We start from the raw sequence: 56,629 nt of genomic DNA on the forward strand, positions 1-56,629 counted from the left end.
GATCCGGTTTGCCGGTTTGCTGATCGTTCCGTTCGTCGCGCTGATCGTGGTCTTTGCCACGCTCGCCTGGCCGCTGCAGGGCCTGCCGCTGCACTGAATGTCGGGGCAACACAAGGGAAAGGTCGCCCGCGTGCGGCCTTTTTTATTAGTCGGCTAATTTATTTTGTCGCTGCCGGAATAGACCAGGTTCTCCCCCGTTCCTCCCCTGTCACATCCTTGTCACAATGGAAGGAACACCCAATGGCATTCACGGTTCTCGTCGCGCCCTCCGGGTTTAAAGAAAGCCTCTCGGCCGATCAGGCGGCGGACTGCATCGAGACCGGCGTCCTGCGCGCTCTTCCCGGCGCGACCGTTCTCAAGGCGCCAATGGTCGACGGCGGCGAGGGGTTTACCAAGGCGCTCATCAAGGCGACCTGCGGCACCCTGCATCATCTGACGGTGACCGGTCCCGTCAACAATCCGGTCGAGGCACATTTCGGCTTCCTGGGCGGCGACAGCGAGCCCACTGCCGTGATCGAGATGGCTGCCGCCGCCGGACTTGGCCTCGTGCCGCGCGACCAGCGCAATCCCTGCCTGACGACAAGCTACGGCGTTGGCGAACTCGTCCGCACCGCGCTTGACAGGGGCGCGCACCGCATCCTTCTTGGCTGCGGTGACAGCGGTATCAATGACGGTGGCGCCGGTATGGCCGAAGCACTGGGTATCCGGCTTCTTGACGTGTCGGGCGAGGTTTTGCCTCGTGGCGGCGCCGCACTTACCCGCCTCGCCGCAATTGATGCGAGCGGCCGGGATCCGCGCCTTGACCGTGTGCGCATCGACGCTGCCGTGAACTGGCACAATGTGCTTCTCGGCGAACGGGGCGTCGCGCGGATCTTTGGACCACAGAAGGGAGCCACGCCGGAACAGGTGGAATTGCTCGCCACTGCCATGGAGACGTATGCCGGCGCTATTCAAAGCTCGACGGGTTTCGATGTCGGCCTGGCGCCCGGCTCTGGCGCGTCGGGCGGGCTCGGTGCCGCGGTCCTCGGTCTCCTTGGCGGCAGGCTGCACCCACGCTACGATATCGTCATGCAATATCTGGAGCTCGACCGTTTCATCCGGCAGGCCGACTTGGTCATCACCGCGGAAGGCAGTCTTGACGGGCAGACCCCTTTCGGAAAGGTCCCGGCCGAAGTGGCTGCACGGGCAAAAGGTGCCGGTGTGCCTGTCATCGCGCTCGCCGGGACTATCGGAAAGGGCGTACGGCTCAATTTCGAGCACGGCATCGATGCCTTCGCCTCGATATTGAGCAGACCTTGCTCGTTGGAAGATGCCATTTCGTTCGCGCCAAAACTGCTTGCGCGGGCGGCGGAGGATGCCGCTCGTATGGTTATAGTGGGCATGAAAGTCGGGGCACGATGGAGGCAGGTAGCGTGAATTTGGTCCCATCCAGACGCGGCAGTCGGAGCTGCGCGTCCATTGAACGGCCGGCGCACGGCGCTGCCGTCTTGCCAAGCGATCAGCAGGGCAATAGTTCAACGCCCTTCAAGAACTGGGCTGGCGGACGATTTTCTGGGTATGAGGGTCGGAGCCGAAATACGGATTCGATCGTCAGCCGAAGTGGCGCCAATCGTGAGCAGATCCAAAGCATTTGACGCAATCTGCTCGAAGGGGACGCGCAGTGTCGTGAGCGGTGTCGGAAGATGACTGACGATCGGGATATCGTTGTATCCGACGACTGAAACATCATTGGGTACGGATATTCCGAGGCGTGACAGGCCGGAAAGAGCACCGATCGCGGTGTTGTCGTTCACGGCAAAGATCGCCGTCGGACGCTCTTCGAGGCGCATGAGCTGCAGGGCCGCATCCGCTCCGGCGTCGATCCCGAAGGTCGACGGCACAATGCAATCCGGGCGGACCGAGATCGCGGCCTCTTCCAGTGCCTGCCTGTAGCCTTCGACGCGCCCGCGCGAGCTGGAAGCATATGAAGGACCGGCAATTACTCCGATACGACGATGACCGAGATCCAGGAGGTGGCGCGTCGCCAGATAGCCGCCCAGCCTGTCGTCGCCCACCGAAGACAGGCTCCGTCCATCGGTACGCAAAGCCAGGACGAAAGGTACACCCCGGGCCCCCAGCTCGTCGGGAAAATCGTCATCCTCGCGTGCAGTCGAAAGGATCAAGCCGTCGACGCCTCGTTTCAGAAGAGACTCGGCAGCAAGTCTGTCGGCCTTGGGCTTGTCATCCGTCGTTGCGACAATCGCGAAGCGGCCACTTTTGCTGCACGCTTTTGCCAGGGCTTCATAGAGCATTGCCATGACGGTATCGGTCAGCCGGGGAACGATCACGCCGACAGTCATCGTGTTGCCGCGTCGGAGGCTCGCCGCGGAGATGTCTCGGACATAACCCATGTCTTGGGCGATTTTCCGGACGCGGCGCGAGGTCTCGTTGTCGGATCGGGGAAGTCGTTCATCGAGGATGCGCGATACCGTCGATTTCGAAACGCCAGCTGCCGACGCAACATCAAGGATGGTCACCCGTGTCTGGCGGCTCGCTTCTTCGGGTTTTGAATCCATTTCGCTTTTTTCCATCTGCGGCGTTCTCGTGATCAACGCGCCAACCATGCAACAAAAAAAATCTTGACTCCAGTAAAATCGGAAACGATAGTGGGAACGTTCCCATTAACGATCCCATCGCTGATCACGAAGGCGGACAGCGGCTATCTAGGAGGAGACAATCTATGCCAACGATGGATCTGAGAGGCCTGAGCCCGGCACCCGTTACCGCGTTTACCCGCGACGGAGAGGTCGATTATCCGGCCAATGCCCGTATTGCCAAATGGCTTGCCGGCATGGACGGCGTCAAGAGCCTGGTTATCCTTGGCCATGCCGGCGAAGGTACGTTCCTGACCGAGGAAGAGCGCCTGAAGCTCATCCGCACCTATGTCGAAGCCGTCGATGGTCGGGTTCCAATCATTGCTGGCATCACCGGCGAGGGCACCAGGGTCGCCGCTGAAGAAGCCAAGAAGTGCAAGTCTGCCGGCGCGACCGGTGCTCTTGTCTATCCGAACCACGGCTGGCTGCGTTTCGGCTTCCAGAAAGGCGCCCCGCAGGATCGCTACAAGGCAATCTGGCAGGAATCGGGCCTGCAGTGCATCCTGTTCCAGTACCCGGATGCCACCAAGGCTTCCTACGACCTGGACACCCAGCTTGCGATCGCGACCCAGGATGGCGTCGTCGCCACCAAAAACGGCGTTCGAAACATGAAGCGCTGGTACGTCGAGATTCCGGAACTCAAGAAGGCCAACCCGAACCTGCAGATCCTGAGCTGCCATGACGAATGGCTGCTGCCGACCATGTTCGATGTCGACGGCCTGCTTGTCGGCTACGGCAATATCACGCCGGAGCTGCTGATCGACCTGATCGAGGCAGGAAAGGCGCAGAACTATCCGGAAGCCCGCCGGATCTTCGAACGTCTCCTTCCGGTCACCCGTGCCGTCTACCACCGTGGTTCCCATATGGAAGGCACCGTCGCCCTCAAGCTTGGGCTTGTCCATCGTGGTGTGCTTGACCATGCCACGATCCGCGAGCCACTGAAGAACCTCGGCGAAAAGGCCGAAGCGGAGATCTTTGCAGCCTTCGATGCTGCCGGCATTGGCCGGGTTGAGCAGCTTCTGGCAGCCGAGTGACTGAGGACGCCCCCGCCTCTCAAGCGGGGGCTTTTTACGGATAGGGGATCGCGGTCGCATCGGGGAGTGATGCGCGGCCGTCGCACCGTCTGTCACGCTGGTGCCCGGTTGGCCGATGAGAGAGAGCCATGCCTTCCGGATCCACAACCACAGCATGCCAAAGGGTCCCGAAGTTTAAGACATCCAACACGTAGGTTCGACGCCAGGCCGGGAGAGTGGGCCAGGCAGAGGGAGGAAACATGAATATCGAACAACGGATGGCCGCGCAGTCGCCGGCCGTCGATACCCAAGCTGAAATCAGCGCCCGCCTGGAACGGCTGCCAGTGACCCGGGAGGTCTTCTGGGCTCGAAATATCGTCGGCGCAGCGACGTTCTTTGACGGCTACACCGTCATTGCCATAGCCTATGCCATGCCGGTTCTTGTCCGCGAGTGGGGTTTGACCCCGGGACAGACGGGAATGATCTTGTCGATGGGCTACCTGGGGCAGTTGATCGGCGCCATTTGCTTTGGCTGGCTTGCCGAACGGATCGGCCGTCTCAAAGTGCTGCTATTCACCATCCTGCTATTCGTCAGCATGGACGTCGCATGCCTTTTTGCGGCCGGCGCCGGCATGATGATGGCATTTCGTTTCATCCAAGGCATCGGAACCGGCGGAGAAGTTCCGGTCGCGAGTGCATATATCAACGAGTTGATCAGCTCGAAGGGGCGGGGCCGCTTCTTCCTGCTGTATGAGGTCATGTTTCTGCTCGGTCTCGTCGGCGCAGGCCTGATCGGCTATTTCATGGTCCCGGCCTATGGCTGGAAGGCGATGTTCGTCGTCGGCCTGATCCCGGCCGTCCTGATGATCCCGCTGCGCTGGTTCCTCAATGAATCGCCTCGCTGGCTCGCCGCCAACGGCCGCTATGAGGAAGCCGACCGCATCGTCACCAAGTTGGAGAACAGCGCTCGTGCTGCCGGCAAGGAGCTGCCGGAGCCGAAAATCGTAGCCGCCCCCGTCCGTCGTCGATCGGACTGGCGCGAACTTTTCCAGGGCATCTACCTCAAGCGCACGCTGTCGATCTGGGCGATGTGGTTCTGTGCCTATATGGTCGCCAATGGGACGATCACCTGGCTTCCGACCCTCTATCGCCAGACATTCAACCTGCCGCTGGAAACCAGCATCCTATACGGGTTCATCACCTCGGTCGGTGGCGTGATCGCGGCGGTAATCTGCGCATTGCTCATCGACAAGGTCGGCCGCAAGCGCTGGTACACCGGTGCCCTTCTGATCGCGCCGATCCCGCTTGCCATCCTCGCCTGGCTGGGTGCGACGTCGGCAACACAGGTCCTGATCCTGGCCGGTCTCGCCTACGCCATCGTCCAGACCGTCACTTTCTCGCTCTATCTCTATTCGGCGGAAATCTACCCGACCCGCCTTCGTGCCATTGGCACGGGCACGGGCAGCGCCTGGCTCCGTCTCGGATCCTCCGCAGGCCCTATCGCGGTGGGTTGGGTCATGTCGTCGATGGGCATCCAGTATGTCTTCGGCGCGTTCGCAGCGATCCTTCTCGTTGGTGCCCTGGTGACGGCCCTCTTCGCGGTCGAGACCAAGGGCCAGGTTCTGGAGGAACTTTCGCCGTAAAGGGCACTAATCTTTCGAAGAGGGGATGATGGCTTGGCGTGCAACCGCCAAGCCATCATCATATGTAGACTTCGATGTTGTAGGCTTGGCTCGCCGGCTTGCGGTTGATCGATATCCGGGTTCGTCAGTCCTACTCAAGGAGGATTTCGCTGGCTCGGTCGGCAGACGGGATATTGGAACTTGATTTCGTCCCCAACCAACCACCCGAGTGGGCAGGTTTAATCGGAGGGTTGCCCGGTCTCCGGGACATGGACTATCAGACAGTTCCGGCCGGCCTTCTTGGCAAGGTAGAGTGCGGCGTCCGCCTGGCGCTGAAGATGCTCCGCCGAGACGGGTTCACGGTCCTGCATCAGCGCCGCTACTCCGATGCTGACCGTGACATAAGGAACGACGCGGGAGGTGGGGTTTGGAAGCGACGCCGCTTCTACGCGGCTGCGAACTCTTTCGGCGACAATCCTGGCCTCCTGTTCATCCGCGCCCGGGAGGAAGACGAGAAACTCTTCGCCGCCGTAACGGGCGACCTGGTCCCGTTCGTCTCTCATGCTGCTCTGAATGATGCCGGCAACCTTCACCAGGCAGCGATCGCCTTCGGCATGCCCGAGACTATCGTTGAGGCGCTTGAAGTCGTCGACATCGCACATCAGCATCGCCGCGCCTCTGGTTCGTGTTAGGTCCTCGTTCCAGAAACGATAGAGCGTTTCCATCATCGAGCGCCGGTTGGCGACACCGGTCAGCGGGTCGGTTCGTGCAAGCAGTTCCAGCTGGGAATTGGCGTCAGCAAGCTCGGCGAGGCGACTTCGGTCTCGCAACTCGAGCAAGAAGCTCTTGTGAGCCAGGATCGTTGCGGTGCGTCGGGCAACGATGGTTGCTGCCACACCGCTCGCGAAAAACAGAGCGCTGGCCAGAGCACTTCCCACCTCGATACCTGGATTGTGCAGTTGAAACACGAGGTAGATACCAAGGGCCGAAGCACCGATCGCCATGGCCCAGCCAAGCAGGATGGGGAATATGATGATGGCAGTGACGGCCACAAAAAGCATGATGGTCAGATGGCGCTCGTAAAACTCGCCACCGGCGCTGACGCCCACCAGGGCTACGGACAGGAGGATGAAAAACACAGCCGAGAGTAGGAAAACTCCCTGCAGCCACAAAGCGCGCGGCTGCAGAAACACCATCGCCGCGACGAGAGCTGCGGGGGGAAGGATGGATGCCGGCCAAAGCATCGACATCACGGTTTCGGTCGGAAGCAGGATCGCGTAGAGGCCCAACGTCAGGACGTCGAGCACGCTGACCCAGATCATCCAGGCGCGGATGATCTTGGCGGTCTGCGGCCAGGAGCGTTCGCGAAAAAGCCGGGCCAGCTCGCCATTGAGCCGGATATTCCGCGTGCGCCCACCCAGTAGGCGCTCAACTTGTTCCACAATGGCCGGGCTCGGCCTCTGGAGAGGTTTCCGCGAAGACGGGCTTGCCGATTTGGTAGAACCTGTGATTCGCTCAGCGTCCATGTGCCGGATCTAGGGCCCAGATGACCGGGGACAAGACGGCCGATCACAGCCGGGGTCCGCAATCACGCTGAGCCGCGTGTTGTTACTTTTACGTCTGGACCTCGATCGGCAGGCCCATCTGACCGGTCAACGTCTGCGCCGCGTCGTTGTCCCTTTGCTCAGGCGTGGCGATCGGCAGCTTGATTGTAAACACGGTTCCTTCACCCTTGATGCTGTCCACGTGAATTTCGCCGTGATGCAACTCGACCACCTGTTTCACCAGGTTGAGGCCGATACCCGTCCCGGCGATGCCGGATGAACTTCTCGCCCGGAAATAGCGCCCGAACATCTTGGGCAAGTCGTCCGCGTCGATACCGATGCCCTCGTCGCGAACGGTAATCTGAACACAGTCGTTTTGCTGCCACCCCGTGACATAGACGTCTGGAGAGTCCGGCGCGTATTTTACCGCATTCGAGAAGAGATTGGTGAATACCTGCTCCAGCGCCGCACCGTCGCCGTAAATCGTTAAGGGAAGCCGCTCCAGATCGAGCAGGAACCGGTGCGATTTACGTATGCTTTCCTGCCGCGCACTGCAGGTCCTGATGATGTCGCCCAGCGCGCATGGCTTGCGGACGATGTCGATGTGGCCGTGATCCAGGCGGCCAACCGCGAGGATGCTTTCCATCAGTTCCAGCATTCGCGAAACCGCGCTGCGGATCTGCTCCGTCTTCTCACCGATGAATTCCGGCGTCACCGCGTTCTTGCGGCGAACGAGACGTTGCGCCGCGCCATCGATGATCGAAAGCGGTGTCCGGAATTCGTGAGACGCCATGGAGACGAATTGCCGCTGCAGTTCGTTGACCTGCCGCTCCTGATCGAGCATCCGTTCCAGTTCCGCAGCCTGACGGGCAATTTCCGCCGTTCTGCTGCGCACTGTTTCCTCCAGATCGTCGCGATGCTGAAGCAGCGCCCTTTCCGCGCGTTTTCGCTCGGTGACGTCGACTGCGGCAATCAGTGAGGCCGGATGGGCGTCGAAGGCAAGTTGGCTCGAATAGATAAAGACCTCGATTTCGGCGCCGCACGCCGTCCGATGCCGCTGAGAACGATTGGCGTCGCTGACATGCTCCGTACCCGGGACCGCGGTTTTCATTCTTTCCCGGTCCTCCGGTGAAAGGATGTCCAGGAGTGTCATGGAAAGAAAAAGGTCGCGATCATAACCGTAGTGATCAAGAGCCGCCTGGTTGACGTCGAGAAATTGAAGGCTCTCCCGGTCCTGAACCCACATCGGCAGGGGGTTTCCTTCGAACAACAGCCGGAAGGAAGCCTCGCGCATCTTCAAATCCGTGATGTCGACGCGGATCCCCACGCTTCCGCCGCCGGAAACGCGTCGTTCCTCTATCCGGACCCATCGGTTCCCCGGCAGGCGCTGCTCATGGGCGCTGTTTGGCTCCGCATGACGAGTCAATCGGTCGGCCAGCCATTCCTCCTCGCGGCCGATCGCGTCGGGATACTGGCCACGCTGCAGCCCGCTGCGAAGTCTGTCCTCGAAACCCATGCCCTTGACGAGGGGGGCACCGCTATCGGCGTAAAGCTGCTCGTAGCGGCGGTTCCACATCACAAATCGATCATCTTCATCGAACAGTGCCAGGCCTTCCGGGACGACTTCGAAGGCGGCCAGCAGGCGTGCATGGGCGGCTCTTGCCTCCTGCTCTGCGCGCTCGGCCTGCGCATGAGCTTCAGCAAGAGATCGTTCGGCGAGTCGCGCCTCGGTCACGTCCTCATGCGTCGATACCCATCCGCCGTCAGCCGTACGCTGATGACAGCCCCGGATGACCTTGCCGGATTTAAGTTCCCTTATCCAGACTTGCGACGAAGCGCCGGCGTTCGTGTCCTGCGCCCATTCGAGGTATTCCTCCATGGACATCTTCGGAACGGCTCCGACTTCGTCTCTCAGCTTGATGATGTCTTCGAGCGACTGCCCGGGATGGATCAAGGCTGGGTCGACGCCGTAAACCTCGGCGTAGCGACGGTTGGACAAGGCCAATGTACCGTCCGCATGGAAGAGGCAAACGCCCTGGCTCATGCTGGCGAGTGCGGTCCGAAGCTGTTCGTCCTGGCTCAGAACCTGCTTGCGGCTGCGGCTCGATGCGAGTTGCGCGTTGAGGCGCGCACCAAGTTCCCGGCTGTCGATCGTGCTGGAGACACAGTCAGCCGCCCCGGCCCCAAAACCTGCGATCCTTCCATCGATATCGCCCTCGGCAGTGACCAGGATCACCGGTATTTCAGACGTCACCGAGCTGTGTTTCAGCTGGCGGCAGATCTGGACGCCGCACAAGTCTGCGAATTGAATGTCGAGCAGGATCAGGTGGGATTGTGACGCCTCCACGATCGTTTGCAGGTTCTCCAGGGTGTCGCACCCTGGAACAACCGAAAGCTCGATGTCTTCTGCTGGAAGCTGCGGGAGGTCCAGCTTGGCCGCATCGGTGCCTATGACGAGAACAGCCGTGCGTCGATGACCGATGTTCTGGGCGACCAGCATCGGAGTAGCCCAGCCGTCCGGAGCCGCGGGCAGCGATGAATGTAATCGAAGGGGAACCGCTGTCGTCAATGAAGGTCGCCTACCATTCCGCGCTGGCCTGTTGCACGCCCACAATACGTATTGAGCGTTAAGGAGAGCTTATGCGCGCTGTTGCGGGATTGGTGGCGCCCGATGCCTCTCAACTTTTGTGCATGACGTAGTCGCGCATGACCGTGCCGAGCCTGGCGAGATTAACTTTCAACTCGTCATAACCGGCGATCTTCTCACGGGTATCCTCGTCCATGTAGAGTTTGCGGTTGAGTTCGATCTGGATGCTGTGGCGGTTTTTGCCAGGCGAGCTGTAGGCCGATACCAGCTCGGCGCCCTTGAAGGGCACGTTGAGCGACACCGAATAGCCAAACCCTTCCAGCGTCTCGACCACGAGTTTCACGAGATCCGGTTCGCTCGACACGCCTTCGTAGTCGCCGACCACGATGTCCTTGCGGACGGTGCCGGCCGGATCGGGCGAGAGCACGTGGCCGATCGCCGGCATCGAGTGGCAGTTGACGTGATAGACCTTGCCGAAGGCCGCATGGGTTTCATCGAGCAGCCGAACCAACTGGCGGTGGTAGGGTCGCCAATAGGTGTCGATGCGGTCTTCCAGCTCCTTCACCGTCAACTTGCGGCCATACATTAGCGTGTCACCCCAGGCGTAACGCCAGGTGATGCCCATGCCGCGGCGTGCCGAGGCACTGTCACGGACCGGATGCGGCCACTCGCCCTCGACCATTTCCAGGTCGACATCCTTCAGCGACCGGTTGAGGTCGAGAAAACTCCTCGGAAAATGCGCGATCAGCAGCGGCGCCCCGATCAACGGCGCAAAGCCGAAGAGGTCGTCCACATGGGTGTCGGCGGCGACGCGCACCAGTTCGTCTGAAACCGTGCGCTCGAAATCCGGCAATGTCAGGCCGCTATGGGGCGAGTCGAACACCAGCGGTACGGCCGGTGCCGTCGGCGGAATGATCTTGAGAACGCCGTCGATATCGACGGGGGCGAAAGTCAGCTCTGTCATCTTGGTCTCGTCAGGCTGTGGCGGCGTAAGCGGCGGGATAGGTGATGTCGGGCATGCCGACAAAGGCATTGCCCCGACGGCCGACCATGCCGGGCGCGGCGAAGGGCCGGGGATAAACGACCGCTGCGGCGGGCTTCACCGTGGCGATCCTTTCGAGCGCCTCGATCTGGTCGGCGGGCATGTCGACATTGACGATGATGTCGTTATGCGGGCCGGTCGTCATGCGCGGCAGGTTCATTGCCTCTTCGATGTCGAGGCCGGCATGCAGGATCATGCCGGTGAGCTGGGCCAGCGACGGCACGATCTGGTTGCCGCCGGCGGCGCCGAAAGCCGCGAAGGCGCCGTTCTCGTCGGTGATCGCCACCGGGCACATGTTGCTCGGCGCATAGGCGTTCGGTGTCAGCGAGTTGGCGCGACCGGGGGTCGGGTCGAACCAGGACATGCCGTTGTTGAGCAGGATGCCCGTCGATGGCGACAAGGCGCGGGCGCCAAACCGGTTGAGCAGCGTGAAGGTGATCGCCACCATCCGGCCTTCGTGATCCACGGCGTTGACCTGCGTGGTGCTGGTCTTGTTGGTCGTCTCGGCCGGATTGAGGCGTTTGCGATGGGCGCCGAAACTTTCCCAGAGGGCCTCGGCCATGGCCATGAAGAAACCAGCGTCGACCGGGCCTTTTCCGCGCGTCCTGTCGAAGTGATCAAGCGCGTCGAAGAGCCGCTGGCCGGCGCTGGTTTCCCCCGCCACATGCACGGTCTTGCCCTGCAAGGGCATGGTCCGGGACGGGTAGAGGAGGGGGGCGTAACTGGCCATGTCCTCCAAGGTGATCGAGCTGCCGCCGGCATTGAGATCGGCGACTAGTCTTTCGCCGATCGCGCCGCCATAGAGCGAATCCGGGCCTTCGCTGGCCAGCTGCTCTAGCGTCTGGGCGAGCTGATCGAGTGGTAGCGTCACTCCAGGCTCCGGCGCGTGGCCACTGGGGAGAAAGATCGACCGGGCGCCGGGATCCATGGCGAGCTCGCCCTCGGCGATCGCGATCGCCAGCGTCGTGTGCCAGTCGACATAGATGCCCTTGCGGGCACGCTCGATCGCGGGCGTCAGCGCCCGGTCGAAGCCGATCGTACCGTAACGCTTCAGCGCTTCCGCAAAGCCGCGCACGCATCCGGGTACGACGGCTGCGGTAAAGCCGCGGACATTGCGGTTGTCGACCGATGCCGGGTGGCCGATGAAGGTCTTGATGCTGGGATCGGGCCTATAGAATTCCTCGTCAAAATACGAAGGCACGCGGCCGGTGAATTCGACCACTTCGACCTTTCCGTCCGGCTGGGCGACCAGCATGTAACCGCAGGCCGCCAGACTGGTCATCCAGGGTTCGACGGTCTGCAAGGTGAAGGCGGCGGTCACCGCAGCGTCGACGGCATTGCCGCCCGCCGACAGGACCGCCGCCCCAGCCTCGGCCGCCGCGTAGTGCTGGGAGGTAACGACGCCGCGTTCGCTGATGCCGGCGATCTTGCGATAGACGCCACGCTCGACGCGCAGATAATTGTATTGCGGATTTTCCATCATTTCGGCTCCAGTGCGGCGGCAACCAGACGGCTGGCTCCGGAGAGGTCGCCGAGCTTTTCGCCGGCAGCGATCTTGTCCTTGTTGCGGCCCGCCCGTGCCTGACGCGCGATTGCCTCCTCGACGACGTCTTCGGCCTCATCGACCGGGATCACCACGATGCCGCTTGCATCGGCAACCACGATATCGCCCGGCAGGACCGGAACGTTGCCACAGGAAATCGCCAGGTTGAGCGAGCCGCCGAGATCGTTGAGCCGTGTGGTGATGCCGGAGACGCCGCGTGACCAGAACGGCAGATCGAGTTCGAGGATTTCCTCCACATCGGTGCAGGGACCGTCGAGCACGACGCCGACGGCGCCGGCCGTCTTGATCGCGAAGGCGACGCCGCCGCCGATGCAGGCGTGCCGGTCGTCGCCCAGCCTGTCGACGAACAGGAAATCGCCGGGGCGGATGAAGCCGATCGCGTGATGGAGAAGGGTGGAGTCGGTTGCCGGGATCGCCACCGTCACCGCCGTGCCGACCAGCGTCCTGCCCGGCTCGACGACGGGGGAAATCGAATGATGCACGAAACCGCGATGGCGAAAATGGCCGATGGTCGCCACCTCGACGCTTTCGAACCTGGCGATGAGTTCCGGGTCGACCTGTTTCGGCATGCTGCCGATGTGATATTTCTTCATGGGGTTTCCTCCCGGGATTTTGCCGTCCCGGCCTCGGTTTCACGGGCGTGACGCTGCCAGCCCTTGCCGGGCACGGCGGCGAGCAGTTCCTTCGTGTAGGTTTCCTTCGGCGCGCCGAACAGCGATGCGGGATCGCCGCGTTCGACGATCCGGCCGTTGCGCATGACGGCGATATTGTCGCAGATCTGGCTCGCGACCCTGAGGTCGTGGGTAATGAACAGGATGCCGAACCCAAGCCTCTCCTGCATGTCGGCCAGCAGTTTCAGCACCTGCGCCTGCACCGAGACGTCGAGGGCGGAGACGCTCTCGTCGGCGATCAGCAGTTCCGGCTCGACGGCAAGCGCGCGGGCGATGCAGATGCGCTGCCTCTGGCCGCCGGAGAACTCGTGCGGGAACCGGGTGGCCGAGGCACGGTCGAGGCCGCAGGCTTCGAGCAGGTCGAGCGCGCGGGCCATCGCCGCCTTGCGGTCGAGGCCGTGGATGACGGGGCCTTCGGCGATGGAGTCGCCGACCTTCTGGCGCGGATCGAGAGCAGTATACGGATCCTGGAAGACGATCTGAACCTTGCGGCGTGCCTCGCGCAGCGCCTTGCCATTGAGGCCGGCGAAATCGCCGCCGGAAATCAGGATGTCGCCGCTTTCCGGCTGCACGAGGCGGATGATGCATTGCGCCAGCGTCGACTTGCCGGAACCGGACTCGCCGACCAAGCCCAGCGTTTCGCCGCGGCGGATGGTGATATCGACGTCGTCCACGGCCTTCACGGTGCGGCCGCCGCCAAAGAGGCCGGAGCGGGCGAATGTCTTGACGATGTTCCTGGCGATCAGCACCGGCTTGCCGAGGCCTTCGCGTTCCTTTCGTGGCGTCAGCGTCGGCACGGCGGCGAGCAGGTGGCGGGTATAGTTTTGCCTGGGATGGTTGAGGATTTCGTCGCGCGTGCCGATTTCGACCAGCCTGCCTGTCTGCATGACGGCGACGCGGTCGGCGATCTCGGCCACCACGCCGAAATCATGGGTGATGAAGATGATGCCGGTATCGTGCTTGGCGCGAAGCTCCAGCATCAGCTTGAGGATCTGTGCCTGGGTGGTGACGTCGAGCGCGGTGGTCGGCTCGTCGGCGATCAGCACCGAAGGATCGAGGGCAAGGGCGGTGGCGATCATCACCCGCTGGCATTGGCCGCCGGAAAGCTGGTGCGGATAGGAATGGTAGATCTGCTCGGGATTGGGAAGCTGAACCTCGCGGAAGAGATCGATTACCTTCTTGCGGATATCGGCGCCACTGAGCGACGTGTGGATGCGGAATGTCTCGGACACCTGTTCTCCGACCCGGAAAATCGGGTTGAGCGCCGCCGTCGGCTCCTGAAAGATCATTGCTATACGCCGGCCGGTTATGTCCCGGCGGGACGCCTCGTCGAGGGTGAGCAGGTCCTTGCCCTCGAACATCACCTTGCCCGCAGGCTTGCCGAGGTTGCGGGGCAGGAGCCCCATTGCGGCCAGCGCGGTCAACGATTTTCCGGAACCGGATTCGCCGACGATGCAGAGGATCTCGCCCTTGCTGACCGAGAGCGACAGGTCCTCGACCGCAAAGGCGCGATCGGCGCCGCGTGGCAGCGGCACATTCAGGTGTTCGATGGAAAGCCGCTCGTTGTTCATGAGGCCGCCTTTTCTTCTTGTGGTGAAAAGGCCGTCACGGAGCGCATGTCGCAGCGGCGCAGGTGCTCCACGAACCGGGCGCAGAAACCGACGAGATGCTCGACCATTTTTGCGCCCTTCTCGGCACTGGCGAGCAGCGGATCGCCGCCGAGCATGCCGTCGGCATTCACCTCGTCGCAATTGAGCGGCACATGCACCGGCATGCCCTCGAACTGGACATTGTTGACGCCCCCGGTCGGCAGGCCGAAGGCTTTTTCGCGCACGGATGGGCGGGCAAGGTCCATCCGCATCAGTTCGGGGAAAAGATGCAGGTAGATCGAGGTCAGCGGATCGCCGCCATGGCCGCGGGCCGCCGCAACCGAGGAGCCGTGCAATTCCTTCCAGAGCGCATCCGGGATCGCCTGCCAGAGATTGATGAAGGCGACGGAGACGCCGCGCTCGGCGCGGATGCGGCGAAGCGTCTGGTCGAAGAGCGGCGCATTGCTGGTATGGCCGTTCAGGATCAGGATATGCTCGACGCCGTGATCGAGAAAAGCGGTCACGGTATCCTCGACCACGGCCGAGAAGGTCGAGGCCCGGAACTGGATGCCGCCGGGAATGGTCTTGAAAAAATCGGCATAACCGAAGGGGATGATCGGCGCGACGATCGCGCCGGAGGCTTCCGCCACCTTTGCCGCCACCGCTTCGGTCAGCATGAAATCGCCCATCGGGGCATGGGGTCCCTGTTCCTCCTGACTGCCGAAGGGCAGCAGGATGACGGGCTTTTCGGAAAGGCGTTCGCGGAACTCCGCGAACGTCATGTCCTTCAGCGCATGCTTGCGTTTGATGCTCATCATACGAACTTGAAGTAATCGCCGTAGATGCGCATTTCGCCGTTCGGCTTGAACTTGAACTCGATGCCGGCGCGATGGGCGCAGTTATAGACACTCTTCCAGAGATAATAGCCGGGCGTGATGCGCTGCCATTCTTCGGAAAGCGCGAGATAGGCTTTTTTGCGCTCCTCGAAATCCGTGGTGGCATCGAACTTCTTGCCGAGTGCGATGAATTCCGGCGATGGGTCCCAGGTCTTCCATGTGGCGGTCGAACGCGATGCCGTCGGACCCCAATCGAGCCACAGCGGCTGGTAGGGATCGCCCGGGATGAAGTCCGAGCTCATCGACATGTTCATCATGTGATAGGGGCGGCGATAGACGAGCTCGAAATTGTCCAGGATTTGCGCCTCGACATTGACGCCGATCTCGCGCCACTGCTCGACCATGATTTCGGCAGCGGCTTCGTAGTTCGGGTAAAACTGGCGAGTGATATGCCACAGCAGCTTCTCGCCCTTGTATTTGGTCTTGGCGACGAGCGCCTTGGCGGCCGCCACGTCGTAGGGGAGCTTCACCGGCAAGTTCGGGTCGTAGAATTTGCCGTATTCCTTGAAGTTGAACGGAACTGCCGGGTGTTCCGTGGTGCCGTTGAACAGCGCCTGGACGATCGCGTTCATGTCGATCGCCTGGACCATGGCGTAGCGCAGGTTCGGATCGACCAGCGGATTGTCTTCCGGATCGGGACGGGTGTTGAAGGCGAGAGCCGGGTAGTTGTCGGCCAGAACGCGCTTCAGCGTCACGCCCTGGTATTTTTCGAGCGCGGCTTCCTGGTCGGTCGGAATGTTGACGATGAAGTCGAATTCCTTGGAAACGAGACCGGCCATGCGGGCGGCGAATTCCGGGACGATCTTCCAGGAGATCTGCTTGACGGGCGGCGGACCGCCCCAATAGTCGTCGAAGGCGTCCAGAACCATGATCTCGCCGGAGCGGAAGGTTGTCACCTTGTAGGGACCGGTGCCGATCGGTTTCTGGCCGAAGGCGTCGACGCCGACTTCCATGTAATATTTCTTCGGCACGACAAAGCCGATATAGCCGGTGAGCTTGCTCGGCATGTTCGGGTCCGGCCGCTCGGTCTCGATCTCGAACGTGTATTTGCCGGTCGCCTCGACGCGCTTGAAGCCGGCGGTGAAAGTCTTGCCGCGCGGCTCGAAGGGTTTTGCGCCCCAGAGACGTTCCGGCGACAGCGTGAACACCGCGTCTTCGGCCGTCATCTCGGTACCGTCATGGAACTTCACGCCCTCACGCAAAGTGAAGGTCCAGATATTGCCCTTCTGCTCCCATTTCGTCGCGAGCTTCGGCGCGAAGATCAGGCCGTTCTCGTCCTTGATGTAGTCGCGGTCGACGAGGTTGTCGTAAAAATTGGGAAAGATACGGCGCGACGTGGTCGAGATGCCGTTGATCGTCGCCATATTGGCCCAGAGATTGTCGACCGCGATATTGAGCGACGGCCTGTCTGCGGCATTTGCTTTCGGCAGGCTGCCCACCATCGACAGCGCCCCCGCTCCGAGAATGAGATTTCCCACTTCACGTCTTGTAAACATCGTTCCACCTTCCCTTGTTCATCTATGTTCGAACGGCATTTTCAGGTTGTTCGGGCACGCAGCATCGGATCGAGGCGGTCACGCAGCCAATCGCCGACGATGCTCATCGAAAGCGTGACGAGAAAGATGACCAGGCCAGGCCAGATCGAGATCCACCAGGCGGTCGAAAGGTAATCCCGGCCATCACCGAGGATCTGGCCAAGGCTGGTCTGGGGCGCCTGGATGCCCAGCCCCAGAAAACTCAGCGAGGTTTCCAGAAGGATGATCTGCGGGAACGTCAGGGTTACCTGGACGATCAGGGCGCTTGCCACGTTCGGCAGCACATGTTTCAGATAGAGCCGGCCGTTGCCGGCGCCGAGCGCGACGATCGCCTTGGCATAAGGCTGGTTGATCGCCGACAGAACCACGCCGCGGGAGAGGCGGGCGTATTTTTCCCATCCGAACAGGCCCATCAGGATGATGAACAGCGTCATGCTGTTGCCGAAAAAGGCAAGCAGCGTCAGGGTGATGAGGATGAAGGGCAGCGACGCCTGGAAGTCGACCAGCATCATCAGCACTTCCTCGACCCAGCCGCGGAAATGCGCAGAGATGAAGCCGATGACGGAGCCGAAGACGGCGCCGATGATCGTGCCAGCAATCGCCACCGAAAGCGACATCTGCAGGCCGGCAATCACTCTTGCCACCATGTCGCGGCCGATGCGGTCCGTGCCGAGCGGGAAGTTTGGATTGCTGCCGGTCATGAAGGCCGGCGGCTTCAGGCGGGCGAGCAGGTTCTGCTGCGACATCCCGTGCGACGTGAAGACATTGCCGATGATGGCAACGATGACCGCGATCGCCAGAATGACGATGGCGAAAACCAGAATGGGGGAAATGCGCTTCATCCGCCGGCCCTCAATTCTGCACGCGAATGCGCGGGTCGAGCAGGCCGTAGAGCAGGTCGACGACCAGGTTTGCGAGCACCATCGTCACCGCCATGATCAGCACCAGCCCCTGCACGACCGCAAGGTCGCGCGAAGAGACGGCCGTTACCAGCAGGCGGCCGACGCCCGGCCATGCGAACACGGTCTCGACGACGATGGCGCCGCCGATCAGTTCGCCGAGATTGAGGCCGATGATGGTGACGAGCGGGATGCTGGCATTCGGCAGCGCATGGAAAATGATGCGTTTCCAATAACCGACGCCCTTGGCGGCGGCGGCGCGGATATAGAGCTTGTCCAGCACTTCCAGCATTGCCGAGCGGGTGAAGCGGGCGAGCGTGCCGGCCGTGAAGGTCGCAAGCGTGATGGCGGGCATGATCAGGTGCAACACGGTGCCGGTGCCGGAACTCGGCAGCCATTGCAGGCTGAGCGAAAAGAGCAGGATCATCAGGATGCCGAGGAAGAAGTTCGGCAGGGCGAAGCCGAAAACCGCGGTCGCCATGATCAGGTTGTCGAAGGTCGAACCGCGCTTGATGGCGGCGATGATGCCGGCCGGCACGCCGATCAGGATGGCCCCGATATAGGAAAAAAGGCCGAGGATCAGCGTCCACGGAACCCGTTCGGCGATGATGTCGATGACCTCGCGGCCGTCGCGATAGGAAATGCCGAACTGGCCGGTCGCCATCTGGACGACGTAGCGGAAATACTGGATCCACAGCGGATCATCGAGACGCCAGAGCTGGCGGAACTGTTCGACTTCCTCAGGCGTGGCATCGGCGCCGACAAGCGCCACGACCGGATCCCCGGACGTTCTCAGCACCACGAATACGAAAGTCACCACGAACCAAAGCGTCAACACGGTCCGCAGAATTTTCAACGCCCAGAAACGCGTCATTCACGCTCCGTTTCGGAAGCCGAAGCTCCAGCTGTTCCAATTCTTATTGTCTTTTTTTTAAAACTAATCACGGGAATAGATTATTATCTATTACAAAATCACGGGGGTATTGATATGTTCTGGATATGAAATACGGCATCGAATTTCGTCACCTCCACTATTTCGCCTGCGTCGCCGAAGAGCTGCATTTCAGCCGCGCCGCCGACAAGCTCGGAATGGCACAGGCGCCGCTCAGCCAGCAGATCCGGCAGCTCGAAGATCGCCTCGGCACCAAGCTTTTCCGCCGCACCACGCGCCGCGTGAAGCTGACGCCGGCCGGCGAGATCTTTCTGCGTCACGCCCAGGAAATCCTAGGCGGGATCGACAGGGCGGTCACGCATACCCGTTCCATTTCCGGTGACGATAGCGGAACGATTTCCGTCAGCGGCGTGCATGTGGCGCTATCGCATGTCCTGCCGCCGGTCATTTCGGACTTTCGAAAACGCTATCCGGCGATGACCGTCGACGTGCAGGTGCTGGGCACGGCGCAGCAGCTCGAATTGCTCCAGAGCAGCAAGGTTCAGGTGGCCTTCATCCGCCCGACCAACCCGGCAGGTTTCCTGAAGACCGAGCATATCCTGCAGGAAGGTTTCGTGGCGGTGCTGCCCAGGGAGCATCGGCTGGCGCAGAAGGAAGACCTGACGGTCAAGGATTTCGCCGGCGAGCCCATCATCACCTATGCCCCGACTGTCGGGGCGAGCTACTATCATGCGATCATGGGTGCACTGCGCCGCGCCGGCGTCTATCCGGTCATCGTGCAGGAGGTGTCGCATACCTTGGCGATCGGCACCCTGGTGGCGGCCGGCGTCGGGATCGCGATCGCGCCGTCCTGGCTCGCCCACAATCCAAGCCCCTATCTCGTGTACAGGCGGCTTGACGACATCCCCGCCGAAGTCGAACTGCTCGTCGCCTGGCATGCGGAGGAAAAATCGAAAATCGTGCTCGATTTCGTCGAGACGACGCGTCGGATAGCAGCAATGAAGGATGTGAGAACTGCCATCAAGTGGCCGGCCATGTCCGTCCCGCCGGCACAATTGGAAACGATCGGCGGACAGCCCGAATAGCCGATTGGGGCAGGCAAGCGGCGCCGCCGTTGATTGACAGGCAGCCTGAAATCTGGTGCGATTGCCGCGCGGCTTGAGGAGGCTGCGTCATGGAGGAGGACGATCGGATATGATCAGGCTGGTTGTTGCCACAGCGTTTGTTGCCCTCGTGCCCGGCTTGACGCCGGCCGTCGCCGCGGATTCGTCGCCCGAAGCCAAATGCTCGGCGGCGAAGACCCTGCAGCTGGCCGGGTTCGACATGAAGGTCGCAAGCGCCGATCACATCAAGGACAAGGGACCGGGTCATTGTCTTGTCAGCGGGTCGTTCGAACACCGCACCGGCGCGGACGGCAAACCCTATGCCATCGGGTTTTCCATTGCCCTGCCGGACAGTTGGACAGGAAGGTTTCTGGTCCAGGGCGGCGGAGGCCTGAATGGCGTCGTGCGGCCAGCCCTGGGAGACGTGGCCGCCGGAGCGCAGAATGGTCTTTCTCGGGGTTTCGCCGTCATTTCGCATGATAGCGGCCACAAGGGCGAGGCCTGGGACGCCTCGTTCAGGGCGGATCAGATTGCCACGCTGAATTTCGCCGGCTGGTCGGTCGAGAAGGTCACGGTGCTCGGCAAGGCACTGGTCGCCGCCTATTATGGCAAGGTTGCCGATCGCTCTTATTTCGCAGGATGTTCGACCGGCGGGCGCGAGGCGATGGCCTCTGCGCAACGCTTTCCCATGTTGTTCGACGGCATTATCGCCGGGGCTCCGGCCATGCGCACAAGCCGTTCGAACATGTCGCTCGCCGCCAAGAACGTTGCGATGAACAGGATATCCCCGGCCGGCCCTGACGGCGCGCCGGACCGAGCGAAAGCCTTCTCGGATGCCGATCGCGATCTGGTTCTCAAGGGGATACTGAAGTCCTGCGATGGTCTTGATGGCCTCGAGGACGGAATGATCGCAAATCCGGGCGCATGCAAATTCGATCCGGCGAGCCTTGTCTGCCCTGTCGGTAAAGCCGACGGCTGCCTGACGAAACAGCAGGTGGACGTGGTGACGGAGACGTTTTCGCCGACGCTCGATGCATCAGGCCGGCCTGCCTATGTGGCGTTTCCCTACGATACGGGCGTCATCAGTACGGCAGATTCCATTCCAGGACTCATGCGGTTCGATGACAAGCGCAACCGGCAGTTCAAGAACAACGCCACGAGTTTCGATGTGGACGATGCCGTCGAGAAAGCCGATATCGGCGATCCGCAGCAGCGGCTGATCAACGCCGATCAATGGACGGACCTCAGTTCCTTCGCCACCCGGGGAAGCAAGATCATTTTCTTCCATGGGGTTAGTGATCCGTGGTTCTCTTCCAACGATACGGTCGATTTCTTCAACCGGATGAGCACGGCGACCAAGACCGGCAAGCCGGTGGAGGGCTGGGCCAAGCTCTATCTCGTTCCAGGCATGGCCCATTGCCGTGGCGGCCCCGCCGGTCTCGACCAGTTCGACATGTTGACCGAGCTGGTCGACTGGGTCGAAAAGGATGAAGCTCCACGAAGTGTCGAAGCTTCGGGCAAGGCTTTTCCAGGTCGAACCCGTCCGTTATGCCCCTACCCGTCCTACGCGCACTACAAGGGGGACGGAAATGTCGACAGCGCGGCAAGCTTCGACTGCCGGAACCGCTAACATGGGTCCCTTGGCCTTGCACGATTGAGCGCAAGCGACTGGATTCCGGACTCCAGTCGCGAGGCGGGACCATTGCTGATGGTGGGGGTCTTCCCGCATCGCCATCATTGTTCAGTGCTGGTGATTCGCATATCCGCCAGACGATCTATTTCAGCGTCCAGATGCGGGAGTACAGGAGCTTGTTGTGGACATGTCCACCCGGCACCACCGAAAGGAGCAACCGGGCCTACCTCGTTTTCTCGATTTGAAATGATGCACTCAGCTCGATCTTATGGGCTATCCGAAGATCGCGTGGAGTTGTGAATGTTTCTGGTGGCAGTCGAGGACAGTGACGATTTTTTTGCTGAAGACATCAGGATTGAAAACGGGAGATTGTACACAACCGTGACTGACGGTGTCCGATCGTTCAAGTTGTCAAGCGTGCTGGAAGTCGTACCGGTCGAGCCGGAGAGCCGCAGCCCCGTCGAACGGATCGAGGATGTGGTCGCGTCGATCAAAGATCTCTTTCACATCGAGGTCGCCGATGGGGGACCGGATGCCGGAAAAGTCTCTTGCAGACCTTGAGGCGACTTCCCCGATGTTGCGAGGAAGCCGCTCAAGGGACTGAGGCGGCCCGTGAATCCACGGATTACTCCGCGCTGATATTGCCCTTTTCGATGACGTCCTTCCAGCGCGCCATCTCCTTGTTGAGATAGGTGCCGAATTCCTCGTTGGAATTGGCGACGACGTCGAAGCCCAGCTTGTTGAACTTGGCAACGACCTCGGGGTCTTTGAGCGAGGCCTGGATCGCCTGGTTGAGTTTTGCCTTGACGTCGGCCGGCAGACCTTTCGGGGCTGCCACGCCCTGCCAGGCGTTGACGACGATATTGCTGTATCCGAGTTCGGTGAGCGTCGGCACGTTCGGCAGCAGCGGATGGCGTTTCTCGCCCGTCTGTGCGAGCGCCTTCATCTGCCCGCCCTGCACGAAATTGATGATCGCACCGAGGTTCTGGAAGGACACGTCCACATGGCCGCCGACGAGATCGGCCTGTGCCGCAGAGCCTCCCTTGTAGGGCACGTGCACGCCCTTGGTGCCGGTCGCCTGCCAGAAGAGAGCGGCAGTCAGGTGATCGGAAGAGCCGGTGCCGGAACTTGCGAAGGTAACACTTTCCGGCTTTTCCTTCATCGCCGCCACGAGTTCCTGAACGCTGCTCGGCTTGAATTTCGGCGTGGCGACCAGCACGTTGGGCGTGCTCACCGCGACCGTCAGGAGATCGAAGTCCTTCACCGGATCGTAAGAGAGCTTCTTTTGAAGATAGGGGTTGGTGGCGAAGGTACCGAGCGAGGCGACCATCAGCGTCTGGCCGTTGGCTTCGGCATCGGCGACCAGGCCGGCGCCGATCGCGCCGGTGGCGCCCGGCTTGTTTTCGACGATGATGTTCGCTCCCAATACCTTGGACATGTGCGGCTCCATGAACCGCGCGGTCGTATCGGTCGCGCCGCCTGGCGGGAAGGGCACGATAATGGTGATCGGGCCGTCGGGGAACGCCCTGGCAACCCCGGCGGCAAGAGCGATGCCGAGGCTAAGCGAAATAGCAAGCAGTGTTCGCGCTTTCATGGTTCATCCTCCTCAATGATCCTTGACGCCGCGTCCTGGTGATGGCCGCCGCGGCGCATGGCGACCCTGTGGTTCTTTCGTCAGCGCACCAGGCACGGCCGCTTGTTGTCGAAGCGCCAGTCCTTGATGAGATATTGCATGGCGGTCGCGTCGTCGCGCGCGCCGAGCCCGTGCTTCAGGTAGAGCTGGTGGGCTTCCTCGACGCGCTCCATATCCAGCTCGACGCCGAGCCCCGGCCGGTCCGGCACGGCGATATGTCCGTCCTCGATCTTCAGCGGCTCGCGGGTCAGCCGCTGCCCGTCCTGCCAGATCCAGTGGGTGTCGAGTGCCGTTACGCGTCCGGGCGCTGCCGCGCCCACATGGGTGAACATCGCCAGCGACACGTCGAAATGGTTGTTGGAATGCGAGCCCCAGGTCATGCCGAAGGTCTGGCAGACCTGTGCGACGCGCACGGAGCCCTGCATGGTCCAGAAATGCGGGTCGGCGAGCGGGATGTCGACCGATTGCAGCTGGATCGCGTGCGAGAGCTGCCGCCAATCGGTGGCCACCATGTTGGTGGCGGTCGGCAAGCCGGTGGCCCGGCGAAATTCGGCCATGATCTCGCGGCCGGAATAACCCTGCTCGGCACCGCAGGGGTCTTCCGCATAGGCGAGTACGTCGCCGCGTCCCTTGCAGAGACGAACCGCCTCCTCCAGCGACCAGGCGCCATTGGGGTCGAGGGTGACGCGGGCCTCGGGGAAGCGGCGAGCGATGGCCGTCACCGCCTCGATTTCCTCGTCGCCTCGCAAGACGCCGCCTTTCAGCTTGAAGTCGCGAAAACCGTAGCGCTCCTGCGTTGCCTCGGCGAGCCTGACGATCGCTTCCGGCGTCAGTGCCTCCTCGTCGCGCAGCCGCAACCAGGCATCGGTCTCGCCTTTGCTGTCACGATAAAGGAGGTCCGTCTTTTGACGATCGCCGACGTAGAAGAGGTAACCGAGCATTTCGACCCGGTCGCGCTGCTGGCCGTCGCCGAGAAGGGCTGCCACCGGCACGCCGAGATGCTGGCCGAGAAGATCGAGCAGCGCCGATTCCAGCGCCGTCACCACATGGATGGTCGTGCGCAGATCGAAGGTCTGCAGCCCGCGGCCGCCGCTGTCACGGTCGCCGAACGTCTTGCGCACCTGGTCGAGCAGGCCGTTATATCCACCGATCGTCTGGCCGATCAGGAGAGGGCCTGCTTCCTCGATCGTCCGGCGGATCGTTTCGCCGCCCGGAACCTCGCCGATGCCTAGATGACCCGAATCGTCTTCGATGATCGCAAGGTTGCGGGTGAAGAAGGGAGCGTGCGCGCCGCTGAGGTTGAGCAACATGCTGTCGCGTCCCGCAACCGGGATCGCCCGCACGGAAACGATCCGCGGCGTATGCCGGGCGAGATGGCTGTTGGCGGCGTGGGTCGACGAATTCGGCTCGATGAGCATCCAGTCCTCTGTCATGTCGGGCACTTCTCAGGTCATGCGGGTTTCTGGCCAGCTTGGCGCGGCAATCCCCAACTAAGTCGCGCAAGCGGACTCATTTGTCAATATAAGTAAATATTAGTAAGCGGTCGACCCACTTGGAAAGGGCGGATACCGGAGATAGGATGTGGCGATGGATGAGATAATTCAGCAAACCCGCGCCGTTAGGGACCTGTCGTCGCATGTGTTCGCCCGGCTGGAAGCAATGCTGGAGGCGCCGGCCTGGCAGGGGGGCGGACGGTTGCCTCCGGAGGCGGAGCTTGCCCGTCAATTCGGCGTATCGCGTCCGGTCCTGCGAAAGGCGCTGGTGAAGATGCGCGACGCCGGCCGGATCATTTCCCGGCGAGGCTCGGCCAATTTCGTGCAGCCGCGGGCGGATGTCGTGCCGTCGGCCGCCGATATTCAGGGGCTGTCGATCCAGACGGTGTTCGACATGAAGCGCTGCATGCGGTTTCGCCAGGTGGTGGAATGCGCGGCAGCGGAGGACGCGGCGCGGCTTTGTGATCCCGAAGGGATCCGCGGCATCGAGGACGCGCACCGTCGGATGCTGACCCTGCCGCCCGGCGAGGGCGTTTTTGAAGCAGACTTCGCCTTTCACATGGCCGTGGCGCAAGCCACTCGCAACCCTTATTTCCCCTTTGCGCTCGGGACGATGCGCAACCAGATCAAGCTGATGATGGAGTTCACCCGCAAGCTGCAAGAACGGCCGCCGGACCAGGTGGCGCCGCGTGTCGTCGAAGAGCATCAGCGCGTCCTTGAAGCGATCAAGGCCGGCGACCCGGTGCAGGCACACGAAGTCATGAGTTTCCACATGAGCCAGAGCGTCATTCGACTTCTGGTCGAAGACGGCGCGTGAAGCGGCATCAAGTTTCTGCGCAAAGATACCCGATATCGGCGAAGTAGCCCGGTCGCCGGTGCTGCCGCTTTGCGCGGAGGTTCAGTCGAATTTTTCCAGATAGGGCAGGTCATGCGGATGCACTTCCCGCGTGACCCGCGTGATGCGGTCGATCGCCCGCTGACGCGAAACCTGCAGATGCTCTCGCAGGGATCTAGCTGCGTCTCCCACCCTGCCGGCCTGAAGCCGCTCGACGATTGCCATATGTTCCGGCAGGAAGGGCTCCGAGCCGAACAACCGCGGCATCCACTGATAGAGGAAGCGATGCGCGACGAGTAGCGCCTGCGGCAGGCCGATCGCCTGCATCAGCGTGCGGTTGTCGCAGTGGCCGAGCAGGGTGACATGCAGCTCCTCCTCCAGCCGGTCGAGATCCGGGCCCGTAAGCTCGGCCGCATTGTCCATGGCCGATTGCAGATGGTCGCGCATGACGGCAAGGACTTCGGGCGAAACCCTGGGCGCCGCCTTTTCAAGCGCCACGGGCTCCAGCAGCCAGCGCAGTTCGTAGAGTTCACCGACGTGATCCGGCGTCATGGCCGGCGCGACCCAGCGTGCCCGCTCATCCTTGCGGACGATGCCGCGTTGCTGCAGCCGACCGACGACGTCACGGGCCACCGTGCGGCTGACGTCGTAGAAGCGGGCAAGTTCTGCTTCGTTGACGCGCCAGCCGGCGAAGAAACATCGTGCGGCAATCTCGCTTTCCACCTCGCCGTAGATTCTTTCCCAGCTTGACAACTGGGTGAGGCGCGGCTCATCGGCCATATGGGAAAGCTCCGCCGGTCGCGCTGCTTTTCCCGGCTCCGAGGCGCTTACCTGGTAGCCGCGGCCGGCCGATTTTTCGATAAACCCTTCGCGCTCCAACTCCGCCAGAGCCTGCCTCGCCGGCGCCCGGCTGATCCCGAACTGCTGGGCGATCGCGCTTTCGGTGACGCGCCTGCCCGGCGGAAGCACACCCTGCGCTACCTGCCCTGCTATGATCTCGTAGACCTGCTGGTAGAGACGAGGCGCAGCACCGCCTGCGACCTTCGGCCGACGCTCCTCCGCATTGGCCACGCGCCCGTCCACCATCTTGCCTCCCTGCTTCCGGCCCCCGCTTTTGACGCCTGGGCGGCCTTCAGGTGAGGAAACTATCAGGTGGACTGCATCCCTTCAATTCGCCGGCTTCACCGGCCGAACCGAAGCTCGCCATGTCGTGATCCACAAACCGTCTTGCCAAACGTCAAATGATGTCTAGTGTACACACTAGACATTTGATGCGCCTGTGGGAGAGGAAGGTGGATGGTCGGTCGTTTGGCAAAGAAGCGCGCTCTGGTGACAGGTGCCGGCCAAGGCATCGGCCGGGCCATTGCCGTCGTCTTTGCCGAAGATGGAGCGACGGTCGTGGCGACGAGCCGCACGCCGTCCAAGATGGCCGATCTTGCCGATCGTTCGTCCGCCATCGAGATCGTCGGGCTCGACGTCACGGATGCTGCGGAGGTGAAGGCGGTGCTTGGCAAGGCCGGGCCGATCGACATTCTCGTCAATTGTGCCGGTTGGGTTCACAACGGCTCGATCCTCGATTGCGAAGAAGAGGATTGGCAAAAAAGCATCGACCAGAATGCGACATCCGCCTTCCGTACCATGAAGGCAGTCCTGCCCGGCATGATCGCGCGCGGCAGCGGCGCAATCGTCAATGTCGCCTCGGTGGCCTCGAGCATTACCGGAGTTCAAAACCGGGTCGCCTATGGCGCAAGCAAGGCGGCGCTGATCGGCCTTACCAAGGCCGTGGCGCGGGACGTGATCGCGACCGGTGTGCGCGTTAACGCGCTTTGCCCGGGCACGACGCTTTCGCCCGGCTTGCAGGGTCGGATCGACGAGGCGGCCGATCCGGAAGAGATGCCGCGCAGCTTCATGTCCCGCCAACCGATGGGCCGGCTGGGCACGGTGGAGGAGATGGCGGCGGCGGCCGTTTTTCTCTCCAGCGACGAAGCAGCATTCATGACCGGGCAGATACTCGTAATCGACGGAGGACAGACGCTTTGAGTCAGACTTCAGCCACCGAGGATATGGTCCATGCGGGAATCGGCGATGTCGAGCGGTTCTGCCGCGCGGCTTTTGTCGCCGCCGGGGCGGAAGAGGCGACCGCGGATGCCGCGACCCGGGCGATGATGCATGGCTCGCAGCTCGGCGTGGATAGCCACGGAGTGCGCCTGCTCGACCATTATATCACCGCAATGACCGGCGGCCGGGTGAACAAGCGCCCGAACATCACTGTGACTCAGTCCGCGCCGGCGGTAGCTTTGCTCGATGCCGATCACGGCCACGGGGCGCTTGCCGCATATCGCGCGATGGACAAGGCGATCGAGCTTGCCGACACATGCGGCATAGGCGTCGTCTCGATCCGCAACAGCTCGCATTTTGGCCCGGCCGGCGCCTATGCGCTCGATGCGGCGCAGAGAGGGTATATCGGCGCTGCTTTCTGCAATTCGGACAGTTTCGTACGTCTGCACGACGGAGCGATGCGGTTCCACGGCACCAATCCGATCGCGTTTGCCGTGCCTGTCGCCGGTCAAAGGCCCTGGCTGCTCGACATGGCGACGAGCGCCATTCCCTATAACCGCGTGAAGCTCTACCGCAGCCTCGGCCGCGAGCTTCCGGCGGGCGTCGCCTCGGATGTCGAGGGCCGCGACATCCGTGATCCGTCGCTGGCCGAGATGCTGGCGCCGGTCGGCGGCGAGTTCGGGTTCAAGGGTGCGGGGCTGGCGGGCCTGGTGGAAATCCTGAGTGCGGTTCTGTCGGGCATGCGGCTGAGCTTCGACCTCTTGCCGATGAACGGCCCGGATTTTTCCACGCCCCGCGCTCTTGGCGCTTTCGTATTGGCCATGAAGCCCGGCGCTTTCGTGCCCGAAGAGGTCTTCACCGCCGGCATGCAGCGTTATGTCGAGGTGTTGCGCTCTTCGCCGCCGCGCGAGGGCATGCGGGTGATGGCGCCGGGCGACCGCGAATGGATGGTCGCCGACGAGCGTGAACAGCGTGGCGTTCCACTGGATCCGGCAACGCGGGAGGCGTTCGTAAAGCTTGGCGAACGCTTCGGGTTGGAGACCCCCGCGCTGTTGCCGTGACGACTGCCGGCGAAGGAGCCGGCAAGGCAAAGATGTCCAGAAGACACGAAGAGGAGGAGAGCATGCGCATTTCTGCAAAGAGACTGCTGCCGCTTCTGGCGGCTGCCGGTTTGGCCGCGCTGACGACGGCGCCGGCAAGCGCCCAGCAAAAATTCACCCTGCGCTTCAACCACGTTCTGGCGCCGAGCGAACCGTTTCATGCGGGTTTCCAGGCCTGGGCAAGGAAGGTGGACGAGCGGACCAAAGGCGGGTTGAAGCTGGAGGTGTTCCACAGCGCCCAGCTCGGCGTCGAGGAAGACATTATCGAACAGATCCGCCAGGGCGCCAATGTCGGCCAGAACACCGATTCCGCCCGTCTCGGCAATTACGTCCCCAGCATCGCGGTGATGAACGGCCCTTATTTCGTCGACACGCTGGAGGATGTCTGGAAACTTTCGGAAACCCCATCACTGAAGAAATGGCAGGACGAGCTCGCGTCCAGCCATGGTCTGAAGGTCGTCTGCTTCGACTGGGTGCAGGGTTTCCGCCATTTCTTCACCAACAAGCCGATCAGGACACCACAGGACCTCGCTAGCCTGCGGATCCGCACCCCGCCTGCACCGATCTGGCAGGAATCGATCCGGGCGCTGGGTGCAGCGCCGACCGCCATGGCCTTTGGCGAAATGTACCCCGCCCTGCAACAGAAGGCGATCGACGGGGTCGAGCTCGTTTATGCCAACATTCCGGGCGGGCGCTTCTACGAGGTGCTGAAATACGCCAACGAGACCAAGCACATCATGCTGATCAACTTCCAGGTGGTCAGCGCCGATTGGTTCGCCAGGTTGCCGCCGGAATTCCAGACGGCGCTTGTCGAGGAATGCCGGGCGGCCGGCCGCGAGACCTCGCAGAAGATCTCGGTCTCGGCGGACACGATCAAGGCCGATCTCCAGAAGCGCGGCATGCAGGTCGTGAGCGACATCGATCTTGCTGCGTTCAGAAAGGCCGGCGAGGCCGCCTATTCGAAGCTCGGCATTCTGGAGGCCAGGAACGCCGTCCGGGCGGAGCTCGGCAAGAAATAGGAGCCGCGGTTGGACGATCGGAACGGCCCGCGAAAGGACGAGATGATGATACGCTTTTACGATTTCATCGGAAAGATCGAGGCAATCGTCGCGGGTACGTTTCTGATCCTCATGACCTTGCTGATCTTTGTGGGCGGGCTTGCCCGCTTCTTCAGTTATCCGCAGAACTGGACGATCGACGTGGCGACCTGCCTGTTCGCCTGGTCCTGCTTTCTGGCCGCCGACATCGCCTGGCGCAAGAACAGCATGATGGCGCTCGACGTGTTTACCCTGCGGATGCCGGAAAAGCTGCAGAAGACGCTGCGCCTGGTCAACTATGTGCTGATCGTCGCCTTCCTGCTGTTCATCATGTATTACGGGTTCACCCTTACCTGGATCAGCCGCATCCGCTCCTTCCAGGGCATTCCATGGGTCAGCTATTCCTGGGTGACGTCAAGCCTTCCCGTGGGCGCGACACTTCTGCTTGCCACCACGCTCCTTCACATCCGGGCGGACCTGCGCGGTGAACACGTCGCCAATGCCGCCGTCGACGTGGTGTGAGGGCGCGCCATGCTGCTTGTGGCGATCGTATTCACCGTCCTCCTCGTCATCGGGATGCCGATCGCCTTTGCGGTCGGCATTTCCGGCGTGGTCTTCTTCCTGCAGAACCCGGACCTGCCGCGCACCATGACGGTTCAGCTGACGGTGACGGAGACGCAGAATTTCGCGCTGCTCGCCGTGCCGCTCTTCATCCTCGCGGGAAACTTCCTGAACTCCTCGGGCATCGCCCATAACCTCCTGAAGCTCGCGTCGGTGCTGACCGGGCGACTGCAGGGCGGCCTGGCGCAGGTGTCGATCGCGCTTTCGACGCTGATGAGCGGCGTGACCGGCTCGTCGATCGCCGATGCGGCGATGAATACCCGCCTGCTCGGCTTCGAGATGCTGAAGCGCGGTTTTTCGAAAGGTTATGCGGCCGGCGTGCTGTCCTACGGTTCGCTGATGGCGCCGATCATTCCGCCCGGCATCGGCTTCATTCTCTACGGCACCGTCGGGCAGGTCTCGATCGGCCGGTTGTTTGCTGCAGGCATCATTCCGGGTTTCATGCTCTGGGCGGCACTTGCCGTAACCATCTCGATCACCGCCCGCAAGCATGGCTACAAGCCGGAACTGGACCGCGCACCGACGCCGTCCGAGGTCGTCAAGGCCTCGATCGCCGGCAGCTGGGCGATCCTCTTCCCGATCATCCTGATCTTTGGCCTGCGCTTCGGCGTCTTCACACCCTCGGAAATCGGCGCTTTTGCCGTCGTCTATGCGTTCCTGGTCGGAGTCTTCGCCTATCGGATGCTGACCTGGACGAGCTTCAAGCAGGCGGTCGAGGCCAGCCTGATCGACGTGGGCGCGGTGATGTTCCTGCTCGCGCTTTCGGCCGTGTTCGGTTACGGCATCATCTTCGAGCGCATTCCGGAGGTGATCTCCACATGGATGCTCGGCATCACCGATGATCCGACCATCGTCATGGTGATCATCGTGCTGTTCATCCTGGTGGCCGGCACGTTCATGGAAGGCTCGGTGCTGATCGTCATGCTGACGCCGATCTTCATGCCGCTGATCCAGCAATACGGCATCGACCCTGTGCATTTCGGACTGGTCTTCATCATCGCGGCGACGATCGGCAATTATACCCCGCCGGTGGGTGGGGCGATGTTCGTCGTCTGCCAGATCCTCCGATGCCCGATCGAAGATTACGCGCGCGAATCCATGCCCTTCCTGATCGCGGTATCGCTGGTGACGCTCATCCTGATCTTCATGCCCGGGATCGTGCTCTACATGCCGAACCTGCTGTTCAATCCGTGAATCCGGGTCAGAGCAGGTGTCACCGCTATGCTATAGAATCGCAAAGATAGGCTCCAGATACAACAATGCCCAGGTGCGGGGCAGTATCCGGCACCTGGGCCCGTTCGGTGTTGGAAAGCCTTACGCGGCGGTTTTCTCCGCCTCGACATAGCCCGTTTCGAGCCGCGGAAGAGCGGAATCGGCCGCGATCTCGATCCTGCGCGGCTTCATCGCTTCCGGGATTTCGCGCTTGAGATCGACGGTCAGCAGACCGTTTGTAAGGCTGGCGCCGACGACCTTGACGTGGTCGGCAAGCTGGAAGCGGCGCTGGAAGCTCCGCCCGCCGATGCCGCGATGCAGGTACTGACCTTCATCCTCCTTGGCCTTCTGACCGGAGACAAGCAGCATGTTCTGCTCCTGCGTAAGGGTCAGTTCGTCCTGTGCGAAGCCGGCAACCGCCATGGTGATGCGGTAATCGTCTTCGGTGGTCTTGAGAATATCATAGGGCGGCCAGCTGTCGATCACGTCGAAGCTGCCTGCCTTTTCCAGCAGGTTGAACATTCGGTCGAAGCCGACGCTCGACCGGAACAGGGGAGAGAAATCGAGGTTTGTTCTCATAGCCATATCCTCCTTGGAAGCAACATGGAACAGGAGACGCTGAGACGCTGCCAGCGCCTCCGGACTTTGTGTCGATCCCCTCAGGCGATCGACATTACTGATATAATTCAGCGGGTTGACGTTTCAAGACTCTCGAATTCCTCAAGCAAAAAAAATGGAATTTTGCCTTCTCGCCTCCATATAAGCGGGTGGAAGCATGGAAAGGAAGAGATCATGACAATGACTTCAGAGGACGTCATCGCCGTACTCGGCCCCGTCGATCGGACACTTGTGACCGAGGTGATCGCAACCGGCGCGACCCAGGCCGAACTGGCCGAAGCCTGGGCCTGGATCAGCAACGACGAAGCCCTGATGGGCGAAGGGCGGCATCTGCCGATTGGCAGGGTTGCCGTCCTTGTCGATCTGCTCGCCGCCGACGAGGAAGAGCAAGCCGAATAAACCCGGCAGTGGTTCCGATCGGGCCTGGTGCCCGCTCACGCGATCGTCAAAACCCGAACATCGCCTTTGCGGTCGATAACATCGACCACGACCTGGCGGCGTGAGCGGCGGATGGCAATGTCGGCCGATCCGGTGCCGATCATAAGATGCCGCAAGGTGACCTCGTCGAGGAATGCCGGAAGCTGGGGCTCGTTGAAGCTGATCTGCAACGCATTCGGATCGAAATCGAGACCGAGGCATGATTGCAGCAGCGAAAGCGGAGCAGCCGCGGCCCAGGCCTGCGGGGAACAGGCGACCGGATAGAATGTCGGCCCCTGCGCGCGCTGTCGGGGCAATCCGCAGAAAAGTTCGGGAAGCCGCCGCATGTCGATATAGGTCGAGGCTCCAAACAGTCCATCGAATATCCGCGCCGCTTCCGCGCGAAAACCATATCGCGCCAGACCGCTGGCGATCAGCGCATTGTCATGCGGCCAGACCGAGCCATTGTGGTAGCTCATCGGGTTGTAGCGCGCCTCCCTCGACGCGATGGTGCGAATGCCCCAGCCGCAGAAGGAAGATGCACTCATGAGCGTATGGGCGACCCGTCCCGCCCTTTCTGGATAGGCAATGCCGGTGAAAAGCGCGTGGCCGGCATTCGACGATCGAACCCGGCACGGCCGTTTGTCCCCATCCAGAGCCAGCACGTAAGTGCTGAGCTCCTCGTCGAAAAAGGCCGCATCGAACGCGCGGCGCAGGCCTTCCGCCCTGGCCAGAAGGTGGGTGACCTGTTCCGGCCGATCGAGCCGACGGAAGATCTCGGCAGCACTTTGCCACGCACCGTAGACATAGGCCTGCACCTCGGCAATGGCGATGGGACCTCTGGCCAGCGTTCCGTCGGCATGGAAGACGGAATCCTGGCTGTCTTTCCATGCCTGGTTGATCAGGCCTTCTTCCGTCTGGCGCCCGTACTCGACGAAACCGTCGCCGTCGCGATCGCCGTGCTCGTCGATCCATGTCAGCGCCGCTTCGATATGCGGCAGAAGACGGAAGATCGTCGAAAGGTCGCCGGTCCGCTTCAGGTACTCGCCGGCCAGCATCAGGAACAGCGGTGTCGAATCGATGCTGCCGTAATAGCGCCGGAAGGGAACTTCTCCGAGTTCGGCCATTTCGCCGTAACGCACCTCGTGCAGGATCTTGCCCGGCTCCGCATCCGAGGCCGGGTCCAGCTCCGTTGCCTGGTTGGCCGCCAGATGGCCGAGCACGCCGCGAGCGATCTCCGGGTCGAGCCACAGCGTTTGCAGCGCGGTGATAAGGGCGTCGCGGCCGAACACGGTGCTGAACCACGGGATGCCGGCATAGGGATAGGGACCTTCCGGTTTGTCGGTCATCAGCATGTAGAGATCGGAAATGCTGCGGCGGGCCGCCTCGTTGAAGATCTCGTTCGACGTCATGATCGACGCCGCGCGCGAAGACGCGGCGCGCAGGGCCCGTCGGGCATCCCGCAAGGCAAAAAAGAACGAGCGGTAGCCGGCCCTATCGGTTTGCGCCGCCTGGTCGCAGCCGATCTCGATGAACAGCGACCGGCTTTCGTGCGGTGCCAGATCGAGTTCATAGACGACAAGGTCGCTGCCGAGCTTGTCCGGCTGCGGATCAAAGGAAAGCCGTGTCAGCCGTTTCTTGCTGTCCAGACCGATATAGGAAAGCAGGATCGAGCCCTGCTCGATGACCGCCGGAAGATGGCGCCCTTTTCTTGCCCTCACGGTACCGCGGACTTCGAAAAGGTCAGCAAAGTCTGTCGCGAATGCGATCTCCATGCAAATGTGCTGCGGTCGCTCGTCATAATTTTTGACGGTCAGCCGCTCGTAGCAGTTTGCCTTCCACAAGAAGCGCGACCGGCGCAGATGGATGAGGTCATGCTCGAGGATGAGCCTGCCCTTGCCGTCGAAGAGGTCGGGGTTGGTCAGGTCGCAGGTGAGTGTTGCGTTGTCGTCGCGCAATGTCGACGACAACAGCATCGGGCGCCGGCCATTGATCGACAGGTAGAGGTGAGAAAGATAGCGCGTGTCGCGGTGGAAGAGGCCTTCCGGGCTGCCCGGGCCGGAGAGCGCATCGCCGTTGTGATCGAAGACGGCGAAGGTATCGCCGTGCTTCAGGGTACGTGGCCGCCGCTCCTGCAGCGATGCGGCAGCGGGGATGAAGAATTGCGCGACCGGTGCGCCTGGGCCGGCCAGCACCCCGGTCGGGTTGTCCGCAGAGGCGATCGACATGGCTTCTCCTCAAGATTTCAGGCGACCACCTGCAGGTCGAGCGCCTGGCCGGTTGATCGGCGGATAGGTGCGGCCTTGGCGCGGACGCCCGGCAGATTGCGATAGAGTTCGAGATAGTCCCGTGCCATTCGTTTGGCCGTGAAGCGTTTCTCGAATGTGGCGCGCACTTTTCTCCGATCCATCCGCAATGCCCATTCGACATTTTCGGCAGCCTCAGTCACGCTGTCGACCAGAATGCCGGAAACGCCGTCGTCGATCACCTCCGGAGCGGAGCCGCAGCGGAAGGCGATAACCGGCGTGCCGCACGACATGGCCTCGATCATCACCAGCCCGAAGGGTTCCGGCCAATCGATCGGGAAGAGCAGGGCGCCGGCATTGCCGAGGAAACCCGCTTTCTGGTGCTCGTCTATCTCGCCGATGAATTCGACATTCGGATGGCTCTTGACCATTGGCTCGATCACCGCCTCCCAATAGGCCTTGTCGGCATTGTCGATCTTGGCCGCGATCTTCAGCGGCATGCCGACCTTTGTCGCGATCTCGATTGCGCGATCCGGCCGCTTCTCTGGCGAAATACGTCCGAGGAAGGCGAGGTAGTTGCCTTTCGGTGTAGCGGTAAAGGGAAGGAGGTCGGCGGGCAGGCCGTGATAGACGGTTCCGGACCAGTTGACCGGCGGCATCGGGCGGCGCTGATCGTTGGAGATCGAGACCAGCGGGATATCGGGAAAGGTCCGATAAAATGGATGCAGGTCCAGCAGGTCGAGGCGACCATGCAGGGTGGTCACCGTGCGGTCGGCAAAATCACGGATCAGCGGGAAATGCAGCAGGTCGATATGAAAATGGAGAACATCAAACTCGGACGCCCGGCGGCGGATTTCCTCCAGCATGACCATTTGATGCGGCAGGTGGTCTCTGACGGCCGGGTTGAGCCGCAGCGCGACCTGCGAACACGCCACCAGCTTCGCGTCCGTGACGGAATCGGCGCTGGCAAAGAGAGTGACGTCGTGGCCCTGGGCCACAAGTTCTTCGGTGAGATAAGAAACGATGCGTTCGGTCCCTCCGTAAAGCTTCGGCGGAACGCTTTCGGCGAGCGGTGCGATCTGAGCGATCTTCATCGGCAAAACCTCCTCGTGAGAGCAAAGAGTCGTCGGCAAAAATCATGTCCGCGCCCGTCAGGACGGCACGCGGCGGCTTGGAATGTTCAGGTTTCAAACAACTGACGGCGACGTCCGTTCCAGTAACCGCACAGGCCAAAACGGTCGCGAAGCCGTCGGTTCCGTGGCTTTCTGCGGTCGTTCCTGCCGGGTTCCGCCAAAACTCGCGGTCTTTTCGCTGGAAGAGGCTCGCCGCCGCCGTCGAGCGCTTTCAGGGCCTCGAGGATTTCGTCATAGGTGACGACGGTTTCCATGCCCGGATAACGGCGCAAGGCCGGCATGGATTCGATGGCGGATATGTCGGAAGCCCATGATGCGAGGATCGCCCGCTTCTCGTCCCTGCCAACGTGTTCGGCCGCCAGCACGTCCCGCGGGTGGTCGAAATGCGAAGCCGGGTGCAGCAGATGGGCGGCGCTGATTGCCGCTGCGGCCTGCTCTGGTGCGGTATTCTCGGTATTTTCCTTTCTCATCGTGTAACCCCATTGCTGGAGATGGCGATTTCGCCCGGTGGTCGATTGTTCGTTGAGCGGGTTGGCCCGCCCTGGGACAGGGCGGGCCGGATCATCACTCAGAAGTCCATGCCGGCCCCTGCGGGCATGGCAGGAGCAGCTTCCTTTTTCGGCTTTTCGGCAATCATGGCTTCCGTGGTCACGAGCAGGCCAGCTACGGAGGCGGCGTCCTGGAGCGCTGCACGGACGACCTTGGCCGGATCGATGACGCCCTGGGCGTAAAGGTCGCCATACTCGCCGGTCTGGGCGTTCCAGCCGTAGGAGAACTCGCTCTTCTCGCGCAGCTTGCCGACGATCACGGAACCTTCGGCGCCGGCATTCTGGGCGATCTGGCGAACGGGAGCCTCGATCGCGCGGCGGACGATCTCGACGCCGACCCGCTGGTCCTGGTTGGCGGTGCCAAGGTTGTCGAGTGCCTTGACGGCGCGCAACAGCGCAACACCGCCGCCGGGCAGGATGCCCTCTTCGACAGCGGCCCGCGTCGCATGCAACGCATCGTCGACGCGGTCCTTCTTTTCCTTCACCTCCACTTCCGTCGAGCCGCCGACGCGGATCACCGCTACGCCGCCGGCAAGCTTTGCCAGACGTTCCTGCAGCTTTTCACGGTCGTAGTCGGAAGTGGTTTCTTCGATCTGGGCGCGGATCTGGGTCGTGCGACCGTCGATCTCTGCCCCGGAACCGGCGCCGTCAATGATCGTGGTGTTCTCCTTCTCGATCGCCACCTTCTTGGCCCGTCCCAACATGTTCAGCGTGACGTTTTCGAGCTTGATGCCGAGGTCTTCGGAGATGACGGTGCCGCCGGTCAGGATGGCGATGTCTTCGAGCATGGCCTTGCGGCGGTCGCCGAAGCCCGGAGCCTTGACGGCAGCGATCTTGAGGCCGCCACGCAGCTTGTTGACGACGAGCGTCGCAAGCGCTTCGCCTTCGACGTCTTCAGCGATGATCAGCAGCGGCTTGCCGGACTGAACCACGGCTTCGAGCACCGGCAGCATGGATTGCAGGTTGGAGAGCTTCTTTTCGTGGATCAGGATATAGGGATCCTCGAGTTCCACCCGCATCTTGTCCTGGTTGGTGACGAAGTAGGGGCTGAGATAACCGCGATCGAACTGCATGCCTTCGACGACTTCGAGTTCGGTTTCGGCGGTCTTGGCTTCTTCAACCGTGATGACGCCCTCGTTGCCGACTTTTTCCATGGCTTCAGCCAGATACCGGCCGATTTCGGCATCGCCATTGGCCGAGATGGTACCCACCTGGGCGATTTCGGAATTGTTCGAGATCTTGCGGGCGTTGGCCTTCAGTTCCTTGACGACCGCATCGACGGCAAGGTCGATGCCGCGCTTCAGGTCCATCGGGTTCATGCCGGAAGCGACGGCCTTTGCGCCCTCCCTGACGATCGCCTGGGCAAGCACGGTCGCAGTCGTCGTGCCGTCGCCGGCCAGGTCGTTGGTCTTCGATGCCACTTCCCGCAGCATCTGCGCACCCATGTTTTCGAACTTGTCGTCCAGTTCGATTTCCTTGGCGACCGATACGCCGTCCTTGGTGATGCGGGGTGCCCCGAAGGACTTGTCGATCACGACGTTGCGGCCCTTCGGACCGAGCGTCACCTTCACGGCATTGGCCAGGATGTCGACCCCACGCAACATGCGTTCACGGGCATCGGTGTTGAACTTGACTTCTTTCGCAGCCATTTTTCACTCCTCGATTAGGCAGCTTGCTTGACTGATGGATGGTGTTCTCAGGCGGCCTTCTTCTGCTCGGCCCGGGCCTCGATGATGCCCATGACGTCGCTTTCCTTCATGATCAGCAGGTCTTCGCCGTTGATCTTGATCTCGGTGCCGGACCACTTGCCGAACAGGATGCGGTCGCCAGTCTTCACGTCGAGTGCCTGGACCTGTCCGGCGTCGTTGCGGGCGCCAGGGCCGACGGCGATGACCTCGCCTTCCTGCGGCTTTTCCTTAGCAGTGTCGGGAATGATGATGCCACCCTTGGTCTTTTCTTCCGATTCGACCCGGCGGACGAGAATGCGATCATGAAGCGGTCGGAACGACATGTTTTCCTCCAATGGACAAACAATGATGACGTTGTTCCCCCGCCCGGACCGGATGACCAGTCCGGGCGGGTGCAAAACCTCTCACGAGCATTTTGCGCGAAATGATCTGGTTTTCCGATTTTTCAATTTCAAGAGGGCGAAGACGAAAAATCAGCACTTCGTCGAAGCGGCTGCTAACATGCTGATAAGGAACAGAAATCAGAGCCCGGCGTTTGGAATTCGGTTGAAGGTCTGTAAAAAATCAGGCCAAGTTTCGAACTGTCATTAAACGGAGATGAAGCATGCAATTTTCATCGGATCTCGAGCGGCAGCTGAACGGCTATGGTCTTACGACGGCGCATATTCTCTACCACATTCCAGATTTCGAATCCGTCCTGCAAACCTATGTCTGGCAGGATTACGATCTGGCCCCGGGGTTTCCCGAGATGCAGAAATTTCTGGATTTCTGGCAGGCCAATCTCGACGGACCGCTGCATTCCGTTCGTTATACCCACCAGCGCCTGATCGGGCCCAATGAGTGGCGTCGCGTCGAAGGCGAGTTCAAACTGCACTGAGACTTGACCTTTTCCCTTTTGCTTTAAAAGGCCTGGAAAAGCCCTGACATCAGCCGTCGGTAGTCCTCCTCGGGCGGACCGTAGGCGTCGTGGGCGAACTCCTCCATTGCAGGCCTGTCCCGGATGGTGATCATCCCTCGCTGCGAGCGGATGAACAAATTGCCCTCGAGGATGTGCAAGGAACTGGTCACGCTCGGGCGCCGCACGGCCAGCATCACCGAAATGAAATCGTGGGTAAGGGGGATTTCATTTCCCATCAAGCGGTCGTGGCACATCAGCAACCAGCGGGCCAGTCGCTCATCTACGCCATGGACAGCGTTGGACAATGCGGTATAGGCCACCTGAGCCGTGAACGCTTCGACGGCGCGCAACAGGAGCTTTGCAAAGTTCCTGTTTTCCTGTTGGAGGCTGACGAACTGTGGAAGCGTCATCCGGTAAGCCTCACCTGCCACCTGCATGTTGCAGTCGAAGATATTGACGTTGCTTCCCATGGCCGCGGACGTCGGGAAGAACCCTTCGTTGCCGAATATGCCCGCTTCGGCCCTTTGTCCTTCCGGTGAAACGGCAACCATCGACGCGATGCCGTCTGTCGGAAAATAGACATGTTCGATCTGTTCATGGCGCATGCCCAATGGGGTGCGGCGCGGCAGATCGATATGCTCCAAATGACGTTCGACTTGCTCGAAGTCGGCGCTTGGCAGTGATGCGAGGAGCTTGTTGCGCATGGATGTTTGGGAAATTGCCGTCATGGTTCTCTTGGCCGGTGTTGGGGCAAGAGTAGCCACTCTCAGCCGTCTGCGCCCTGAGAATTCAGCAGACGATATCGGCAGTATACAAGCTTCCAAATACCGCGGTGGTTTGGTGCGCCAGCGGACAATCCGTCGCTCCAAGTCCGCCAACTGCAGGTATTTGTCCTGTGCGGAGGGTATTTAGTCCCGTAGACAATTCTAAAATACTAGATATATTCATATCCTTATCAAACGATGTGCTTTGGCGGGAGGAGCTAGTCGCGACCCTGGAGCACTCGAATGCCGAAATTCTTCCTTCACCTGAATTATTTGTCTGCGCTCGTGATCGATGATCCTGACGGCTCGGACCTTCCCGATCTTCAAGCTGCGACCACGGAGGCGACCCGAGGCATCCGCGATCTCGCCGCAGACTGCCTTCGCGGCGGTGGGCAGTTCGGTCTTCGCAGTATCCGTGTCTGCGACGCAGCGGGGGACCTTCTTTCGGAGGTCACGGTTCATCAGGCGCTCGCCGGCATCATTCCTTCCGGTGCGGTTGAACCTCCGCCGGCTGTTTGAACGGCCATGTTCTCAGCGACTATGTGACGACTGTTGGCCGGGCAGCCAGTTCATGATCATGCCCTCAGGCCATAACGCGGATGCGTGAGAGTTCGCTCGATGCCGCGAAGCTCCGCCAGCCCCTTCAGCCGCCCGATGGCGGGATAGCCCGGCTGCGCACCGCGGGCCAGGTCGTCGAGGATTTCCTGCCCGTGATCCGGCCGCATCGGGATGCGGTGATCCTCGCGGCCTTCCCCGCGCCGACGGGCCTCTTCCGAAAGCAGCGCGGCGATCACGGCAACCATGTCCGTTGCGCCTTCCAGGTGCTCGTCCTCGAAGAAGGAGCAGGGGACCGTGTCGGTGTCCCGCGTCACATTGCGCAGATGCACGAAATGGATGCGGTCGCCAAAGCGCGAGGCGATGAAGGGCAGATCGTTATCGGCTCTTGCGCCCAGCGAGCCCGTGCAGAGCGTCACGCCATTGGCGCGCGCGCCGACCTGATCCAGCATATGTGCGTAATCGGCTTCGGTCGACAGGATGCGCGGAAGGCCGAGCAACGGCCAGGGCGGATCGTCGCCATGGGCGCAGAGGTTGATGCCGACTTCTTCCGCCACGGGCGTGACTTCCATCAGGAAGTCGACGAGGTTCTGCTGCAGTCGTGCCCGGTCGATGCCCTGGTAGGACCGCAGCTTTTCCAGCAGCTGGTCGAGCGTATAGCCGTCCGCCGAGCCCGGCAGCCCGGCGCCGATGTTCTTGCCCAGGGCTGCGATCTTTGCATCCGCCATTTCGGAACGCCGCTTCGCCGCATCCTCCTGCAGCCATTCCGGATAATCGCCGTGGGCCTTGGGACGTTTGAGGATATGGATATCGAAGGCGGCAAAATCGGTCAGGTCGAACCGCATGGCCTTGGCGCCATGGCGGGTGTCCCAGCGCAGGTCCGTGCGTGTCCAATCGAGGATCGGCATGAAATTGTAACAGACCGTGCGGATGCCGGAGGCCGAGAGACGCCGCAGCGTTTCCTGCCAGTTGGCGATATGGCGCTTCCAGTCGCCGGTCTGCGTCTTGATGTCTTCGGAGACTGGAACACTCTCAACGACATCCCACACCAGGCCGCCAGCCTTGATCTCCTCATGCCGCCTGGCGATTTCGTCGACCGGCCAGACCTCGCCGGTCGCAATATGATGGAGCGCCGAAACGATGCCTTCCGCGCCGGCCTGCGCGGCATCTCTCACGCTCACTTTGTCGATCGGGCCGAACCAGCGCCACGTATGTCTCATGTCTTGTCCCTCACGATTATTCGGTCTGCTGGAATGTGATCTGCACCTTGCAGGCCTTGGAACGGTCCGCAGCCTGCTCGAAAGCCGCGGTCACCGCATCCAGCGGGAAGCTGTGCGAAATGATCGGCCGCACGTCGATATGCCGCCTGGCGATCAGAGCGACCGCCTCGGCGAATTCCGCATGGAAGCGCTGCGAGCCGCGCCAGACAATCTCCTTGCCGACCAGCGCGTTGAGCGGGATGGTCATGTCACCCGTCACGCCGACCTGGACGAGGGTTCCGCGCGGCTTGATCGCGGCAAATGCCGATCGCAGGGCCGCACCTGAAGCCGAGCATTCGAACACTACGTCGAAACTGCCCTTGTTCTCCTGGAAGGGAAGAAGCCCGTCCGGATTGGAAGCCACGTTGATCGTCTCGGTCGCGCCCATGGACGGTGCGCGCGACAGTGCCGCATCGGCCAGGTCCGTCACCACGATCCTGGCGGCGCCCGCATGCCGGGCCGCGGCGACCGTCAGAAGCCCGATCGGACCTGCGCCCGTGACCAGCACGTTGCGACCCGACAGGTCCCCGGCCTGGGCGACAGCATGCAGGCACACGGCAAGCGGTTCCGCGCAGGCGGCCTCGCCCGGCGTCACATCCTGTCCCACCGGATGGCACTGGATCGCGGGGACGACCAGCCTCTCGCGGAACATGCCGTTTTCGTGCGGCAGGCGCATCGCCGAGCCCATGAAACGCATGTCGAGGCAATGGATCGGCTGGCCGGTCCGGCAGTATTGGCAATCGCCGCAGGGCTGCGACGGATTGACCGCAACCAGTTGCCCGAGTTCGAGCCCTAAAACCCCTGCGCCCAATGCTTCGACGAAGCCGGAGGCCTCGTGGCCGGCGATGATGGGTTCGCGAACCCGCACCGGCCCGAATCCGCCATCCTGATAGTAGTGAAGATCGGAGCCGCAGATGCCGCCCGCCGCCATTCCAAGCAGCACGTCGCCTGGGCCGAGGTCGGGGGTATCCAGCGTCTCCACTCGGAGGTCACGCTGAGCGTGAAGGCGGGCAACGCGCGTCTGCATCGCACTGGTACCTTTCGTTCAAGAGGCGCCGGTCCACCGCACGTGGACCAGGGCGGTTATCGGATCAGGCCCAGCTGGGTGGGCAGCCAAAGCGTGATCGCCGGGATGAAGGTGATAAGACCGAGCGCGATGAACAGCGGGATCATCCAGGGCAGGATGGCGAGCGCCGTTCGCTCCACCGACAGTTTGGAGATGCGGGAGAGGACGAAGAGCACCATGCCGACCGGCGGCGTCAAAAGGCCGATCATCAGGTTGAGGGTGATGATGAGACCGAGATGCACCGGATCGATGCCGTAGCGTGCGGCCACGGGCATCAGGATCGGCACCAGGATGCTGATGGCGGCGATCGTATCGAGGAAGGCGCCGACGATCAGAAGCAGAATGTTGACGATGATCAGGAAGGTCCACCAGCTGTCCGTCAGGCTGAACATGAAGTTGGAGAACAGCTGTGCCGCCTGGCTGACCGTCAGCAGCCATGCGAAGATGGATGCCGCGGTGACGATGAACAGAACGGAGGCCGTCGTTTCGATCGTGTCGAAGGATGCTTTGGCCAATGCCCTTAGCGTCATGGTGCGATAACGCACCAGGCCGAGGAAGAGCGACCAGAGGACCGCAGCGACGGCGGCTTCGGTGGGCGTGAACCAGCCCATGGTCATGCCGCCGATCAACAGGACAGGCGTCATCAGCGCCATGACTGCGGAAAAGTCGAAATACCAGTCGAGCGCCACCAGAAACGCAAGTCCGATCAGCACCGCGACATTGACCGACAGGCCCGCCAGGATCATCAGGTAGACGGTGGCGGGGAAGGCAAGCACGATCGCCACTTCGAGGGAGGCGCCGAGCAACTGTTTCAGCTCGAAGGGGGTATCGGAGCCCCAGCCCTTGCGTTTGGCGAAAATATAGACGGTGAGCATCATCAACGATGTCATCACGATGCCGGGAATGATGCCCGCCATGAACAGGGCGCCGATCGATGCATTTGCCATCATGCCGTAGATGACGAAAGGCAGCGACGGGGGAAAGATCGGGCCGAGCGTTGCCGACGCCGCGGTAACGCCGACGGCTGCCTCGACCGGATAGCCGTGGTCTTTCATGGCTTTGATTTCGATCGTGCCGATACCGGCGGCATCTGCCAGCGCCGTTCCGGACATGCCGGAAAAGACCACCGAGCCGATGATGTTGACCTGCGCCAGGCCGCCCTTCATCCAGCCGACGAGCGAAAGCGCAAATCGATAGATGCGCCCGGTGACGCCGGCAATGTTCATGAGGTTGCCGGCCAGGATGAAGAACGGCACGGCAATCAGCGGAAAGCTTTCGACGCCGGCGATCATGCGCTGGGCGGCGATGATGTCGGGCGCCACGCCATAGATCACCAGGTAGAGCAGCGAGGCGACAGCCATGGACACGGCGACCGGCGAGCCGATCATCAGAAGTACGAGGAATGATCCGATCAGAAGCAGCATGTCAAATTCCCCCCGCGTGAATGTCGTCCTGCGCCTGCTCGCGCACGGTCTTGCTGCCGGTCAGGTCCTTGATCAGGTTGTGGGCGGACCGCAGGAACATCAGGGCGAAAGCTGCAAAGACTGTGTAGAAGACGATGCCGCGCGGCAGGTCGACCGTGACCATTCGCTCCTCCCCGACGATCTCGAGATAACGCCACATCAGCCATGTGATATAGGCGAAGAAGGCAATGCTGATCGCATCGACCACGAGTTCCAGGAGCCTTCCGGCCCGCTTCGACAGGAAACGGTAGAGCAGATCGACATGGATGTGCCGGACCATTCGCACGCACATCACGGAGCCGAGAAACACCACGACGACAAGGCAGTTGGCGGCGATTTCCTCCGTCCATGCGAAGCTGTCGTTCAGCACGTAGCGTGTGAAAAATTGCAGGAATACCGATAGACCCATGGCCCAGAAGACCGCAAGCGTCACCCAGTCCTCGATGGCATAGGGAGACAGGTCAACGGGCGCTGCTTCCTCCTCAAAGGCATGCGCCATTTCTTCCACGCTTATCGGCGCGTGCGAATGCTCCGTCATCGGGTCCACTCCGTTCATGAAAAATCGCAAGAGGTTGCCCCGACGCGTTGCACGCCGGGGCTGGGGTCGTCACTTCAATGCGCGGATGGCTTCCCAGTCGGCCTTTTCGTAGCCGAAGTCCTCGAGCTTCACCTTGTCGATGACGTTCTTCTCGAAGTCTGCCTTATCGATGTCGGTAACGGTCAGGCCCTTCTTCTTGAATTCATCGACGAGCGCCTTTTCGCGGGCTTCGATGGTCTTGGTCGTGCGGGCTGCGGCTTCCAGCATCACATCCGTGAAGATCTTCTTGTCTTCGTCGGAGAGGCTGGCCCAGCGGGTCTTGGAGACGACGGTATTGAGATGATCGACGATGTGGCCGGTCAGCACGATGTTCTTCTGAACCTCGTAGAACTTCTTGGCCTCGATCGTCGTCAGCGGATTTTCCTGCGCTTCCACCGTACCGTTCTGCAGCGCCAGGTAGACTTCCGCAAAAGCAATCGGCGTCGTGTTTGCACCGCAGGCGCGCGGCATTGCCAGATAGGCCGGAACATCCGGTACGCGCATCTTCAGGCCCGCCATATCGGCGCATTTCGAAATCGGGCGATTGGATGTGGTGTGGCGCGTTCCATAATAGCTGAGAGCGACGATGTGGTTGCCCGTCTTGTCTTCGTAGCCCTTGGCGAGCTTCTTGAAGACGTCGCTCTTCGTATAGGCCAGAAGATGGCTCGGGTCGCGGAAGATGTAGGGATAATAGGTGACCCCGATCGGCTTGTGGTCGCGCGCCGCAAAGCTGGAGCCGGAGATGATGATGTCCACGGTGCCGAGCTTGAGGCCCTGGTTGATATCGGCTTCTTTTCCAAGCTGTGAAGCCGGATAGACGTCGATCTTGTAGCGGCCATTGGTCCGCTTGGCGATCTCGCCGGCAGCCCAGACCGAGTCGGTGTGGAAAGGCTCGGGTGTCTCATAGACATGAGCCCATTTCAGCACGGTTTCGGCATGCGCCGAAAGCGTCGATGCAACGATGATGGCAGCGGCGCCCAGCAATGTCTTCAGTCGGTGTTTCATTCTTTCCTCCCAGGTGAAACGGAACTGTATGGTCGACCCGGCCGCAATGGCGGACGGTCAGTCTTCTCTGGTCGGCTCCTCCTCGAAGCTTTCCGAGAATCTCTTTTGCGCCAGCGTCAGGTGACGACGCATGGCCTCGCGCGCCGCGGCGGGGTCCCCCGCGGCAATGGCGTCACGAATGACACGGTGCTCCTCGAGCGCCAGCTTCCAGGTGTGCGGCCCTTCGAAGTAGCTGGCGAGCTTGGTGAAATAGGGCGACATCCGCGTGTCGTAGATCAGCCCGGTGAAGTGCTTCAGCGCCGAATTGCCGATGATGTCGGCGATCGCCGTGTGAAAGTCGCGGTCGCAGGCAAGAGCGACCGGGCCGTCGTTCAGCGACTGCTCCATGCGCTCCAGCAGCAGATCGATGCGGGCAATGCCGTCGGGCGTTACGAGACGCGCGGCCTCTTCCGCGATGCCGCTTTCGATCAGGCAGCGCGCCTGAAGAATTTCGAGGGGGCCGCCGCCTTCGTCGTTCGGCAGGACACTCGCGGGCTGTTTCGGGGCGCTGGAGATGTAGACGCCGGATCCCATCCGGATCTGGATCCGGCCTTCGACCTCGAGCACGATCAGTGCCTCGCGGACTGTCGGCCGGGAAACGGAAAATCGCTCGGCAAGCTCCCGTTCGGGCGGAAGCCTTGATCCCGGCTTCAGTTCCCCCGTGTCGATCAGCACACGAATCTGCTCCGCGACCTGGCGATAAAGCCGGCGCGGCTCCAACGCCACGAACATCGAACTCCTCCGAGCGCATCACTCCCTTGATGCGCAGGCGGTCAGACTGTCTGACCAATTTCTACTATGAGTGAATTGGAAAGTCTGTCAAGCCGCAGATGGCCGGGAACCGGATTTCATTCCGCGCCCGGTGTTTCGGTTCTCAAACCCGCTATCAGCATTTCCACGAATGCGGAGACTTTCGGCGGACGGAAGCGTGCCGCCGGATAGACCGTGAACACGCCACCCGAGGGCAGCTGCCAATCGGGCAGGACGTGAATCAGGCGTCCACTGGCCAGTTCAGCGTTCGCGAGAAAGTCCGGCAGGACCGACAATCCGCCACCTTGCCGCGCCGCTTGCATGACCGCCGGCGTGGTATTGATCGCGATCGACGCCTTGAACCGCACCGTCAGCGTCTCCTGACCGCCGCGCGTGAACCTCCACTCCAAGGGTTCTCGTAGCGCGTTGTTGGCAACAAAAGGCAGGGTGGGTAACTCGGCGAGCCCATTCAGGTCCGCTATTCTGCCGGCAAGCTGTGGCGGACCGACCAGGTATTGCTGAAACGAGCCGATCCGCCTGGCCTGCAGGCTTGAGTCGGCGAGCCACCCGACACGAATGGCGAGGTCCATATTGTCGGCGACCAGATCGACCATCTTGTCGCTGAGGTTCAGTTCGACCTTGCAATCCAGATAACGGGCCGTGAAGGCGGTGACCACCGGCACGATGACCGAGGTGCCATAGTCATAGGGCGCCGTGATCCTCAACAGGCCTTTGGGTTCTGACCTGGCTTGCGCCAGTTCCGCCAGCGCATCCTCGGCCTCCCTCAGGATCGATACGCATCGGGCGTGAAACATCCGGCCCGCCTCGGTCGGCTGCAGACGCCGCGTCGTGCGCATCAGCAACGTCGTGCCGACCTCCTTTTCCAGCCTTGCAACCTGCTGGCTGACGACCGCCTTGGTGATGCCGAGATACTCGGCCGCCCGGGTGAAAGACCCCGCATCGATGACAGCCACGAAATAGGCGAGCCGGTTGAGATTGGTCGCATCCTGCATGAAGGCTTCCCCTGTGATTGTCAGCTCTTAGCATACATTCTGTCGTGTTTGTTGGTCTTCCTGGTTCTATTTCCTCATGTCATTTACGGCTTCACAAGCAGCGCGGCATGAGCGTCAGGATCCACATCCCCCATCGGCTGGATCCGCTGCCGGGATCAGACCGGCATCCCATCAGGCTGCCAGCCCAGTCGTCATAACCTGAATTCCAGAGACCGAACGCAACACCAGGAGACAGCGATGTTCACAAGGAGAACGATGATGAAAACCACTCTCGGCGCAGGCGCCACCGCCGTTTTTGCGCCCGTGGGTCTCGGCCATGCCGCCACCGGCCTGACGTGGAAGCACTTTCCTGCCGGGCAGAACGGGTTCTTCCGCAGCCCGGTCCTGGTCTCCGGCGCAACGGAAGCCATATTGATCGACGGCGGCTTCACGCTCGCCGACGGCAAGGCTGTCGCCGAAGCGATCAAGGCCACGGGCAAGACGCTCACCACGATCTATGTCAGCCAGTCCGATCCGGATTATTATTTCAGCCTTGGCCCGACCAAGGCTGCCTTCCCGGGTGCCAAGGTGATCGCGGCCGCGGCCACTGTCGCGGCCATCAAGAGCAGTGTCGAAAAAAAGCTTGCTGTCTGGGGGCCGCAGCTCAAGGAGAACGGCCCGCAGGCGCTGGCCGACATCGTCATGCCGGAAACCTTTGACGGCAAGGCGCTGACGGTTGACGGCGAAATCGTCGAGATCGTCGACGCGGAAGGCCTGTCCAATCGCCGTTATCTCTTCGTCCCGTCGTTGAACGCCGTATTCGGCGGCGTGATGATCTTCAACGGTGTTCACGTCTGGACGGCCGACACCAACAGCGCCGAATTGCGGGCCGCCTGGATCGCCAATCTCGAGAAGATCGCAGCGCGCATGCCGGTAATCGTGGTCGCCGGCCATATGACCTCGGAAGCGTCGACCGACCTTTCGGGCGTCGCACATACCATCGCCTATTTGAAGGCGTTCGAGGAAGAACTGGCAAAGGCCAAGGGTTCGGCCGGGCTGAAGGCGGTAATGGAAGCGCGCTTCCCGGGGCTTGGCATGGGCATCGCGCTCGACATAGGCTCCAAGGTCGCCACTGGCGAAATGAAGTGGGGCTGACCGCAACGCGTGCAAATCTCGCTCCCACCCGTCCCTGTTAGCGGGAGGGTGGTCTCAAGATAAGGGTCGCAATCTTGTTGCGGCCCTGCATCCGATGGGACCGGCGTGCGCTTGGCAGCAGCACTTTCAGCTTCGACATCCGGGTGCTAGACGCTGGATTTTGCGTCTGAAGGATATTCCCATGAAGAAATTGATTCGCCTGCTGCTGACGGTCATCCTTGCAATCATTGTTCTCGTCGGTTTCCGCTGGCATCGCTATGTCACCAATACTGACAGCCCCTACGATGAAGTCGGCATCACGCTCAATAGTTCCATGCCCGGTCCGATCAACAGCTGGGGGTGCGCCAGGCTCAAGGCCACCTTTGCCGGTTCCTTGCCGCCCTACGGCTGTGCCGCAGGCAATGCGACGCAGTGGCGGTAGACAGCCGCACCAGTCGCGTCAAAGCCGCAGGATCTATTCGCGTCGCCCCTTGACGGGCACCAATCTAAACAATGCCGAGACGCCAAGCGTCTCGGCCCACATCAACTCAAGGCGATAAAGCTCCAGCAGATTCCCAAAACTGCTGACCCCAGAAGCGTCGTGATGACCGACAGGCCAAAGCGGAAGATGGATATGGCGGCGATGGCCGTCAAAACGAGTGAGGGCAAAATAACCGAGCTCAAGACAGGTATATCCATGGACCACGGACCCGCCGATATCTGGCGAACCTCGCCAAACAGGACGTGCAGGCCGAACCAGACCGCGAGGTTCAGGATCACGCCGACGACGGCGGCGGTAATTGCCGACATTGCCCCCGTCAGGGCGACGTTGCCCCGCATCTTTTCGATGAATGGGGCGCCTGCAAAAATCCAGAGGAAGCTTGGCAGGAACGTAACCCAGGTCGTCAGGATGGCGGCGAGGGTCGCTGCGGTCAGCGGATTGATCGCTCCCGGATCACGATGGCCCGCAAGGAACCCGACAAATTGCGTGACCATGATCAATGGCCCGGGTGTCGTCTCCGCCATGCCGAGTCCATCGAGCATTTCACCCGGACGGAGCCAGCCGAACTGCTCGACGGCCTCCTGCGCGACGTAGGCGAGCACGGCATAGGCGCCGCCGAAGGTGACGACCGCCATCTGACTGAAAAACACGCCGATTTGCGAAAATACGTTGTCACGGCCGAGCGTCAGCAGCAGAACGGCGACCGGAAGGAGCCACAGCGCCGCAAGGATGCCTGAGGTCTTCAGCGACCAGGCCAGGTTCGATCGCGCATGGACGGGAATGTCTTCGCCGAGAACGGAGTCCCGATCTTCGAGGATTTTGCCGGAACCGGATTTGTGCCCGCCGCCGACCCTGAACGCAGCGACCCCGGCACGGCCGCCAAAATATCCGATGGCACCAGCACCGATGATGATCAGCGGAAACGGCACGTGAAGGAGGAAGATCGCCACAAACGCGGCGGTGGCGATCGCCACCATCACCTTGTTCTTGAGGGCGCGACTGCCGATCCGAAAGACCGCCTGAATCACGACAGCGAGCACGGCACATTTCAGGCCGAAGAACATCCCCTCGATGACGGTCACGTCGCCGAAGAGGACGTAGATGTAGCTCAGCGCCAGGATCGAGATGAAACCGGGTAGAACGAATAGAAGGCCGGCAATCATGCCGCCCTTGGTTTTGTTGAGCAGCCAGCCGAGGTAGATGGCGAGCTGATGGGCCTCGGGACCAGGCAGAAGCATGCAGTAGTTGAGGGCGTGAAGGAAACGATGCTCCCCGACCCAGCGCTTTTCGTCGACGACGATCCGGTGCATCACCGCGATCTGGCCGGCCGGGCCGCCGAAGCTGAGTGCGGCGACCCGTGCCCAGACCTTGACGGCTTCGGAGAGAGGCACGATATCGCCCCCGGCGACCGGCTGGCTGATGGTGAGGTTTTTCGCCGTATCAGTCATGGCCCTATCCCTTCCTCGGATTTGGCCAGTTATGCGTCTCCTCCGTGGCGTCGCGGCACCAGCGATACATCGCGTCATAGACCAACAGGCCGGCCTCCAATTGCTCAAGATCGTCGTTGAACATCCGTGACAATCCGAGCGAGATGGCCAGCAGACCCTGCGCTTCAGGGGCCAGCTCGGGTCGGGCCGTGTCGGCGCCCCGCACGATGGTGGCGAGATGCAAAAGAGCGTCGCTCTTCAATCCGAACTCGTCGATCATCACGTCGAAGGTGCACAGTTCCCCGCGATGGCTCCAGAACACGTCCTCGATGTCAAAAGGTGTCGCGTTGAAGCGGTCGCCCACCAGTGCCACTTCGCTCGCCGGAACGAACAGAAAGATCGCGGCAGGATCGACGAACCGACGGATCAGCCACGGACAGGCGATGCGGTCTATCTTCGGGCGGGACCTCGTCACCCACACGGTTCGCCCTTGGACGTCGCGCGACGGGAGTTTATCCTCGGGAACGAGAATCCCTTGCGAGTCGCGCCAGGCCTCGAACCCGCCTTCCAGCGTTTCGGCTTGTTTCCCCATTGCCCTGAGATGTGCCGCAACGCCATGGCCAAGCTTCTGTCCTCTCTGGCAAAGGACAATGGCAGGACCGGCTATCTCGGTGCCCCATTCGGTAACGCGGCGAAAATCCCGACGGATCGATCCGGGGATCAACCGAGGATCGCTTCCGAAATCCTCGTCGTTGCGGACATCGATGATCGTCGGCAGATTGGGCGTACCGATGATGCGGGCGAGCTTATCGGGTGTGATTTCTAGAAATGACGGCATGACGCGTCCTCCGTTGTTGCGGGTTCATGGACGCGATTCTTCGGCCGTGGCCTCGTGGGGTGATCGCAACCCCATGGCAGAGAATTTGCCTCAGCCGATCCGGATGTCAAGCGTTTTGCGAAACCTTGCGAAACTCGTCAATCCGAACTGAGGTCTCCAGTTCCAATCTTCTCAAGGCCGGCCGTGGCTAAGACGTCATTTTCTGGGTCGCCGCCGAGCAAGCCGCTCAGCCGCTTGTGCCTTCGATCAATGTCATGGGCCAGATCACGCGGGGCGTCTGTCCGATGTAATGGGACTGATAGGCTGGCATGACCGACAGCAGATGCTCCGCCAGGCTGATCCCCAGATCACGAAGAGACAACGTAAAGCAGGTCAATGCCGGGGAGAGGAACTGAGCCTGGGGACTGTAGCGACCGATGATCGCAATGTCCTTGCCCGGCTTGACGCCGGCGTCCTCAAGTCCCTTGTAGAGCCCTGTCACCAGTATCTCATTGACCAGGACGATTGCCGACGGACGTGGAGATCTGGATGCGATCTCGTGTGCTACAGCGTAGCCCCCCGCCTCGCTCGGTTTTGCCCGGAAGACATGATCTTCGCTGAGGGCAAGCCCATGTTCCGCGAGCACTTCGCGGCATCGATCGCCGAACACATAACCCAGGTTGAGATCGCCATGGGGCCAGATGATCCCGATATCTCTGTGGCCCGCCTTGACCAGCCGTTTGATCGCGACCTCCGCCATGCCTTCGAAGTCGAGATCGATCCAGGGCTGGCCGACATCGGTCAGGCTGCGGCCGAGCGAGATGAAGGGAATGTCGTGCCGATGCAGCAGTTCGAACCGTGCATCATTGCGGCGGGTGGCCGAGAGGATGATGGCATCGGCAAATCCGCGCGCCACGGTGCGTTGCAGATAGGCATAGGGATCTTCGTTGGAAGAGCAGAGCAGGGCGACGAGATCGAGCTTGTGGCGGCTGAGCACGGTCTGCACCCCGTCAAAGACGCTCATGAAGAAAGCGTCCCCCTGGCTGGTGATTTCCGGCCCGGTCTGCATCATGAAACCCACCACGCCGGTCGAGCCCTTGCGCAGCGAGCGGCCCGACTGGTTCGGCACATAGCCAAGCTTCTCGGCCGCCTCCAGAACGCGCCTGCGGGTTTCCGCGTTCACATCCGCCTTTCCATTGAGCGCGCGGGACACGGTGCCAATGGAAATATCCAGATAATCGGCAAGTTGGCGGATGCCTGTCACAGGGGAGCCTTTCAAGGGTTCGACATACGACCGTAATCGTTTTCGGAAGCAGTATTGACAAAAAAATCGATGCGTTCATAGTACCGTAAACGTTTACGGCTGCACAGGAGGTGCCGTGCCGTAAACATTGCATGGGAGGATGTCGGTGACATACAAGGTCGTTTTGTGTGGCTGCGGAGCCATGGCCAAAGGGTGGCTGCGTGCGCTCCAGTCCACGCCGAAGCTGAGGCAAGCGCTGACCGTCGTGGGTCTGGTCGATCTCGACGTGTCGGTTGCGCAGGCCTTGGCCGCCGAGTTTTCTCTTCAGCCCGTCTCCGTCGGACCCGATCTCACCGCTGTGCTCAGCGAAACCGGTGCGGACATAGTGTTCGACGTCGTCATTCCCGCCGCCCGCCATTCCGTCGTGAAGGCCGCGCTTTCCCACGGATGCCATGTGCTGAGCGAAAAACCCATGGCCACCTCGATGGAGGAGGCGACAGACCTCATCCGTGCCGCCGAGGCTGCGGGGCGCATTCATTCCGTCGTGCAGAACCGGCGTTTCATTTCCGGTGTGCGGCGCATGCGGCGGTTTGTCGAAAGCGGCGCGATTGGCGATATCACTGCGATCCATTGCGATTTTTTCATCGCCCCGCATTTCGGGGGCTTCCGGGAGCAGATGGACAATGTCCTGCTTTTGGACATGGCGATCCATACCTTCGATGCGGCGCGCTTCGTTTCCGGCAAGACACCGCTTTCCGTCTACTGCCTGGAAACAAATCCGCCCGGCTCCTGGTATGCCCATGGCGCCAGCGCCAATGCCGTGTTTCAGCTTTCCGACGACGTGGTCTTCACCTATCGCGGCTCCTGGTGCGCCGAAGGCCAGCGCACCAGCTGGGAAAGCGAATGGCGCATCGTCGGCTCGAACGGAATGCTGACCTGGGACGGCGAAGATGCCTTCCGCGCCTCGGTTGCGGGAAGCGACAGCGGGTTGCTGCGCGGCGCAATCCCGATCGAGGTTCTGCCGCCCGTCCGGGAGGAGGAAACCCACGGCCATGCCAGCGTCATTGCCGATTTCCTCTCGGCGATCGAAACCGGCGGCGTGCCGGAAACAGCGGGACAGGACAATATCAAGAGCCTTGCCATGGTGTTTGGTGCAATCGAAAGCGCCAGGTCCCGGCAAACCATCGACCTTGCAGCATAAGGGCCAGCAATATGACCGGACAGCCAAACCACTCCATCCGCATCGGTACCATGGTCAGCGCCACGAAAGGGCAGGCCGCCGAGCGGATCTCCCAGATTGCCGATATGGGCTTTGAAAGCTTCCAGCCCTTTTTCTGGCAGACCACCAACGGCCAGGACATTGCCGAGCTTGGCAAACGCTGCCGTGAGGCGATCGGAGAGCGGGACATCACCATCTCCACCATCGGCATGTTCGGCAATCCGCTGGAAGAAACGGAACTCGATCTCCAGACGCTTCAGGGCTGGAAGGACTGCATCGATAACGCCCATCATTTCGGCGCCACCTGCGTTGCCGGCTTCACCGGGCGCATCCGCAACAGGCCGTTGCCGGAAAGCCTGCCGCGTTACCGGCAAATCTGGAGCGAGCTTGCCCGCCGCGCCGCCGACAAGGGCATCCGTATTGCCTTTGAAAATTGCGCCATGGACGGCAACTGGGCGACCGGCGACTGGAACATCGCCCATAACCCGGATGCTTGGGAACTTATTTTCAATGAGACGCCGGACGAGCATATCGGGCTCGAATGGGAGCCTTGCCACCAGATGGTCTATCTCATCGAGCCGTTGCCGCAGATCCGCAAATGGGCAAAGCGGATTTTTCACGTCCACGGCAAGGATGCCACCATCCGCTGGGACGTGATCCGCGAGCACGGCATCTTCGGAAAACATCCCTTCGTTTTCATGCGCACGCCGGGTTTCGGCGACAGCAACTGGACCGACATTATTTCGGAACTGCGGCTGGCCGGCTGGTCGGGCTCCATCGACATCGAGGGATGGCATGATCCCGTCTACCGGGATGCGCTGGAAATGACGGGCCAGATCCACGCCTTGAACCATCTGAAACAGGCAAGGGGCGGCACATTCGTCGTCGATCCGGTCTGATGCGCAGGCCGGCTGGCCAGAGAAGGAGCTCTGCGTCAGCCGGATGAGAATTGAGGATAACCAAGAAGGAGGAGAACCATGGGTATCCGCAGGACTATGATTTCCATTGCACTGGCTCTGGCCAGTGCGTCATTTGCCGGCATGAGCGCGAGAGCCGAGGATGTGAAACTCGTTCTCTGGTCGCTGGACCGCGATATCCAGCCCGCGCCCAACCTCATCAAGGAATTCAACGCGCAGAAGAACGGCATCCAGATCGAATATCGCCAGCTCCAGTTCGACGACGTGGTGAGCGAGGCGATGCGCGCCTATTCGACCGGCAAGGCGCCCGATATCATCACCATCGACAATCCCAACCATGCGATGTTCGCGTCCCGCAAGGCCTTTCTGGATCTGACCGACATGATCCGGCAATCCAAGGTGATCAAACCGGAAAACTATTTCCCCGGCCCGCTGAAATCGGTGACGTGGGACGAAAAATATTACGGGGTGCCGAAGGCGACCAATACGATCGCGCTTTATTACAACAAGGATCTGTTCAAGGCTGCAGGTCTCGATCCCGAAAAGCCGCCGCAGACCTGGGCCGAACTGTTGGCGACGGCGAAAAAGCTCACCAATCCTTCCAAGAACATCTACGGGCTCACCTTTTCCGCCAAGGCCAACGAGGAGGGCACTTTCCAGTTCCTGCCCTGGGCGCAGATGGGCGGCGCCACCTATAAGACGATCAACAGCGAAGGTGCCGTCAAGGCTCTGACGGTCTGGAAGCAGATGCTGGATGAAAAGCTGGCCTCGCCGGATACGCTCACCCGAAGCCAATGGGATTCGACGGCCACCTTCAATGCGGGAAATGCGGCCATGGCGATTTCCGGCCCCTGGGAGATCGACCGGATGTTGAGCGATGCCAAATTCCAGTGGGGCACCGCGCTTCTGCCGGTGCCGAGCGAGGGCGCTCAGCGTTCATCCGCCATGGGCGATTTCAACTGGGCGATCTTTTCCAGCACCAAGCACCCGAAGGAGGCTTTCAAGGCTTTGGAATTCTTCGCGTCGAAGGATGTGACCATGTACAAGGATTTCGGCCAGCTTCCGGCCCGCTCCGACCTTCCGGTCCCGCCTACGGGCAATGCCCTGAAGGATTCAGCGCTCGCCACCTTCGTGGAACAGCTGAAATATGCGCAGCCTCGCGGCCCTTCGCCGGAATGGCCGAAAATCTCGAAAGCCGTACAGGACGCGATCCAGGCAGCCCTGACAGGCCAGATGGAGCCGAAGGCCGCGCTCGATCAGGCAGCTGCGAAGATCAAGTCGATCGGGGGCTGAGCCAGCCGCCATCCCGCAGTGACGGCCCGGCACCCACCGCCGGACCGTCATCCAGGCTTCAGCGAGGTTTCGATGAAAAGAATGTTCTCCAGCATCACGGATGGCCGTGGCTTCGACCTTGTTCTGGTCGGGGTGCCCTTCGCGTTTCTCCTGGCGCTGTCAGGACTTCCGCTGCTCTACAACATCCTGATGAGCTTCCAGGAAGTGGACATGTTCAGCCTTGGCAGCGTCATCCGGCCTTTCGTCGGCTTCAAGAACTACGTGGACCTGTTCACCCAGCCTGAAACCATGTCCATCCTCAGGAACACGATTGTCTTCGTGGTGGGATCGATCACGGGGCAGTTCCTCGTCGGCTTTGCGCTCGCCCTGTTCTTCTGGATCAATTTTCCCGGCGCGTCCTGGCTGCGGGGCCTGTTTCTGGTTTCCTGGGTCATGCCCGGTCTCGTCGTCGGTGCCATCTGGAACTGGATCCTGTCGGGCGATTTCGGCGTGCTCAATTTTCTGTTGCAGCAAACCGGCATCATGGACGGCAATATCTTCTGGCGGTCCGACCCGAATTTTTCACTCTGGGCGGTCATCCTGGCCAATATCTGGCTCGGCACCTCCTTCAACATGATCCTGCTTGCCACCGGTCTTGCCGCCATTCCGGCAGATCTCTACGAGGCGGCGGAAATGGACGGCGCCAATGCCTGGCAGCGCTTCTGGACCATCACTCTGCCGATGATGCGCTCCACCATCGGCGCCATCATCGCGCTCGGGCTGATCTTCACCCTGCAACAGTTCGATCTGTTTGCAGCGATTACCGACGGCGGCCCGAACAATTCCTCCAATGTCGCGCAATACTGGG

General features: G+C 61.4%; 53 protein-coding genes (2 of these 53 running past the window's edge). 22 read left to right on the forward strand and 31 right to left on the reverse strand.

Translation table 11 applies throughout. The annotated features are described in order from the left end of the window. Nucleotides 1-97 carry the end of an SLC13 family permease gene (locus C5J26_RS11120; protein WP_105401800.1) on the forward strand. 1,382 nt of this gene lie to the left of the window's left edge, so the window shows 97 of its 1,479 coding nt (coding positions 1,383-1,479); its start codon lies off the left edge, out of view; it ends in the stop codon at nt 95-97. Nucleotides 98-240: 143 nt separating this feature from the next. Next, complete coding sequence (locus C5J26_RS11125) at nt 241-1,416, forward strand: glycerate kinase (RefSeq protein ID WP_105401801.1); 1,176 nt, start codon at nt 241-243, stop codon at nt 1,414-1,416. 98 nt (nt 1,417-1,514) lie between these two features. On the opposite strand, the gene C5J26_RS11130 is transcribed toward C5J26_RS11125, so the two are convergent. After that, nucleotides 1,515-2,555, reverse strand: a complete 1,041-nt coding sequence (locus tag C5J26_RS11130) for a LacI family DNA-binding transcriptional regulator (protein WP_105401879.1) — start codon at nt 2,553-2,555, stop codon at nt 1,515-1,517. Between the two features lie 164 nt (nt 2,556-2,719). Here C5J26_RS11130 and C5J26_RS11135 point away from each other — a divergent pair, with 164 nt between their 5' ends. Beyond that, nucleotides 2,720-3,667 carry a dihydrodipicolinate synthase family protein gene (locus C5J26_RS11135; RefSeq protein ID WP_172745825.1) on the forward strand — a complete coding sequence of 316 codons (948 nt, stop codon included), beginning with the start codon at nt 2,720-2,722 and terminating at the stop codon, nt 3,665-3,667. Nucleotides 3,668-3,906: 239 nt separating this feature from the next. Continuing rightward, on the forward strand, nt 3,907-5,289 hold the full coding sequence (locus C5J26_RS11140) for an MFS transporter (RefSeq protein WP_105401803.1): 1,383 nt from the start codon (nt 3,907-3,909) through the stop codon (nt 5,287-5,289). 218 nt (nt 5,290-5,507) lie between these two features. On the opposite strand, the gene C5J26_RS11145 is transcribed toward C5J26_RS11140, so the two are convergent. The 10 genes from C5J26_RS11145 to C5J26_RS11190 form a co-directional block, all read right to left on the reverse strand. Beyond that, on the reverse strand, nt 5,508-6,794 hold the full coding sequence (locus C5J26_RS11145; protein ID WP_105401804.1) for a diguanylate cyclase: 1,287 nt from the start codon (nt 6,792-6,794) through the stop codon (nt 5,508-5,510). Nucleotides 6,795-6,882: 88 nt separating this feature from the next. After that, a complete protein-coding gene (locus C5J26_RS11150) occupies nt 6,883-9,312 on the reverse strand; it encodes a PAS-domain containing protein (RefSeq protein ID WP_105401805.1) in 2,430 nt (809 codons plus the stop codon). A 178-nt stretch (nt 9,313-9,490) separates the two neighbouring features. Further along, entirely contained in the window at nt 9,491-10,363 is an 873-nt protein-coding gene (locus tag C5J26_RS11155) for an N-formylglutamate amidohydrolase (RefSeq protein ID WP_105401806.1), read from the reverse strand. A gap of 10 nt (nt 10,364-10,373) precedes the next feature. Continuing rightward, the gene (locus tag C5J26_RS11160; RefSeq protein WP_205836972.1) at nt 10,374-11,924 is read right to left on the reverse strand and encodes a gamma-glutamyltransferase; all 1,551 of its coding nucleotides are present in this window, start codon (nt 11,922-11,924) and stop codon (nt 10,374-10,376) included. Beyond that, nucleotides 11,921-12,598 (reverse strand): RraA family protein, encoded by a 678-nt coding sequence (locus C5J26_RS11165; protein WP_105401808.1) that lies wholly within the window; start codon nt 12,596-12,598, stop codon nt 11,921-11,923. The genes C5J26_RS11160 and C5J26_RS11165 overlap by 4 nt, the downstream gene beginning before the upstream one ends. Then, nucleotides 12,595-14,247 carry an ABC transporter ATP-binding protein gene (locus tag C5J26_RS11170; RefSeq protein ID WP_105401809.1) on the reverse strand — a complete coding sequence of 551 codons (1,653 nt, stop codon included), beginning with the start codon at nt 14,245-14,247 and terminating at the stop codon, nt 12,595-12,597. Before C5J26_RS11170 ends, C5J26_RS11165 begins: the two co-directional genes overlap by 4 nt. Beyond that, entirely contained in the window at nt 14,244-15,080 is an 837-nt protein-coding gene (locus C5J26_RS11175) for a creatininase family protein (RefSeq protein ID WP_245441145.1), read from the reverse strand. Before C5J26_RS11175 ends, C5J26_RS11170 begins: the two co-directional genes overlap by 4 nt. Further along, nucleotides 15,080-16,657, reverse strand: coding sequence for an ABC transporter substrate-binding protein (locus C5J26_RS11180; RefSeq protein WP_105401811.1), 1,578 nt, complete (start codon nt 16,655-16,657; stop codon nt 15,080-15,082). The genes C5J26_RS11175 and C5J26_RS11180 overlap by 1 nt, the downstream gene beginning before the upstream one ends. Nucleotides 16,658-16,698: 41 nt before the next feature. Then, nucleotides 16,699-17,538: an ABC transporter permease gene (locus tag C5J26_RS11185; RefSeq protein ID WP_105401812.1), complete on the reverse strand. Its 840-nt coding sequence runs from the start codon at nt 17,536-17,538 to the stop codon at nt 16,699-16,701. A gap of 10 nt (nt 17,539-17,548) precedes the next feature. Further along, nucleotides 17,549-18,469, reverse strand: coding sequence for an ABC transporter permease (locus tag C5J26_RS11190; protein ID WP_105401813.1), 921 nt, complete (start codon nt 18,467-18,469; stop codon nt 17,549-17,551). A 125-nt stretch (nt 18,470-18,594) separates the two neighbouring features. Here C5J26_RS11190 and C5J26_RS11195 point away from each other — a divergent pair, with 125 nt between their 5' ends. From C5J26_RS11195 to C5J26_RS11205, 3 genes are all read left to right on the forward strand, one after another. Beyond that, nucleotides 18,595-19,572 carry a LysR family transcriptional regulator gene (locus tag C5J26_RS11195; protein ID WP_245441146.1) on the forward strand — a complete coding sequence of 326 codons (978 nt, stop codon included), beginning with the start codon at nt 18,595-18,597 and terminating at the stop codon, nt 19,570-19,572. 109 nt (nt 19,573-19,681) lie between these two features. Next, entirely contained in the window at nt 19,682-21,220 is a 1,539-nt protein-coding gene (locus C5J26_RS11200; RefSeq protein ID WP_105401814.1) for a tannase/feruloyl esterase family alpha/beta hydrolase, read from the forward strand. 303 nt (nt 21,221-21,523) lie between these two features. After that, entirely contained in the window at nt 21,524-21,784 is a 261-nt protein-coding gene (locus tag C5J26_RS11205) for a hypothetical protein (RefSeq protein WP_105401815.1), read from the forward strand. A gap of 64 nt (nt 21,785-21,848) precedes the next feature. Here the strand turns inward: C5J26_RS11205 and C5J26_RS11210 are convergent, their stop codons facing one another. Next, the gene (locus C5J26_RS11210; protein WP_105401816.1) at nt 21,849-22,817 is read right to left on the reverse strand and encodes a tripartite tricarboxylate transporter substrate binding protein; all 969 of its coding nucleotides are present in this window, start codon (nt 22,815-22,817) and stop codon (nt 21,849-21,851) included. Nucleotides 22,818-22,897: 80 nt separating this feature from the next. Next, nucleotides 22,898-24,289 carry a glucarate dehydratase gene (gene gudD, locus C5J26_RS11215; RefSeq protein ID WP_371681906.1) on the reverse strand — a complete coding sequence of 464 codons (1,392 nt, stop codon included), beginning with the start codon at nt 24,287-24,289 and terminating at the stop codon, nt 22,898-22,900. 154 nt (nt 24,290-24,443) lie between these two features. On the opposite strand from gudD, the gene C5J26_RS11220 reads away from it, so the two are divergent. Beyond that, nucleotides 24,444-25,166 carry a FadR/GntR family transcriptional regulator gene (locus C5J26_RS11220; protein ID WP_105401817.1) on the forward strand — a complete coding sequence of 241 codons (723 nt, stop codon included), beginning with the start codon at nt 24,444-24,446 and terminating at the stop codon, nt 25,164-25,166. A gap of 81 nt (nt 25,167-25,247) precedes the next feature. Here the strand turns inward: C5J26_RS11220 and C5J26_RS11225 are convergent, their stop codons facing one another. Next, a complete protein-coding gene (locus C5J26_RS11225) occupies nt 25,248-26,270 on the reverse strand; it encodes a GntR family transcriptional regulator (RefSeq protein ID WP_105401818.1) in 1,023 nt (340 codons plus the stop codon). Between the two features lie 210 nt (nt 26,271-26,480). Between C5J26_RS11225 and C5J26_RS11230 the strand changes: the two genes are divergently transcribed. The 5 genes from C5J26_RS11230 to C5J26_RS11250 all read left to right on the forward strand — a co-directional run bounded on the left by C5J26_RS11230 (nt 26,481) and on the right by C5J26_RS11250 (nt 31,194). Next, a complete protein-coding gene (locus tag C5J26_RS11230; protein ID WP_105401819.1) occupies nt 26,481-27,224 on the forward strand; it encodes an SDR family oxidoreductase in 744 nt (247 codons plus the stop codon). A 23-nt stretch (nt 27,225-27,247) separates the two neighbouring features. Further along, a complete protein-coding gene (locus C5J26_RS11235; RefSeq protein ID WP_105401820.1) occupies nt 27,248-28,303 on the forward strand; it encodes an Ldh family oxidoreductase in 1,056 nt (351 codons plus the stop codon). 62 nt (nt 28,304-28,365) lie between these two features. Then, nucleotides 28,366-29,361: a C4-dicarboxylate TRAP transporter substrate-binding protein gene (locus C5J26_RS11240; RefSeq protein WP_105401881.1), complete on the forward strand. Its 996-nt coding sequence runs from the start codon at nt 28,366-28,368 to the stop codon at nt 29,359-29,361. A gap of 42 nt (nt 29,362-29,403) precedes the next feature. Next, a complete protein-coding gene (locus C5J26_RS11245) occupies nt 29,404-29,901 on the forward strand; it encodes a TRAP transporter small permease (RefSeq protein WP_245441147.1) in 498 nt (165 codons plus the stop codon). 9 nt (nt 29,902-29,910) lie between these two features. Beyond that, nucleotides 29,911-31,194, forward strand: a complete 1,284-nt coding sequence (locus C5J26_RS11250) for a TRAP transporter large permease (RefSeq protein ID WP_105401821.1) — start codon at nt 29,911-29,913, stop codon at nt 31,192-31,194. Nucleotides 31,195-31,314: 120 nt separating this feature from the next. Here the strand turns inward: C5J26_RS11250 and C5J26_RS11255 are convergent, their stop codons facing one another. Beyond that, entirely contained in the window at nt 31,315-31,791 is a 477-nt protein-coding gene (locus C5J26_RS11255) for an Hsp20 family protein (protein WP_105401822.1), read from the reverse strand. A gap of 213 nt (nt 31,792-32,004) precedes the next feature. Between C5J26_RS11255 and C5J26_RS11260 the strand changes: the two genes are divergently transcribed. Then, nucleotides 32,005-32,229 (forward strand): hypothetical protein, encoded by a 225-nt coding sequence (locus C5J26_RS11260; protein WP_105401823.1) that lies wholly within the window; start codon nt 32,005-32,007, stop codon nt 32,227-32,229. 35 nt (nt 32,230-32,264) lie between these two features. On the opposite strand, the gene C5J26_RS11265 is transcribed toward C5J26_RS11260, so the two are convergent. From C5J26_RS11265 to groES, 5 genes are all read right to left on the reverse strand, one after another. Then, nucleotides 32,265-34,475: an amylo-alpha-1,6-glucosidase gene (locus C5J26_RS11265; RefSeq protein ID WP_105401824.1), complete on the reverse strand. Its 2,211-nt coding sequence runs from the start codon at nt 34,473-34,475 to the stop codon at nt 32,265-32,267. Between the two features lie 17 nt (nt 34,476-34,492). After that, nucleotides 34,493-35,587, reverse strand: coding sequence for a glycosyltransferase family 4 protein (locus C5J26_RS11270; RefSeq protein WP_105401825.1), 1,095 nt, complete (start codon nt 35,585-35,587; stop codon nt 34,493-34,495). An 86-nt stretch (nt 35,588-35,673) separates the two neighbouring features. Beyond that, on the reverse strand, nt 35,674-36,096 hold the full coding sequence (locus tag C5J26_RS11275; RefSeq protein WP_105401826.1) for a hypothetical protein: 423 nt from the start codon (nt 36,094-36,096) through the stop codon (nt 35,674-35,676). A 98-nt stretch (nt 36,097-36,194) separates the two neighbouring features. After that, complete coding sequence (groL, locus tag C5J26_RS11280) at nt 36,195-37,823, reverse strand: chaperonin GroEL (protein ID WP_105401827.1); 1,629 nt, start codon at nt 37,821-37,823, stop codon at nt 36,195-36,197. 47 nt (nt 37,824-37,870) lie between these two features. Further along, a complete protein-coding gene (gene groES, locus C5J26_RS11285) occupies nt 37,871-38,185 on the reverse strand; it encodes a co-chaperone GroES (protein ID WP_105401828.1) in 315 nt (104 codons plus the stop codon). Between the two features lie 281 nt (nt 38,186-38,466). Between groES and C5J26_RS11295 the strand changes: the two genes are divergently transcribed. Then, nucleotides 38,467-38,739 (forward strand): usg protein, encoded by a 273-nt coding sequence (locus C5J26_RS11295; RefSeq protein ID WP_105401830.1) that lies wholly within the window; start codon nt 38,467-38,469, stop codon nt 38,737-38,739. Nucleotides 38,740-38,762: 23 nt separating this feature from the next. Here the strand turns inward: C5J26_RS11295 and C5J26_RS11300 are convergent, their stop codons facing one another. Further along, a complete protein-coding gene (locus C5J26_RS11300; RefSeq protein ID WP_105401831.1) occupies nt 38,763-39,488 on the reverse strand; it encodes a Crp/Fnr family transcriptional regulator in 726 nt (241 codons plus the stop codon). Between the two features lie 279 nt (nt 39,489-39,767). On the opposite strand from C5J26_RS11300, the gene C5J26_RS11305 reads away from it, so the two are divergent. Further along, nucleotides 39,768-40,043, forward strand: coding sequence for a hypothetical protein (locus C5J26_RS11305; protein ID WP_105401832.1), 276 nt, complete (start codon nt 39,768-39,770; stop codon nt 40,041-40,043). Nucleotides 40,044-40,099: 56 nt separating this feature from the next. Here C5J26_RS11305 and uxuA read toward each other — a convergent pair whose 3' ends face one another. From uxuA to C5J26_RS11340, 7 genes are all read right to left on the reverse strand, one after another. Continuing rightward, nucleotides 40,100-41,299 (reverse strand): mannonate dehydratase, encoded by a 1,200-nt coding sequence (gene uxuA / locus C5J26_RS11310; protein WP_105401833.1) that lies wholly within the window; start codon nt 41,297-41,299, stop codon nt 40,100-40,102. Nucleotides 41,300-41,315: 16 nt separating this feature from the next. Continuing rightward, nucleotides 41,316-42,365, reverse strand: a complete 1,050-nt coding sequence (locus tag C5J26_RS11315; protein WP_105401834.1) for an L-idonate 5-dehydrogenase — start codon at nt 42,363-42,365, stop codon at nt 41,316-41,318. A gap of 56 nt (nt 42,366-42,421) precedes the next feature. Continuing rightward, nucleotides 42,422-43,828 carry a TRAP transporter large permease gene (locus C5J26_RS11320; protein ID WP_046635894.1) on the reverse strand — a complete coding sequence of 469 codons (1,407 nt, stop codon included), beginning with the start codon at nt 43,826-43,828 and terminating at the stop codon, nt 42,422-42,424. A 1-nt stretch (nt 43,829) separates the two neighbouring features. Beyond that, the gene (locus C5J26_RS11325; protein ID WP_105401883.1) at nt 43,830-44,405 is read right to left on the reverse strand and encodes a TRAP transporter small permease; all 576 of its coding nucleotides are present in this window, start codon (nt 44,403-44,405) and stop codon (nt 43,830-43,832) included. Nucleotides 44,406-44,474: 69 nt separating this feature from the next. Beyond that, complete coding sequence (locus C5J26_RS11330) at nt 44,475-45,449, reverse strand: sialic acid TRAP transporter substrate-binding protein SiaP (protein ID WP_105401835.1); 975 nt, start codon at nt 45,447-45,449, stop codon at nt 44,475-44,477. Nucleotides 45,450-45,506: 57 nt separating this feature from the next. Beyond that, on the reverse strand, nt 45,507-46,220 hold the full coding sequence (locus tag C5J26_RS11335; RefSeq protein ID WP_046635898.1) for a FadR/GntR family transcriptional regulator: 714 nt from the start codon (nt 46,218-46,220) through the stop codon (nt 45,507-45,509). A 116-nt stretch (nt 46,221-46,336) separates the two neighbouring features. Continuing rightward, nucleotides 46,337-47,251, reverse strand: a complete 915-nt coding sequence (locus C5J26_RS11340; protein WP_105401836.1) for a LysR family transcriptional regulator — start codon at nt 47,249-47,251, stop codon at nt 46,337-46,339. Between the two features lie 237 nt (nt 47,252-47,488). Here C5J26_RS11340 and C5J26_RS11345 point away from each other — a divergent pair, with 237 nt between their 5' ends. Both C5J26_RS11345 and C5J26_RS11350 read left to right on the forward strand, forming a co-directional pair. Beyond that, nucleotides 47,489-48,385 (forward strand): MBL fold metallo-hydrolase, encoded by an 897-nt coding sequence (locus C5J26_RS11345; protein ID WP_206051171.1) that lies wholly within the window; start codon nt 47,489-47,491, stop codon nt 48,383-48,385. 181 nt (nt 48,386-48,566) lie between these two features. Next, nucleotides 48,567-48,806: a hypothetical protein gene (locus C5J26_RS11350; protein ID WP_105401838.1), complete on the forward strand. Its 240-nt coding sequence runs from the start codon at nt 48,567-48,569 to the stop codon at nt 48,804-48,806. 101 nt (nt 48,807-48,907) lie between these two features. Here the strand turns inward: C5J26_RS11350 and chrA are convergent, their stop codons facing one another. The 3 genes from chrA to C5J26_RS11365 all read right to left on the reverse strand — a co-directional run bounded on the left by chrA (nt 48,908) and on the right by C5J26_RS11365 (nt 52,374). Then, nucleotides 48,908-50,314, reverse strand: a complete 1,407-nt coding sequence (chrA, locus tag C5J26_RS11355; RefSeq protein WP_105401839.1) for a chromate efflux transporter — start codon at nt 50,312-50,314, stop codon at nt 48,908-48,910. Nucleotides 50,315-50,318: 4 nt separating this feature from the next. Further along, nucleotides 50,319-51,131, reverse strand: a complete 813-nt coding sequence (locus tag C5J26_RS11360; RefSeq protein WP_105401840.1) for a sulfurtransferase/chromate resistance protein — start codon at nt 51,129-51,131, stop codon at nt 50,319-50,321. A gap of 226 nt (nt 51,132-51,357) precedes the next feature. Next, nucleotides 51,358-52,374, reverse strand: a complete 1,017-nt coding sequence (locus tag C5J26_RS11365; protein ID WP_105401841.1) for a LacI family DNA-binding transcriptional regulator — start codon at nt 52,372-52,374, stop codon at nt 51,358-51,360. 145 nt (nt 52,375-52,519) lie between these two features. On the opposite strand from C5J26_RS11365, the gene C5J26_RS11370 reads away from it, so the two are divergent. From C5J26_RS11370 to C5J26_RS11385, 4 genes are all read left to right on the forward strand, one after another. Continuing rightward, on the forward strand, nt 52,520-53,554 hold the full coding sequence (locus C5J26_RS11370; RefSeq protein WP_105401884.1) for a Gfo/Idh/MocA family protein: 1,035 nt from the start codon (nt 52,520-52,522) through the stop codon (nt 53,552-53,554). Nucleotides 53,555-53,565: 11 nt separating this feature from the next. After that, nucleotides 53,566-54,471 carry a sugar phosphate isomerase/epimerase gene (locus C5J26_RS11375; protein WP_105401842.1) on the forward strand — a complete coding sequence of 302 codons (906 nt, stop codon included), beginning with the start codon at nt 53,566-53,568 and terminating at the stop codon, nt 54,469-54,471. A 78-nt stretch (nt 54,472-54,549) separates the two neighbouring features. Next, nucleotides 54,550-55,782, forward strand: a complete 1,233-nt coding sequence (locus tag C5J26_RS11380; RefSeq protein WP_105401843.1) for a sugar ABC transporter substrate-binding protein — start codon at nt 54,550-54,552, stop codon at nt 55,780-55,782. A 72-nt stretch (nt 55,783-55,854) separates the two neighbouring features. Continuing rightward, nucleotides 55,855-56,629, forward strand: partial view of a carbohydrate ABC transporter permease gene (locus C5J26_RS11385; protein WP_105401844.1) — the 5' portion only. The gene runs 128 nt beyond the window's last position; only the first 775 of its 903 coding nucleotides appear in the window; its start codon is at nt 55,855-55,857; its stop codon lies off the right edge, out of view.

Origin of the sequence: Neorhizobium sp. T7_12, from assembly GCF_002968535.1 — a bacterium.
In the GTDB taxonomy this organism is placed as follows: Bacteria; Pseudomonadota; Alphaproteobacteria; order Rhizobiales; family Rhizobiaceae; genus Neorhizobium; species Neorhizobium tomejilense.

Coding starts and splice junctions, on each gene's coding strand:
- C5J26_RS11155 (WP_105401806.1), bottom strand. CDS start 10,363: ATGACAGAGCTGACTTTCGCCCCCGTCGATATCGACGGCGTTCTCAAG.
- C5J26_RS11130 (WP_105401879.1), bottom strand. CDS start 2,555: ATGGATTCAAAACCCGAAGAAGCGAGCCGCCAGACACGGGTGACCATC.
- C5J26_RS11145 (WP_105401804.1), bottom strand. CDS start 6,794: ATGGACGCTGAGCGAATCACAGGTTCTACCAAATCGGCAAGCCCGTCT.
- C5J26_RS11235 (WP_105401820.1), top strand. CDS start 27,248: ATGGTCCATGCGGGAATCGGCGATGTCGAGCGGTTCTGCCGCGCGGCT.
- C5J26_RS11345 (WP_206051171.1), top strand. CDS start 47,489: ATGTTCACAAGGAGAACGATGATGAAAACCACTCTCGGCGCAGGCGCC.
- C5J26_RS11240 (WP_105401881.1), top strand. CDS start 28,366: ATGCGCATTTCTGCAAAGAGACTGCTGCCGCTTCTGGCGGCTGCCGGT.
- C5J26_RS11300 (WP_105401831.1), bottom strand. CDS start 39,488: ATGACGGCAATTTCCCAAACATCCATGCGCAACAAGCTCCTCGCATCA.
- C5J26_RS11160 (WP_205836972.1), bottom strand. CDS start 11,924: ATGATGGAAAATCCGCAATACAATTATCTGCGCGTCGAGCGTGGCGTC.
- C5J26_RS11250 (WP_105401821.1), top strand. CDS start 29,911: ATGCTGCTTGTGGCGATCGTATTCACCGTCCTCCTCGTCATCGGGATG.
- C5J26_RS11175 (WP_245441145.1), bottom strand. CDS start 15,080: ATGAGCATCAAACGCAAGCATGCGCTGAAGGACATGACGTTCGCGGAG.
- C5J26_RS11375 (WP_105401842.1), top strand. CDS start 53,566: ATGACCGGACAGCCAAACCACTCCATCCGCATCGGTACCATGGTCAGC.
- C5J26_RS11205 (WP_105401815.1), top strand. CDS start 21,524: ATGTTTCTGGTGGCAGTCGAGGACAGTGACGATTTTTTTGCTGAAGAC.
- C5J26_RS11195 (WP_245441146.1), top strand. CDS start 18,595: ATGAAATACGGCATCGAATTTCGTCACCTCCACTATTTCGCCTGCGTC.
- C5J26_RS11270 (WP_105401825.1), bottom strand. CDS start 35,587: ATGAAGATCGCTCAGATCGCACCGCTCGCCGAAAGCGTTCCGCCGAAG.
- C5J26_RS11245 (WP_245441147.1), top strand. CDS start 29,404: ATGATGATACGCTTTTACGATTTCATCGGAAAGATCGAGGCAATCGTC.
- C5J26_RS11340 (WP_105401836.1), bottom strand. CDS start 47,251: ATGCAGGATGCGACCAATCTCAACCGGCTCGCCTATTTCGTGGCTGTC.
- C5J26_RS11255 (WP_105401822.1), bottom strand. CDS start 31,791: ATGAGAACAAACCTCGATTTCTCTCCCCTGTTCCGGTCGAGCGTCGGC.
- C5J26_RS11320 (WP_046635894.1), bottom strand. CDS start 43,828: ATGCTGCTTCTGATCGGATCATTCCTCGTACTTCTGATGATCGGCTCG.
- C5J26_RS11330 (WP_105401835.1), bottom strand. CDS start 45,449: ATGAAACACCGACTGAAGACATTGCTGGGCGCCGCTGCCATCATCGTT.
- groL (WP_105401827.1), bottom strand. CDS start 37,823: ATGGCTGCGAAAGAAGTCAAGTTCAACACCGATGCCCGTGAACGCATG.
- C5J26_RS11260 (WP_105401823.1), top strand. CDS start 32,005: ATGACAATGACTTCAGAGGACGTCATCGCCGTACTCGGCCCCGTCGAT.
- C5J26_RS11200 (WP_105401814.1), top strand. CDS start 19,682: ATGATCAGGCTGGTTGTTGCCACAGCGTTTGTTGCCCTCGTGCCCGGC.
- C5J26_RS11305 (WP_105401832.1), top strand. CDS start 39,768: ATGCCGAAATTCTTCCTTCACCTGAATTATTTGTCTGCGCTCGTGATC.
- C5J26_RS11150 (WP_105401805.1), bottom strand. CDS start 9,312: ATGCTGGTCGCCCAGAACATCGGTCATCGACGCACGGCTGTTCTCGTC.
- C5J26_RS11230 (WP_105401819.1), top strand. CDS start 26,481: ATGGTCGGTCGTTTGGCAAAGAAGCGCGCTCTGGTGACAGGTGCCGGC.
- gudD (WP_371681906.1), bottom strand. CDS start 24,289: ATGACAGAGGACTGGATGCTCATCGAGCCGAATTCGTCGACCCACGCC.
- C5J26_RS11190 (WP_105401813.1), bottom strand. CDS start 18,469: ATGACGCGTTTCTGGGCGTTGAAAATTCTGCGGACCGTGTTGACGCTT.
- C5J26_RS11335 (WP_046635898.1), bottom strand. CDS start 46,220: ATGTTCGTGGCGTTGGAGCCGCGCCGGCTTTATCGCCAGGTCGCGGAG.
- C5J26_RS11225 (WP_105401818.1), bottom strand. CDS start 26,270: ATGGTGGACGGGCGCGTGGCCAATGCGGAGGAGCGTCGGCCGAAGGTC.
- C5J26_RS11350 (WP_105401838.1), top strand. CDS start 48,567: ATGAAGAAATTGATTCGCCTGCTGCTGACGGTCATCCTTGCAATCATT.
- chrA (WP_105401839.1), bottom strand. CDS start 50,314: ATGACTGATACGGCGAAAAACCTCACCATCAGCCAGCCGGTCGCCGGG.
- C5J26_RS11275 (WP_105401826.1), bottom strand. CDS start 36,096: ATGAGAAAGGAAAATACCGAGAATACCGCACCAGAGCAGGCCGCAGCG.
- C5J26_RS11170 (WP_105401809.1), bottom strand. CDS start 14,247: ATGAACAACGAGCGGCTTTCCATCGAACACCTGAATGTGCCGCTGCCA.
- C5J26_RS11125 (WP_105401801.1), top strand. CDS start 241: ATGGCATTCACGGTTCTCGTCGCGCCCTCCGGGTTTAAAGAAAGCCTC.
- C5J26_RS11180 (WP_105401811.1), bottom strand. CDS start 16,657: ATGTTTACAAGACGTGAAGTGGGAAATCTCATTCTCGGAGCGGGGGCG.
- C5J26_RS11315 (WP_105401834.1), bottom strand. CDS start 42,365: ATGCAGACGCGCGTTGCCCGCCTTCACGCTCAGCGTGACCTCCGAGTG.
- C5J26_RS11135 (WP_172745825.1), top strand. CDS start 2,720: ATGCCAACGATGGATCTGAGAGGCCTGAGCCCGGCACCCGTTACCGCG.
- C5J26_RS11295 (WP_105401830.1), top strand. CDS start 38,467: ATGCAATTTTCATCGGATCTCGAGCGGCAGCTGAACGGCTATGGTCTT.
- C5J26_RS11380 (WP_105401843.1), top strand. CDS start 54,550: ATGGGTATCCGCAGGACTATGATTTCCATTGCACTGGCTCTGGCCAGT.
- C5J26_RS11185 (WP_105401812.1), bottom strand. CDS start 17,538: ATGAAGCGCATTTCCCCCATTCTGGTTTTCGCCATCGTCATTCTGGCG.
- uxuA (WP_105401833.1), bottom strand. CDS start 41,299: ATGAGACATACGTGGCGCTGGTTCGGCCCGATCGACAAAGTGAGCGTG.
- groES (WP_105401828.1), bottom strand. CDS start 38,185: ATGTCGTTCCGACCGCTTCATGATCGCATTCTCGTCCGCCGGGTCGAA.
- C5J26_RS11140 (WP_105401803.1), top strand. CDS start 3,907: ATGAATATCGAACAACGGATGGCCGCGCAGTCGCCGGCCGTCGATACC.
- C5J26_RS11265 (WP_105401824.1), bottom strand. CDS start 34,475: ATGTCGATCGCCTCTGCGGACAACCCGACCGGGGTGCTGGCCGGCCCA.
- C5J26_RS11325 (WP_105401883.1), bottom strand. CDS start 44,405: ATGACGGAGCATTCGCACGCGCCGATAAGCGTGGAAGAAATGGCGCAT.
- C5J26_RS11360 (WP_105401840.1), bottom strand. CDS start 51,131: ATGCCGTCATTTCTAGAAATCACACCCGATAAGCTCGCCCGCATCATC.
- C5J26_RS11220 (WP_105401817.1), top strand. CDS start 24,444: ATGGATGAGATAATTCAGCAAACCCGCGCCGTTAGGGACCTGTCGTCG.
- C5J26_RS11210 (WP_105401816.1), bottom strand. CDS start 22,817: ATGAAAGCGCGAACACTGCTTGCTATTTCGCTTAGCCTCGGCATCGCT.
- C5J26_RS11165 (WP_105401808.1), bottom strand. CDS start 12,598: ATGAAGAAATATCACATCGGCAGCATGCCGAAACAGGTCGACCCGGAA.